57 protein-coding genes and 3 pseudogenes (1 of these 60 running past the window's edge) are annotated in these 57671 nt (G+C 39.7%); 11 read left to right on the top strand and 49 right to left on the bottom strand.

Going from position 1 to position 57671, the window contains the following annotated elements:
* Positions 1 to 127 carry the 5' end (the start) of an arginine repressor gene (gene argR / locus AC5FEC_RS06425; RefSeq protein ID WP_037617813.1) on the bottom strand. The gene continues 314 nt to the left of window position 1, outside the view, so only the first 127 of its 441 coding nucleotides appear in the window; it begins with the start codon at positions 125 to 127; its stop codon lies beyond the left edge, outside the window.
* 125 nt (positions 128 to 252) lie between these two features.
* Here argR and argS point away from each other — a divergent pair, with 125 nt between their 5' ends.
* Positions 253 to 1941, top strand: coding sequence for an arginine--tRNA ligase (gene argS, locus AC5FEC_RS06420; RefSeq protein WP_062201492.1), 1689 nt, complete (start codon positions 253 to 255; stop codon positions 1939 to 1941).
* Positions 1942 to 2047: 106 nt separating this feature from the next.
* Here the strand turns inward: argS and nrdI are convergent, their stop codons facing one another.
* From nrdI to malQ, 4 genes are all read right to left on the bottom strand, one after another.
* Positions 2048 to 2509, bottom strand: a complete 462-nt coding sequence (gene nrdI, locus AC5FEC_RS06415; protein ID WP_217472933.1) for a class Ib ribonucleoside-diphosphate reductase assembly flavoprotein NrdI — start codon at positions 2507 to 2509, stop codon at positions 2048 to 2050.
* Between the two features lie 98 nt (positions 2510 to 2607).
* Positions 2608 to 3114, bottom strand: coding sequence for an ABC transporter permease (locus AC5FEC_RS06410; RefSeq protein ID WP_217472934.1), 507 nt, complete (start codon positions 3112 to 3114; stop codon positions 2608 to 2610).
* Positions 3115 to 3265: 151 nt separating this feature from the next.
* Positions 3266 to 5527: a glycogen/starch/alpha-glucan family phosphorylase gene (gene glgP / locus AC5FEC_RS06405; RefSeq protein ID WP_217472935.1), complete on the bottom strand. Its 2262-nt coding sequence runs from the start codon at positions 5525 to 5527 to the stop codon at positions 3266 to 3268.
* 32 nt (positions 5528 to 5559) lie between these two features.
* A complete protein-coding gene (gene malQ / locus AC5FEC_RS06400; protein WP_234549575.1) occupies positions 5560 to 7071 on the bottom strand; it encodes a 4-alpha-glucanotransferase in 1512 nt (503 codons plus the stop codon).
* Positions 7072 to 7391: 320 nt separating this feature from the next.
* Here malQ and AC5FEC_RS06395 point away from each other — a divergent pair, with 320 nt between their 5' ends.
* The 6 genes from AC5FEC_RS06395 (at position 7392) to pulA (ending at position 14936) form a co-directional block, all read left to right on the top strand.
* Positions 7392 to 8648: an extracellular solute-binding protein gene (locus AC5FEC_RS06395; RefSeq protein WP_493661670.1), complete on the top strand. Its 1257-nt coding sequence runs from the start codon at positions 7392 to 7394 to the stop codon at positions 8646 to 8648.
* 159 nt (positions 8649 to 8807) lie between these two features.
* A complete protein-coding gene (locus AC5FEC_RS06390; RefSeq protein WP_037617827.1) occupies positions 8808 to 10097 on the top strand; it encodes a carbohydrate ABC transporter permease in 1290 nt (429 codons plus the stop codon).
* A 1-nt stretch (position 10098) separates the two neighbouring features.
* Entirely contained in the window at positions 10099 to 10941 is an 843-nt protein-coding gene (locus AC5FEC_RS06385; RefSeq protein WP_062201507.1) for a sugar ABC transporter permease, read from the top strand.
* Positions 10942 to 11045: 104 nt separating this feature from the next.
* A complete protein-coding gene (locus AC5FEC_RS06380) occupies positions 11046 to 11858 on the top strand; it encodes a DUF1189 domain-containing protein (protein WP_493661669.1) in 813 nt (270 codons plus the stop codon).
* 9 nt (positions 11859 to 11867) lie between these two features.
* Positions 11868 to 12851, top strand: a complete 984-nt coding sequence (locus AC5FEC_RS06375; RefSeq protein WP_493661668.1) for a LacI family DNA-binding transcriptional regulator — start codon at positions 11868 to 11870, stop codon at positions 12849 to 12851.
* Positions 12852 to 12860: 9 nt separating this feature from the next.
* Positions 12861 to 14936: a type I pullulanase gene (gene pulA, locus AC5FEC_RS06370; RefSeq protein WP_493661667.1), complete on the top strand. Its 2076-nt coding sequence runs from the start codon at positions 12861 to 12863 to the stop codon at positions 14934 to 14936.
* A gap of 154 nt (positions 14937 to 15090) precedes the next feature.
* Here pulA and AC5FEC_RS06365 read toward each other — a convergent pair whose 3' ends face one another.
* The 33 genes and pseudogenes from AC5FEC_RS06365 to hisS all read right to left on the bottom strand — a co-directional run bounded on the left by AC5FEC_RS06365 (position 15091) and on the right by hisS (position 46130).
* On the bottom strand, positions 15091 to 16026 hold the full coding sequence (locus AC5FEC_RS06365; protein ID WP_037617837.1) for a YitT family protein: 936 nt from the start codon (positions 16024 to 16026) through the stop codon (positions 15091 to 15093).
* Positions 16013 to 17767 (bottom strand): aspartate--tRNA ligase, encoded by a 1755-nt coding sequence (aspS, locus tag AC5FEC_RS06360; protein ID WP_493661666.1) that lies wholly within the window; start codon positions 17765 to 17767, stop codon positions 16013 to 16015. The genes AC5FEC_RS06365 and aspS overlap by 14 nt, the downstream gene beginning before the upstream one ends.
* 149 nt (positions 17768 to 17916) lie before the next feature.
* Positions 17917 to 18123: a hypothetical protein gene (locus AC5FEC_RS06355; protein ID WP_037617843.1), complete on the bottom strand. Its 207-nt coding sequence runs from the start codon at positions 18121 to 18123 to the stop codon at positions 17917 to 17919.
* Positions 18124 to 18534: 411 nt separating this feature from the next.
* Complete coding sequence (locus AC5FEC_RS06350; protein ID WP_493661665.1) at positions 18535 to 19020, bottom strand: hypothetical protein; 486 nt, start codon at positions 19018 to 19020, stop codon at positions 18535 to 18537.
* Between the two features lie 161 nt (positions 19021 to 19181).
* Positions 19182 to 20069 carry an NAD glycohydrolase toxin immunity factor gene (gene ifs, locus AC5FEC_RS06345; RefSeq protein WP_493661664.1) on the bottom strand — a complete coding sequence of 296 codons (888 nt, stop codon included), beginning with the start codon at positions 20067 to 20069 and terminating at the stop codon, positions 19182 to 19184.
* Positions 20070 to 20237 (bottom strand): hypothetical protein, encoded by a 168-nt coding sequence (locus AC5FEC_RS06340; protein ID WP_493661675.1) that lies wholly within the window; start codon positions 20235 to 20237, stop codon positions 20070 to 20072. It lies immediately after the preceding gene.
* Between the two features lie 85 nt (positions 20238 to 20322).
* Entirely contained in the window at positions 20323 to 20898 is a 576-nt protein-coding gene (locus tag AC5FEC_RS06335; protein ID WP_493661663.1) for a DUF6572 domain-containing protein, read from the bottom strand.
* On the bottom strand, positions 20898 to 21329 hold the full coding sequence (locus tag AC5FEC_RS06330; protein WP_493661662.1) for a hypothetical protein: 432 nt from the start codon (positions 21327 to 21329) through the stop codon (positions 20898 to 20900). Before AC5FEC_RS06330 ends, AC5FEC_RS06335 begins: the two co-directional genes overlap by 1 nt.
* Positions 21322 to 21690 (bottom strand): annotated as a pseudogene (locus tag AC5FEC_RS06325) (cell division protein FtsK); the annotation flags it as partial. The pseudogene AC5FEC_RS06325 and the gene AC5FEC_RS06330, both read right to left, overlap by 8 nt.
* A 238-nt stretch (positions 21691 to 21928) precedes the next feature.
* The gene (locus AC5FEC_RS06320; protein WP_493661661.1) at positions 21929 to 22669 is read right to left on the bottom strand and encodes a DUF6261 family protein; all 741 of its coding nucleotides are present in this window, start codon (positions 22667 to 22669) and stop codon (positions 21929 to 21931) included.
* A 342-nt stretch (positions 22670 to 23011) separates the two neighbouring features.
* Positions 23012 to 23383, bottom strand: coding sequence for a hypothetical protein (locus AC5FEC_RS06315; protein WP_052076778.1), 372 nt, complete (start codon positions 23381 to 23383; stop codon positions 23012 to 23014).
* A complete protein-coding gene (locus AC5FEC_RS06310; RefSeq protein WP_493661660.1) occupies positions 23383 to 24441 on the bottom strand; it encodes a hypothetical protein in 1059 nt (352 codons plus the stop codon). The genes AC5FEC_RS06315 and AC5FEC_RS06310 overlap by 1 nt, the downstream gene beginning before the upstream one ends.
* The gene (locus AC5FEC_RS06305; RefSeq protein ID WP_493661659.1) at positions 24438 to 25487 is read right to left on the bottom strand and encodes a hypothetical protein; all 1050 of its coding nucleotides are present in this window, start codon (positions 25485 to 25487) and stop codon (positions 24438 to 24440) included. Before AC5FEC_RS06305 ends, AC5FEC_RS06310 begins: the two co-directional genes overlap by 4 nt.
* Positions 25484 to 26536, bottom strand: coding sequence for a hypothetical protein (locus AC5FEC_RS06300; RefSeq protein ID WP_493661658.1), 1053 nt, complete (start codon positions 26534 to 26536; stop codon positions 25484 to 25486). The genes AC5FEC_RS06305 and AC5FEC_RS06300 overlap by 4 nt, the downstream gene beginning before the upstream one ends.
* Positions 26533 to 27561 (bottom strand): hypothetical protein, encoded by a 1029-nt coding sequence (locus tag AC5FEC_RS06295; RefSeq protein ID WP_493661657.1) that lies wholly within the window; start codon positions 27559 to 27561, stop codon positions 26533 to 26535. Before AC5FEC_RS06295 ends, AC5FEC_RS06300 begins: the two co-directional genes overlap by 4 nt.
* 4 nt (positions 27562 to 27565) lie before the next feature.
* Positions 27566 to 27865 carry a hypothetical protein gene (locus AC5FEC_RS06290; protein WP_493661656.1) on the bottom strand — a complete coding sequence of 100 codons (300 nt, stop codon included), beginning with the start codon at positions 27863 to 27865 and terminating at the stop codon, positions 27566 to 27568.
* A 13-nt stretch (positions 27866 to 27878) separates the two neighbouring features.
* A complete protein-coding gene (locus AC5FEC_RS06285) occupies positions 27879 to 28031 on the bottom strand; it encodes a hypothetical protein (RefSeq protein WP_493661655.1) in 153 nt (50 codons plus the stop codon).
* Between the two features lie 184 nt (positions 28032 to 28215).
* Positions 28216 to 29013, bottom strand: coding sequence for a hypothetical protein (locus tag AC5FEC_RS06280; RefSeq protein WP_493661654.1), 798 nt, complete (start codon positions 29011 to 29013; stop codon positions 28216 to 28218).
* A gap of 13 nt (positions 29014 to 29026) precedes the next feature.
* Entirely contained in the window at positions 29027 to 30082 is a 1056-nt protein-coding gene (locus AC5FEC_RS06275; protein ID WP_493661653.1) for a hypothetical protein, read from the bottom strand.
* A gap of 95 nt (positions 30083 to 30177) precedes the next feature.
* Positions 30178 to 30537: pseudogene (locus tag AC5FEC_RS06270) on the bottom strand (FtsK/SpoIIIE domain-containing protein); the annotation flags it as partial.
* Between the two features lie 352 nt (positions 30538 to 30889).
* Positions 30890 to 31309 carry a DUF5085 family protein gene (locus AC5FEC_RS06265; RefSeq protein WP_493661652.1) on the bottom strand — a complete coding sequence of 140 codons (420 nt, stop codon included), beginning with the start codon at positions 31307 to 31309 and terminating at the stop codon, positions 30890 to 30892.
* A complete protein-coding gene (locus AC5FEC_RS06260) occupies positions 31299 to 31748 on the bottom strand; it encodes a hypothetical protein (RefSeq protein ID WP_217472947.1) in 450 nt (149 codons plus the stop codon). The genes AC5FEC_RS06265 and AC5FEC_RS06260 overlap by 11 nt, the downstream gene beginning before the upstream one ends.
* On the bottom strand, positions 31745 to 32410 hold the full coding sequence (locus AC5FEC_RS06255; RefSeq protein WP_217472948.1) for a lantibiotic ABC transporter permease: 666 nt from the start codon (positions 32408 to 32410) through the stop codon (positions 31745 to 31747). Before AC5FEC_RS06255 ends, AC5FEC_RS06260 begins: the two co-directional genes overlap by 4 nt.
* Position 32411: 1 nt before the next feature.
* Entirely contained in the window at positions 32412 to 33971 is a 1560-nt protein-coding gene (locus tag AC5FEC_RS06250; protein WP_493661651.1) for a T7SS effector LXG polymorphic toxin, read from the bottom strand.
* Complete coding sequence (locus tag AC5FEC_RS06245) at positions 33961 to 34326, bottom strand: hypothetical protein (protein WP_234549552.1); 366 nt, start codon at positions 34324 to 34326, stop codon at positions 33961 to 33963. The genes AC5FEC_RS06250 and AC5FEC_RS06245 overlap by 11 nt, the downstream gene beginning before the upstream one ends.
* Positions 34327 to 34328: 2 nt before the next feature.
* Positions 34329 to 34694: a TIGR04197 family type VII secretion effector gene (locus AC5FEC_RS06240; protein WP_217472951.1), complete on the bottom strand. Its 366-nt coding sequence runs from the start codon at positions 34692 to 34694 to the stop codon at positions 34329 to 34331.
* An 81-nt stretch (positions 34695 to 34775) separates the two neighbouring features.
* Positions 34776 to 39200 (bottom strand): type VII secretion protein EssC, encoded by a 4425-nt coding sequence (essC, locus tag AC5FEC_RS06235; RefSeq protein ID WP_493661650.1) that lies wholly within the window; start codon positions 39198 to 39200, stop codon positions 34776 to 34778.
* A 23-nt stretch (positions 39201 to 39223) separates the two neighbouring features.
* Positions 39224 to 40474 carry a type VII secretion protein EssB gene (essB, locus tag AC5FEC_RS06230; RefSeq protein ID WP_493661649.1) on the bottom strand — a complete coding sequence of 417 codons (1251 nt, stop codon included), beginning with the start codon at positions 40472 to 40474 and terminating at the stop codon, positions 39224 to 39226.
* Positions 40467 to 40715, bottom strand: coding sequence for an EsaB/YukD family protein (locus AC5FEC_RS06225; protein ID WP_493661648.1), 249 nt, complete (start codon positions 40713 to 40715; stop codon positions 40467 to 40469). Before AC5FEC_RS06225 ends, essB begins: the two co-directional genes overlap by 8 nt.
* A 90-nt stretch (positions 40716 to 40805) precedes the next feature.
* Complete coding sequence (gene essA / locus AC5FEC_RS06220; protein WP_037618147.1) at positions 40806 to 41270, bottom strand: type VII secretion protein EssA; 465 nt, start codon at positions 41268 to 41270, stop codon at positions 40806 to 40808.
* A 12-nt stretch (positions 41271 to 41282) separates the two neighbouring features.
* Entirely contained in the window at positions 41283 to 44285 is a 3003-nt protein-coding gene (gene esaA, locus AC5FEC_RS06215) for a type VII secretion protein EsaA (RefSeq protein WP_493661647.1), read from the bottom strand.
* A 79-nt stretch (positions 44286 to 44364) separates the two neighbouring features.
* Entirely contained in the window at positions 44365 to 44652 is a 288-nt protein-coding gene (locus tag AC5FEC_RS06210) for a WXG100 family type VII secretion target (protein WP_037618154.1), read from the bottom strand.
* 197 nt (positions 44653 to 44849) lie between these two features.
* Positions 44850 to 46130, bottom strand: a complete 1281-nt coding sequence (hisS, locus tag AC5FEC_RS06205) for a histidine--tRNA ligase (RefSeq protein WP_493661646.1) — start codon at positions 46128 to 46130, stop codon at positions 44850 to 44852.
* Positions 46131 to 46310: 180 nt separating this feature from the next.
* On the opposite strand from hisS, the gene AC5FEC_RS06200 reads away from it, so the two are divergent.
* Positions 46311 to 46652, top strand: a complete 342-nt coding sequence (locus AC5FEC_RS06200; RefSeq protein ID WP_217472956.1) for a metal-sulfur cluster assembly factor — start codon at positions 46311 to 46313, stop codon at positions 46650 to 46652.
* A 119-nt stretch (positions 46653 to 46771) separates the two neighbouring features.
* On the opposite strand, the gene ilvD is transcribed toward AC5FEC_RS06200, so the two are convergent.
* Positions 46772 to 48478: a dihydroxy-acid dehydratase gene (ilvD, locus tag AC5FEC_RS06195; protein WP_493661645.1), complete on the bottom strand. Its 1707-nt coding sequence runs from the start codon at positions 48476 to 48478 to the stop codon at positions 46772 to 46774.
* A gap of 289 nt (positions 48479 to 48767) precedes the next feature.
* On the opposite strand from ilvD, the gene rpmF reads away from it, so the two are divergent.
* Together rpmF and rpmG are read left to right on the top strand one after the other, a co-directional pair.
* Positions 48768 to 48950 carry a 50S ribosomal protein L32 gene (gene rpmF / locus AC5FEC_RS06190; RefSeq protein ID WP_000290416.1) on the top strand — a complete coding sequence of 61 codons (183 nt, stop codon included), beginning with the start codon at positions 48768 to 48770 and terminating at the stop codon, positions 48948 to 48950.
* Between the two features lie 15 nt (positions 48951 to 48965).
* Positions 48966 to 49115: a 50S ribosomal protein L33 gene (rpmG, locus tag AC5FEC_RS06185; RefSeq protein WP_003026692.1), complete on the top strand. Its 150-nt coding sequence runs from the start codon at positions 48966 to 48968 to the stop codon at positions 49113 to 49115.
* 88 nt (positions 49116 to 49203) lie between these two features.
* Here the strand turns inward: rpmG and AC5FEC_RS06180 are convergent, their stop codons facing one another.
* The 10 genes from AC5FEC_RS06180 to AC5FEC_RS06135 all read right to left on the bottom strand — a co-directional run bounded on the left by AC5FEC_RS06180 (position 49204) and on the right by AC5FEC_RS06135 (position 56931).
* Positions 49204 to 49971 carry a hypothetical protein gene (locus AC5FEC_RS06180; protein ID WP_493661644.1) on the bottom strand — a complete coding sequence of 256 codons (768 nt, stop codon included), beginning with the start codon at positions 49969 to 49971 and terminating at the stop codon, positions 49204 to 49206.
* Positions 49972 to 50142: 171 nt separating this feature from the next.
* Positions 50143 to 50487 (bottom strand): hypothetical protein, encoded by a 345-nt coding sequence (locus AC5FEC_RS06175; RefSeq protein ID WP_493661643.1) that lies wholly within the window; start codon positions 50485 to 50487, stop codon positions 50143 to 50145.
* Between the two features lie 78 nt (positions 50488 to 50565).
* Complete coding sequence (locus AC5FEC_RS06170; protein ID WP_493661642.1) at positions 50566 to 52062, bottom strand: tyrosine-type recombinase/integrase; 1497 nt, start codon at positions 52060 to 52062, stop codon at positions 50566 to 50568.
* Positions 52063 to 52077: 15 nt separating this feature from the next.
* Positions 52078 to 52326: a hypothetical protein gene (locus tag AC5FEC_RS06165; protein ID WP_032461248.1), complete on the bottom strand. Its 249-nt coding sequence runs from the start codon at positions 52324 to 52326 to the stop codon at positions 52078 to 52080.
* 60 nt (positions 52327 to 52386) lie between these two features.
* Positions 52387 to 53403 (bottom strand): replication initiation factor domain-containing protein, encoded by a 1017-nt coding sequence (locus AC5FEC_RS06160; RefSeq protein ID WP_048785821.1) that lies wholly within the window; start codon positions 53401 to 53403, stop codon positions 52387 to 52389.
* Positions 53404 to 53407: 4 nt separating this feature from the next.
* A complete protein-coding gene (locus AC5FEC_RS06155; RefSeq protein ID WP_048785823.1) occupies positions 53408 to 53827 on the bottom strand; it encodes a hypothetical protein in 420 nt (139 codons plus the stop codon).
* Between the two features lie 311 nt (positions 53828 to 54138).
* Complete coding sequence (locus tag AC5FEC_RS06150) at positions 54139 to 55470, bottom strand: FtsK/SpoIIIE domain-containing protein (protein ID WP_048785824.1); 1332 nt, start codon at positions 55468 to 55470, stop codon at positions 54139 to 54141.
* Positions 55471 to 55689 (bottom strand): hypothetical protein, encoded by a 219-nt coding sequence (locus tag AC5FEC_RS06145; RefSeq protein WP_048785826.1) that lies wholly within the window; start codon positions 55687 to 55689, stop codon positions 55471 to 55473. It lies immediately after the preceding gene.
* A 275-nt stretch (positions 55690 to 55964) separates the two neighbouring features.
* Entirely contained in the window at positions 55965 to 56264 is a 300-nt protein-coding gene (locus AC5FEC_RS06140) for a hypothetical protein (RefSeq protein WP_150204746.1), read from the bottom strand.
* A gap of 190 nt (positions 56265 to 56454) precedes the next feature.
* Positions 56455 to 56931, bottom strand: a complete 477-nt coding sequence (locus AC5FEC_RS06135) for a hypothetical protein (protein WP_048785833.1) — start codon at positions 56929 to 56931, stop codon at positions 56455 to 56457.
* Positions 56932 to 57278: 347 nt separating this feature from the next.
* Here AC5FEC_RS06135 and AC5FEC_RS06130 point away from each other — a divergent pair.
* A pseudogene (locus AC5FEC_RS06130) lies at positions 57279 to 57671 on the top strand (hypothetical protein); the annotation flags it as partial.

Genomic DNA, 57671 nt, shown 5'->3' with positions numbered 1-57671 from the left:
GCGAAAGAGTCGTTTGAGTTACAAAAATTCCCTGTTTCTCTAATCGTTCCTGAATCTCTTTCTGCGTTCCTAGCTTTTCTTGCTTAATCATCATTTTGATTATCTGATGACGATCGATTTTCTTCATTTTTACCTCATTCTTTTGAATATTTATCCCTTAATTATACCAAAAAATTCAGATTAGGCCCAAAAAAATTGAAGATTCCATTAAAAATGTGATAGAATAGTAACAAAAGACCCAAAGGAGTAAATATGGATAATAAACAATTAATAGCCAGCGAATTGGCTAAGGTAATTAACGGCCTTGACCAAGACGCGATTTTAAATTTATTAGAGCAACCAAAAAGTTCCGATCTTGGGGATATTGCCTTTCCTGCCTTCTCTCTTGCAAAGGTAGAACGCAAGGCTCCACAAGCTATCGCTGCTGATATTGTAGAAAAACTTGACACCACTTATTTTGAAAAAGTTGTTGCAACTGGGCCTTACGTCAACTTCTTCCTCAATAAGGCAGAAATCTCTGGCCAAGTCATCAAAGAAGTGATTAAAGAAGGCGCTGATTATGGCCAGCAAGATGAAGGCAAGAATGGAAATGTCACAATCGACCTATCCAGCCCTAACATTGCTAAACCTTTCTCTGTTGGTCACCTTCGTTCGACCGTTATCGGAGATGCTTTGTCCAATATCTTCCGCAAGCTAGGCTACAATACCATCAAGGTCAATCACTTGGGTGATTGGGGCAAACAATTCGGGCTCCTCATGGTTGCCTATAAGAAATGGGGTAACAAGGCAGCTGTCGAGGCCAACCCAATTGATGAACTCTTGGAACTCTATGTCCGCATCAACGCTGAAATCGAAAATGATCCAAGCTTAGATGACGAAGGACGTCTCTGGTTCAAAAAGCTGGAAGATGGAGATCCAGAAGCAACCGAACTCTGGCAATGGTTCCGCGATGAAAGTCTGGTCGAATTCAACCGTATCTATGACTTGCTAGGCGTCCAATTTGATAGTCTAAACGGTGAAGCCTTTTACAATGACAAGATGGACGAAGGTGTACAAATCTTGGAAGACAAGGGCCTCCTGAAAGAATCTAAGGGTGCCAGCATTGTGGACTTGGATGATGTCAACCTTCCACCAGCTATGATTAAAAAATCAGACGGTGCCACTCTGTATATCACCCGTGATATCGCGACAGCAATGTATCGTGCCCGCACGTATAACTTTGTCAAAAATGTCTATGTAGTAGGACAGGAACAATCCAACCACTTCCGTCAGCTCAAGGCTGTCCTGAAAAAGATGGGCTTTGACTGGAGCGACGATATGATCCACGTGGACTTCGGTCTGGTCACCAAGAACCGCCAAAAACTGTCAACACGTAAGGGCAATATCATTCTGCTAGAGCCTACTCTTCAAGAAGCTATCAGCCGTGCCAAGGCGCAGATTGAAGCGAAAAATCCAGATTTGGAAAACAAAGAAGCTGTTGCCCACGCAGTCGGTGTTGGTGCCGTTAAATTTTACGATCTTAAGACGGATCGTCGCAACGGTTACGATTTCGATTTGGAAGCTATGGTTTCCTTTGAAGGAGAAACTGGTCCATATATCCAATACGCTTATGCCCGTATCCAGTCTATTTTGCGCAAGGCTGACTTCCAGCCAAATCCAGAGGCAAATTACAGTCTAAACGATGCTGAAAGCTGGGAAATTATCAAACTACTCCAAGACTTTGCTCGCGTAGTCAAACGTGCAGCTGACAACTTTGAGCCATCTCTAGTTGCCAAGTATGCCATCAGTCTAGCTCAAGCTTTCAACAAATACTATGCTCATACCCGCATCTTAGACGATAGCCCTGAACGCGACAGTCGCTTGGCGCTTAGCTACTCAACCGCTCTAGTATTAAAAGAAGCCCTGCGCTTACTTGGTGTCGATGCCCCTGAAAAAATGTAATATATAAGGACGGAAAGCAATCCGCTTCTTCCATCTAACATTAAAAGAAGACAAAAACGCATGAAGTTCGTTCCACAAAACGGTGACTTCATGCGTTTTTCTTGTCTTAATCCTCGATTTGGTAGAGGTGCTCAATGATTCCAGCAACTTTTTTGATATCTCCTAGCATTCCACGCATTTCAAAATCAGCCAATACGGGGAAGCCAAAGCGTTTTGCATATTGCTTGGCAGTCAGACAATATTGATTGTTAAAGTTGCGATTGCCACTGCCGACAACCCCAAAACACTTGCTGGCATTATTGCCGTAAGCAATGAAATCTGCAACATCTGTCGTTAAAATTTCGACATCACCATTATCCACACCATTTCCGCCTTCTAAATAAGTCGGCAGAAAAGCAATAAATTGGTTTTGCATTTCAAAGAAAGGCTGGCCTTCTTTAACCAAGTCTTTGATATGAATTTTTTCCACTTCTAAACTTGGATGATGTTCCAGCAAATAATCTGTCAAACGGCGGACAAAGCTTTCTGTATTGCCACTCAGGCTGATATAAACTAAGGAAACTTTCATATTTTCTCCATTCTAAATAAAAAACATCTGAGAACTCCTTAAATTGTAAGCTCTCGGATGTTTTTTGTCAAATCTTAATCTGCTATTGGGAAGAGCCCTTATCCCAACTCATCCTTTTCCAATTCTTTTTGCTGCTTCATAAATTTATAAAGAACCAAGCCTAAAAAGATCAGGTTTATCACCAACATAACAACTGTTGAAATTAAAAGTCCACCTGATACAAGCTCACGATACTGCGCGTCTAAAACGTTTAGCAAAGAAGAAGCACCGATATAACTATAGGCAATCCCAATGATGCTAATTACAAGATAGGCAAGATAAGTCAAATTTGCATAGACAATATTCTTACGAATCAAGAAGACTAATGCCGCAATGATCACAATCAGACTGAGAATGGCCAAAATTTTGTTTAGTGGATTCTGTACAAATTCACTATTTTTAGCAGTGTAATCTACCAGCTGTTTTACAACATCTTCAGGAATACCTGCTCCTTCATAGGCCGCTGCACTTTTAGGAGTGGAAGGCACCATCGTAGCATATAGTCCCAATAAAGACAAGAGCAAAGACAGACCGACTAAAATATAAAGATAAATTGGCTTTTTCATCACTTTCTCCTTTTTCAAAAACTTATATGTTATTATACAACGAAAGAGCTCCAAAGGCAAGAGTCCCTCCTATTCTTAGAAATTGCTCTTTTAGAAGACAAGCAAAAAACTCTCAAGAAAATGTTCTTGAGAGTTTTAATGGTCATTGGAATTAGTTCTCCAAATGCCATACTTCGTCATTGTATTGTTGGATTGTACGGTCTGCTGAGAAGAAACCAGCTTTTGCGATGTTCACAATGACTTTTTCCATCCAAACATCGCGGTCTTCGTAGTCTGCAAGCATTTGCTCTTTGACTTTGATATAGTCTTCCAAGTCAAGTAGAGTCATGAACCAGTCTTTGTTCATTAACTCATTGTAAAGGCGTTCCAAACGTTCTTTCTTACCAACGGCCAGAATAGCATCGCTTACGATGAAGTCCACCAATGGTTTGATTGCTTGACGAGCATAGAATTCGCTAGGCTTGTAAGCTGACTTAGCATAAAGGTCGATAACAGTTTCTGAATCTTCACCAAAGATGTAGATATTGTCTTCGCCAACCAATTCAGCAATTTCCACATTGGCACCGTCCATGGTACCAAGTGTCAAAGCACCGTTAAGCATGAATTTCATGTTACCAGTACCTGAAGCTTCTTTAGAAGCAAGTGAGATTTGCTCAGAAATATCACCAGCTGCAATCAGGAAGCTAGACGCTGTAACATTGTAGTTTTCAACCATAACTACTTGCAGGTGTGGAGCCACTTGAGGATCATTAGCAATCACTTCTGACAAGCAAAGAATGAGGTGGATGATATCTTGAGCAATTGTATAAGCAGGAGCTGCTTTACCACCAAAGAAGACTGTGATTGGACGAGCAGGAATGTTGCCAGCCTTGATATCCAAGTATTTGTGGATGACATACAAAGCATTCATCTGTTGGCGTTTGTACTCGTGCAGACGCTTGATTTGGATGTCAAAGATAGAGTCTGGATTGATTTCTACACCTTGAGCCTCCTTCAAGTGACGAGCCAATTTACGTTTGTTGTGAGACTTGATGTCTTCCAGTTTTTCCTTCACTTCTTGCTTACCAGCAAAGTCAAGTAAGCCTTCCAATTTAGCAGCATCATGGTGCCAGTCACGTCCCAGAAGCTCATCCAAATAGCTAGACAGACGTGGGTTAGCGTGCATGAGCCAGCGACGGAAAGTAATCCCGTTTGTCTTGTTGTTGAATTTTTCTGGATAAATATCGTAGAAAGCCTTCAACTCAGAATTTTTCAGGATTTCTGTATGGAGTGCTGCAACCCCGTTAACACTGTAGCCATAGTGGATATCCATGTGGGCCATGTGTACACGGTCGCTCTCGTCAATGATTTGAACAGCTGGATCTTTGTACTCTGCTTTGACACGACGATCCAATTCTTCAATGATTGGTACCAAGTGAGGAACCACTTCTTGCAAGAATTCAAGAGGCCATTTTTCAAGGGCTTCAGCAAGGATGGTGTGGTTAGTGTAGGCAGTCATGCTACGAACGATAGAGATTGCTTCATCAAGTTCGATACCACGTACAGTCAAAAGACGGATCAATTCAGGGATCACCATTGATGGGTGAGTATCGTTGATTTGTACAACTGCGTAGTCCGCAAGGTCATGCAAGTTGCTTCCTTTTTCGATTGCTTCGTCAATAATCAATTGCGCACCGTTTGAAACCATGAAGTATTGTTGGAAGATACGGAGCAATTCACCTTGCTTGTCGCTGTCGTCTGGGTAAAGGAAAAGAGTCAAGTTGCGAGCGATATCTGTCTTATCGAAGTCAATACCGTCTGTGATGATATCCGCATCCACTGAGTCCAAATCAAAGAGACGAAGACGGTTCTTAGTTTCTGTCTTGTAACCTGGCACATCAATATCATAAAGAGTAGATGTCAGAGTGAAGTGAGCAAATGGCACTTGGTAGCTACGGCTAGAGCGAACCAACCAGTTTTGCTCAGTCAGCCAGAAGTTAGGAATAGTTGTCTGTTCGTTGTTTTTCAAAACCTGTTGGAAAAGACCAAAGTGGTAGTTCAGTCCTACACCATCACCATTGAGACCCAATGTCGCAATAGAGTCCAAGAAGCAGGCAGCCAAACGACCCAAGCCTCCGTTACCCAGAGACGGCTCCAACTCAACTTCTTCTACCTCGATCAAGTCCTTGCCAGCATCTGCCAACTCTTGCTTCACATCATCGTAAAGTCCAAGGTTGATCAAGTTGTTAGACAAAAGTTTACCAATCAGGAACTCTGCTGAAATATAGTAGAGTTTTTTCTTACCAGTATTAACTGGCTTTTGAGCGCTGGCTAATTTAGTGTAGTTCAAAAGAGCCAGATAGAGTTCTTCGTTGCTGCAATCAGCAAGATTTTTTGAATAAGTATTTTTGATATAAGTTTGTAAGTTTGACATGATTACTCCCTTCAAGTCTAATTAGCTATTCTTTACTTATTAATTAAATCGGTATTCATACGACGGTAAGTCTTGGTCAAGCTGTAAAGCTCACCTTCGACGATTGGATTCAGCTCTTCAGCCGTCATCCGCCATGCCCAGTTACCGCCAATAGTAGATGGATAGTTCATCCGTGCTGAGCTGTCCAATTCCAGCAGATCCTGCATAGTAGCAATGGCCATAAAGCTGACAGAAGCAAAGATAGTGCGAAGCATAGCATGCGGAACTGTTTCGTATTCTTTACGATTAGTGTACTGAGCCATGTATTCGCGGGTTGGATCATCAATTTCATCACGATACCAGCCAAGAACCGTGTTATTATCATGAGTTCCTGTGTACATAACGGAATTGTTTGGCGCTAAATGCGGGCTGTCAATACTTTCATCATTCGGATTGAAAGCAAATTGAAGAATCTTCATGCCTGGGAATCCAGTGCGTTCACGCAGCTCAATTACTTCATTGGTCATGAAGCCAAGATCCTCTGCAATAATATTGAGTTCACCAAGTGCTTCTTTAACAGCTGCAAAAAGTTTGTAATCAGGACCTTTCACCCATTTACCAGTTGCAGATGTTTCAGAATCAGCTGGTACTTCCCAGTAAGACTCAAAGCCACGGAAGTGGTCAATTCGAACAATATCGTAAATCTTGAAACTTTCGCGCAAACGATCAATCCACCAAACATAGCCGTCACGATCCATTGCTTCCCAGTCATAGATTGGGTTGCCCCAAAGTTGGCCAGTCGCAGAAAACTCATCTGGCGGACATCCAGCAACACAGGTTGGCTTGCCTACTTCGTCTGTTTTGAAGAAATGAGGCTGAGACCAAACATCGCAGCTGTCAGCCGCAACATAAATCGGCATATCTCCAACAATTTCAATATGATGCTTGTTTGCATAGGCTTTGAGTTGTAGCCATTGCTTGAAGAAAAGATACTGAGTCACACGGTGATAAACCAATTTATCTGATAATTCGCTGCGGTAATGAGCCAAACGGTCAACTTCACGACGACGGATAGCCTCATCTGGCCACTCTGTCCAAGCTAGGTTATCAAAATGTTCCTTGATAGCCATATATTCTGCAAAAACTTCCAGCCAAGCTGCATTTTCTTCAGCAAAGCGATAAAAACTGTCAACATCTCCAGTTTCAAGGAAGCGAGCAACCGCTTTTTCCAAAAGCGGACGACGAGCCTCAAAAATTTTTGCATAATCCACTTCTCGAGGATTATCGCCAAAATTAATACCGTGCAGATCTTCTTCGCTCAGTAAACCTTCATTAACTAAAAAGTCCAAGTCAATGAAATGTGTATTTCCAGCAAACGCTGAGAACGACTGATAAGGAGAATCTCCATAACTGGTGGTTCCCAAAGGCAAAATTTGCCAATAGCGTTGCTTAGTTCTAACTAAGAAATCCACAAAATCATAAGCAGACTGACCAAAAGAGCCAATCCCGTATTTACCTGGCAAAGAGGAAATGTGCATCAATACACCACTTTGTCTTGCTTTCATGTTGTCACCTCAAAAAAATTTTCCTGCCGTTCCCTACTTTATTCAGTGAAAACGTTTGCGTCGATTAGATTATAACTTATTTTTTTTTAAAGCGCAAGCTTTTTTGATATTTTTTTGTTTTTCACACTAAAAAACTGTATCTATTCTATTATAAATAGGGTGATCACAGACCTTTTTAAAAATTCTTTAATTTTTTTCAAAAAGCTATTGCAAACGTTTACTTTTTGTGTTAAAATTATTTTTAGTCAAGAAAACGTTTGCGCTGAGTAACCGCTTTCTTAGAAATCATTACATTTTTTTATTCTTTAGGAGGAATAATCATGAAAAATAGAGTGTTAAAGAGCGTGGCTGTGTTAGGAACCGTTACTTTAGCTGGTTTACTTTTGGCGGCCTGCGGAAGCAAGTCTTCTAATAAAGATGCTGCTGCAAGCAACGAAATTACAGCTTATGTAGATGAAGGCTACAAGAGCTACATGGAAGAAGTTGCCAAAGCTTATGAAAAAGAAACTGGCACTAAAGTTACAATCAAAACAGGTGACGCCCTTACAGGCCTTGACAACCTTTCACTCGACAACCAATCTGGCAAATCCCCAGATGTTATGATGGCTCCGTACGACCGCGTAGGAAGCCTTGGTGCAGATGGACAACTTTCAGAAGTTGAGCTAGAGAAGGAAGCTAAGACTGATAACACTACTAAATCTCTTGTAACAATCGATGGAACTACTTATGGTGCTCCTGCGGTTATCGAAACTTTGGTAATGTACTACAACAAAGACTTGATCCAAAAAGCTCCAACAACTTTTGCTGAAGTTGAAGAATTGGCAAAAGACAGCAAGTACGCTTTTGAAGGCGAAGAAGGTAAAACATCTGCTTTCCTTGCTGACTGGACAAACTTCTACTACGCTTACGGTCTTCTTGCTGGAAACGGTGCTTATGTCTTCGGTAAAGACGGTACAGATCCTAAAGATATCGGTTTGGCTAACGAAGGTTCTATCAAAGGAATTGAATACGCTAAAACTTGGTATGAAAAATGGCCTAAAGGTATGCAAGATACAGAAGGTGCTGCTAACCTGATTCAAACTCAATTCCAAAACGGAAAAACTGCAGCAATCATTGATGGCCCTTGGAAAGCTGCAGCTCTTAAAGAAGCTAAAGTAAACTACGGCGTAGCAACTATCCCAACACTTCCAAACGGCAAAGAATACAAAGCCTTTGGTGGTGGTAAAGCTTGGGTTATCCCTGCTGGTTCTAAGAACATTGAAGGCGCACAAAAATTCGTTAACTTCCTTGCATCAACTGCACAACAAAAAGCTCTTTACGATGCAACAAACGAAGTTCCTGCGAACACAGAAGCACGTGAATACGCTGTAAGCAAGAAAGATGAATTGACGGACGCAGTTGTTAAACAGTTCAAATCTGCAGAACCAATGCCAAACATCTCTGAAATGAGTACTGTTTGGGATCCAGCTAAGAACATGCTCTTCGATGCTGTAAGCGGCAAGAAAGATGCTAAAACTGCAGCTGAAGATGCTGTTAAATTGATCAAGGAAACAATCGATCAAAAATTTGGTAACTAATAAACAAGCTTAAATAGAGGGGTGGGAATTTTCCCTACCCCTTGTTTGATAGAATAGGGCTTCTACTCTGATTGTTCTCATATTCTAATAAGCAAAACTCGGATTAGGGATTGTATTTGTGCAATTCCTCAATCTTTCTCGTATCTTAAGGAGACTACAATGACAAAAAAAGATCCCAAACAAGCCATGTTGCGCTCCCTCATTCCAGGGTTGGGGCAAATCTATAATGATCAAAAAGCCAAAGGATACATCTTTCTTGGGGTTACTATCGCATTCTTAGCTTATTTTGTAGCTATTGCCCTGCCAGAAATTGAAAATCTCATCACTCTTGGGGAAGTACGCGGTGACAATTCACTCTTCATGCTGATTCGTGGTGCCTTCCATCTCATCCTCGTGATATTTTTCCTGATTTTCTATGGCTTCAATTTGAAAGATGCCCGTACGGTTGCTAGGCAGTGGAATAATGACTACCCTGTTCACACTACCTTAAAGGAAATGACTAACGGAATCTACGAAAATGGCTTCCCTTACTTGCTCATCATTCCTTCCTACCTTGCGATGACCTTTGCAATCATTTTCCCTGTCTTGGTGACACTCTTGATCGCCTTTACAAACTATGATTTCAAACACCTGCCACCAAATAAACTCTTGGATTGGGTTGGCTTTACCAACTTTGCTAACATTTGGCAACTGAGCACCTTCCGTGCTGCCTTTGGTTCTGTCTTGACTTGGACCATCATCTGGGCGTTGGCAGCCTCTACTCTACAAATCGTAGTCGGTATTTTTACTGCTATTATTGCTAACCAGCCATTCATCAAAGGAAAACGGATTTTCGGTGTTATCTTCTTGCTTCCTTGGGCTGTTCCAGCCTTTATCACTATCTTGACCTTCTCAAATATGTTCAACGATAGTATCGGGGCCATCAATACTCAGGTCATCCCGCTTCTCAGCAAAGTTCTTCCTTTCTTGGATGGACATCTGATTCCGTGGAAGACTGATCCGACTTGGACTAAGATTGCCCTTATCATGATGCAAGGTTGGCTTGGATTCCCTTATATCTATGTTTTGACCTTAGGTATTTTGCAGTCCATTCCAAATGACCTTTACGAAGCAGCCTACATCGACGGAGCCAATGCTTGGCAGAAATTCCGCAGCATCACTTTCCCGATGATATTGGCGGTTGCAGCACCAACTTTGATCAGTCAATACACCTTTAACTTTAATAACTTCTCAATCATCTACCTCTTCAATGCAGGTGGTCCTGGTAGTGTCGGTGGAGGAGCCGGTTCAACTGATATCCTTATCTCTTGGATTTATCGTCTAACCACAGGTACAGCACCGCAATATTCAATGGCGGCGGCCGTTACCCTCATCATCTCCATCATCGTCATCTCTATCTCTATGATTGCCTTCAAGAAACTACACGCATTTGATATGGAGGATGTATAAGATGAATAGTTCTGTTAAATTTAAACGTTTTATCAACCATAGTTTGACCTATCTCTACCTTGTAGTACTTTCCATTATCATTCTCTACCCGCTCTTGATTACGATCATGTCTGCTTTCAAGACGGGGAATGTCGTAGCCTTCAAGCTAGACACAGACATCAACTTCAGTCTGGAAAACTTCTCTCGTCTCTTCTCAGAGACTCTTTATGGCACTTGGTACTTTAATACCATTATCATTGCCGTCTTGACAATGGTTGTCCAAACCAGTATAGTGGTACTTGCAGGTTATGCTTACAGCCGTTATAATTTCATCGCAAGAAAGCAAAGTTTGGTCTTCTTCTTGATTATTCAAATGGTGCCAACGATTGCAGCTCTGACCGCCTTCTTCGTTATGGCGCTGATGCTCAACGCCCTCAACCAAAGCTGGTTCCTCATCTTCCTTTATGTGGGTGGTGGTATTCCAATGAATGCTTGGTTGATGAAAGGCTACTTCGATACAGTTCCTATGTCTCTGGATGAATCAGCTAAATTAGATGGCGCTGGTCATTTCAGACGCTTCTGGCAGATTGTCCTGCCTCTCGTTCGTCCAATGATTGCTGTGCAAGCTCTCTGGGCCTTCATGGGACCTTTCGGAGACTACATCCTCTCTAGCTTCCTTCTTCGTGAAAAAGAATTTTATACGGTTGCAGTTGGTCTTCGTACCTTCGTCAGCGATGTCAAGAATCAAAAAATTGCCTTCTTTGCTGCCGGTGCGATTCTCACTGCCCTTCCAATCTGTATTCTCTTCTTCTTCCTGCAAAAGAATTTTGTATCTGGTTTAACAAGTGGTGGAGACAAGGGATAATCTTGTCCCACCCTATTTTTGATTAAAACGCGATTATAGTTATATGGCAGCCAATAATTTACTTATTGGCCACCACCTGATTATAATTTTAGAAAGAGACAGCTATGTTACCTTATCCTTTTAATTATTTTTCGAGCTTGATTGGTTTTAGAAAAACCTTCGCCAATCGTCGCATGCTCAGCTGGTTCCAGCTCATCTTTACCAGCGTCTTTTTGATTTCTCTATCTTTGATTCCTGTGGCGATTCAGACAGCGTCTTTGACGAGCTATGCTCTGGATACCTTTGTTGACAAGGCTTTTGACACTTTGGATGAAGACGTGACGATTGACTTTGACCATCACGCTCAGATGAAAGACCACATACTGACCACTGAAAATCCTGAAGGCATTCATCGCAATGCCGCTGGGACCGTCATTATCGGCCATCACGAGGAGCTAAAATTAGGCAAGGAACTAACGCTTTACTTCGACAAAGAAAATCTCAAAATCACTAAAGAAGGCAAAGAACTGGCCAATATCCGCTATCAAGCCATTGACCAGAAGGCTCTGAAAAGTAAAGAAGCCCTGACCAAAGCCATTTCTAAAGACTGGTTCCAACAAAACCGCTTGGTTGTCAGCCTCTTTCTAGTCCTCTCTGCAGGTTTCCTCTTTAGCATCAACTTTGCCTTTCTGGCACTCGGTGCTTCCTTCCTGCTCTATCTGACCAAGAAATCACGGCTATTTTCTTTTAAAACCTTTAAAGAATGCTATCACTTTATCCTCAACTGCTTAGGATTGCCAACTATCATCGGACTGGTTTGTGGATTATTTGGACAAAGTCTGCCTACGATTATCACCGTACAAAACATCTTGTTTGTTCTTTATTTAGTGATTATTTTTTACAAAACACATTTCCGCGATGAGGATTTCAGAAATTAGGAGGTTATTATGCGCGTTACTATCAAAGAAGTAGCGAAATTAGCAGGTGTGTCTCCCTCAACAGTGACACGCGTCGTACAAAACAAATCAACCATCAGTGAGGAGACTAAAAAGCGCGTCCGCGCTGCTATGAAAGAGCTAGACTATCATCCAAATCTCAACGCCAGAAGTCTGGTCAGTCAGTCAACCCAGGTCATCGGTCTGGTCCTGCCAGATGATTCGGATGGTTTTTACCAAAACCCATTCTTTCCAACTGTCCTACGAGGCATTTCACAAGTCGCTTCAGACTACGACTATGCCATTCAGCTTAGCACTGGGCAGGACGAAAAACATCGCTTAGAAAATATCAAACAAATGATCTTTGGAAAACGCGTAGACGGTTTGATCTTCCTTTATTCTAAGCCCAACGACCCGCTGGTTGAGTTTGCAGCAAGCAATCAATTCCCCTTCCTTATCTTAGGGAAAGCCGTGTTGCCATTTATCTCTCTAGTAGATAATGACAACATCAAGGCTGGCTACGATGCGACTAAATATTTTATTGATCAAGGTTACCGGAAAATTGCATTTCTAGCTGGGAATAAAGAGCTGGTCGTCTCTCAAGACCGTTTTGCAGGCTACAAACAGGCTCTTAAGGAAGCAGCTATTCCTCTGAATGAAAGTCTAGTGAAATTTTCTTTTGGTTTTTTGTTAGAGGATAGTATCTATAAAAGTATGGAAAAAATGCCAATCAACGAGATTGAAGCATTTGTAACATCCGACAGTATGGCTGCAGAAGGAGCCCTCCAGTATCTCAAAGATAAAGACCAGCAATTACCGATTATCACCTTTGACTCTATCAAACCGCGTATTGATGTAGAGGCGTACATAGATATAAACGCTATCGAACTCGGTAAGGAATCGTTCCGTACCCTTTTTCAAATTATCAAAGACAGTAAAGAAAATAAGCACATTTGTTACCGTCAACTTATCCAACATACTATCATCACCCGTTAAGGAGAAATTATGGCATTTCGCACCTTTCAAGCCTATTTAGATGACGAGAATATCATCACTATTGAATTGGCCAAGACCTTCGACGCCTATTCTATCCATTTCACTCTTGAAGATCATCATGGGTCGAGCCCATTAACGATTAAAAGTATTAACAATCAGGAACAGCAGATTATCTACACTGTCTCAGCCAATGAGCCAATTGACCTGACAAAAATTTATACCATATACGATCAGGACCGGAATCATACGATTCTCCAGTATCGACACATTGTCCAAAAACCAATTTTTGATGAGTTATTTGATTATGCTGGTGAAGATTTAGGAGCACATTATAGCAAGGATGCTACTGAATTTAAACTTTGGGCTCCAATTTCTGAAAAAGTTCATCTTCATATCAAATCCAGAGTTTATCCCTTGGAATGTCAGAAAAAAGGGACGTGGTACACTCAGGTAGCAGGAGATCTGGAAGGCCAAGCTTACTTCTATCTCCATAAAATAAATGGAAAGTGGGTAGAAGTTCACGATCCTTACGCTCTATCATCCGATGCCAATTCCGGCAATAGTTTTGTTATTGACCAGAATAAAATAAAAAAACCAATCCATCGTGCTAAAACACAGGTGAAACCAACTGATGCCATCATCTATGAAATGAGTGTCCGAGATTTTTCTATGCAAAAGGACGCTGGCTTTTCCCAACCAGGTAAGTTCAATTCCCTGACTGAATCCCCTGAAATAGATGGTCATTATTTCGGTCTGCAATACCTCCAAGATCTAGGAATTACTCACGTCCAGTTGATGCCTTTGTATGATTTTGGCAGTGTAGATGAGAAACATCCTGAATTAGTCTACAACTGGGGATATGACCCTGTACAGTACAATGTTCCTGATGGGAGCTTTGCCACCAATCCACACGATCCCTATAATCGAATTTTTGAATTGCAACAGGCCATTGAGACCTACCATCAAGCAGATATCAGCGTTATTATGGATGTGGTTTACAATCACGTTTATGATGCCGACAGCTATGCTTTTGAAAAAATTGTTCCCGGATATTTCTATCGCTTAGATGCTATTGGTTTTCGTACAAATGGAACTTTCTGCGGAAATGATGTGGCCAGCGAAAAAGCTATGGTTAGACATTACATTAAGCAATCCGTTAAGCAGTGGGTCAGTATCTATGGCTTTGATGGCTTCCGCTTTGACCTCATGGGAATCCTTGATATTCAAACCATGCAAGAAATTGCTCAGGAACTCAAAGCACTTTATCCAAATATCCATCTGTACGGTGAAGGATGGCAAATGGACACTGGCTATGACACCGAATTGCTGGCTCATCAGTACAATGCTGAGCAACTGCCCGACTATGGTTTCTTTAGCGATAACTTCCGCAATACTATAAAACAAACCATTGCTCAAGGAAAGAGGACAGAGGATGAACAATCAGCCAATCAAATGGAAAATATCCTAACAGCGAATGTCGGCTTGAGCGGCACACCTCACTTTATCAGTCCTTCACAGGCTATTAACTACGTAGAGTGCCATGACAACGCAACTGTCTTTGACTATTTCGATCTGCTGAATCCAGAAATCACTCTCAGAAACCGATTGGCCAATTCTCGTTTAGCTCTGCACCTTGTTCTGCTTGCTCAGGGAGTTCCCTTTATCCATAGCGGTCAAGAATTCTTCCGCACCAAAAATTTGATTGACAACAGCTATGATCAACCTGATGAAATCAACAAACTAGACTGGATTCGCTCCCTGCATTATCAGGAAGATATTGAGTTTTTACAAAGGTTGATTGAATTCCGCAAAACCAATCCCCTACTTCACCTTGCTACAAGTAAGGCTATCAGGAAAGCCTGTAAAGTAGAATGGCTCAGCCCTACTCTTGTCGAATATCGTATTCAGCAAGGTAAACAACAAATGACGATTGTCATAAACTTCTCAAATGAAGAAGTCGTATATGATAACCAATACAAGCAAGAATTATTTGTTCAGTATCCGCAGATTGGGTTGAAAAAATCCATTCTTCCATCGGCTAAGTCCTACACTCTTGCTGCCAAACAAGTCATCGTGTTGAAATAATGAAAATACAAAAAGACGTTCTCTTTCCATTCCGAGTCATCCGGATGAGAAAGAAAACGTCTTTTATATTGGAGAAAAGCGCGGTCATTATTTTAATCAATATAGAAATGATTAAATGCCTTAGATTTGCTGTCAGAAAATAACCACAAGCATTTTATTCTTCTATAAATTTTCCCAAGATATGTACATTATCAGACACGGAGACAAACGCTGTCGGATCTATCTGATTCATGATGTACTTAAATTCGTTAAACTCTGCACGCGTAATTACTGTAATCAAAACCGCCTTTTGTTCGTGGTTATAGGTTCCCTCAGCTCCATTGATAATGGTTGCTCCACGGTGCAGTTTATTGTGAATCTTATCAATCACTCTTTCTGGATGGCTGGTAATAATCATGGCCTGCATCCGCTTTTGCTTGGTAAAGACCGCATCGGTCACTCGACTGGATACAAAAATTGTAATCATCGAGTAGAGAGCGTATTCCCAACCAAAAGTCAGACCAGCAATCAGCATAATAATCCCATTCACAATCAAGGAAATACTGCCGACATTGCGGCCTGTCCTCTTGCGAATGGTCAGACTGACAATATCTGTGCCTCCGCTCGAAATACTTGACTTGAGAGCAAAGCCAATCCCCGCTCCCATGACGACACCCCCAAAAAGCGCATTGATGATAGGATTGGTCGTCAGCGTCACTTCTGGAACAAACTGAATAAAAAGCGAGCTCATTGAAACTGTGATAAAAGTAAAGACCGTAAACTTATGCCCGATTTGGTACCAAGCCAAAATCATCAGCGGAATATTAATCGCATAAAAGGTAACGGAAACCGGAATAGTGAAACCCAGAAATCGGGTACTGAGAGCAGTAACAATCTGCGCTAGACCTGTTGCTCCGCTTGAGTAAACATGCCCCGGTTGAAAAAAGAAATTAACTGCGACGGCGGATAAAAAACCGTAGAGCACAGAAGCCGAGATCTTTTCAGCATATTTTTCTCTGGAAATACTTCTCAAGACTTGCAATAATTTAAAATTATAGGCAAATCTACGGATATAAAAGCGAAAGTGTTTATAATACTTAGTCTTTTTCATGAACTTCTACTTGTAAACTTAATTCCTCTAATTGAGCAGGAGCGACTATGCTTGGCGCTTGAGTCATCGGGTCAGAAGCCTTGTTATTCTTAGGAAAAGCAATGACTTCACGAATATTTTCTTCTCCAGCAAGGATCATTACAAAGCGATCCAAACCTAAGGCCAGACCTCCATGCGGTGGGAAACCATAGTCCATCGCTTCTAGGAGGAAACCGAACTGCTCCTGAGCTTCTTCAGCTGAGAAGCCTAAAGCCTTAAACATGCGTTCCTGCAAATCTTTTTGATTAATCCGCAAGCTACCGCCACCTAGTTCGTAGCCATTGAGTACGATATCGTAGGCAATGGCCCGTACCTTGCTCAAATCTCCTTCCAACTCATGGGCTGTTTGGTCTTGTGGCAGGGTAAATGGATGGTGGGCACTCATGTAACGGCCTTCTTCTTCAGACCACTCAAACATCGGCCAATCTACCACCCACAAGTAGTTAAACTTAGCAGGGTCAATCAAGCCTAACTCCTTGCCCAGTCGGACACGAAGAGCGCCCAGTGCAGCATTGGCAACCTCCAAAGTATCTGCTACAAAGAGGACCAAATCATTTTCTTCAAGCTGTAAAGTAGCTGTCAATTGGCTTGACAGGTCTGTCAAGAACTTAGCGACAGGGCCAGTCAGCTCTCCGCCAGTGAATTTGATCCAAGCAAGGCCCTTGGCTCCATGTTGCTTCGCTTGCTCTGTCAATTTATCAATATCCTTGCGTGAGTATTTATCAGCAGCATTCTTTACCACAATCGCCTTGACAGCTGGTGCTTCAGAAAAGACTTTAAAATCAATTCCCTTGACAAGATCTGTCAAGTCCTGCAACAACATTTCAAAACGAGTATCTGGCTTGTCACTACCATAAAGAGCCAAAGCGTCATCATATTTCATCCGTGGGAAAGGCAAGGCAACTTCAATGTCCTTGGTTTCCTTCATGACACGGGCAATCAAGCCTTCTGTAATGTCTTGGATTTCCTGCTCCGATAGGAAAGAAGTTTCCAAGTCAACCTGTGTAAACTCTGGCTGACGGTCTCCACGCAAGTCCTCGTCTCGGAAACACTTGACAATTTGGTAATAACGGTCAAAACCAGCATTCATCAAAAGCTGCTTGGTAATCTGTGGGCTTTGAGGTAGGGCATAGAAATGACCCTGGTTAACCCGGCTCGGCACCAAATAATCACGCGCCCCTTCAGGCGTTGACTTGGTCAAAAACGGTGTCTCCACATCGATAAACTCTAGCTCGTCCAAATAATTGCGGATAGAGTGAGTCACTTTGGCACGCAATTTGAGATTGTCCAGCATTTCTGGCCGGCGCAAGTCTAAATAACGATAGCGCAGGCGCGTATCATCGTTGGCTTCAATTCCGTCCTTAATCTCAAAAGGAGTCGTCTTAGCAACATTCAGCACTGTCAGACTTTCTACGTGTAGCTCCACACTTCCTGTAGCCAGCTTATCATTGGCCTGCTCCCGCGCTGCGACCTTACCTGTCACTTCAATGACAAACTCGCTGCGCAAACTCTCAGCAGTCTTCATAACTTCTGCTGGGACACTCTCAGGATTGATGACCAGCTGCGTAATCCCCTCACGGTCACGCAGATCAATAAAAATCAAGCCTCCCAAATCCCGACGACGGGCAACCCAACCTTTCAAAGTGATTTCCTGACCGACATGCTCACTACGAACACGTCCCGCATACATTGAACGTTTCATTCTTACTCTCCAAAATTTTAATTCTTTTACTATTTTACCACAAAGAGGCAGGGAAAGTGAGCATTTTTCAGAAAAAGACCGCTTTTTCATAAAGTATAAAAATCCGAGCGGACAACTCGGATTAAAGTGTATGTGATAGGTGAATAGACCTATTTTTTATCTTCTTCCTGATAAATGGTCGGCGCCAAACTCTTGACAATCATGGAAGTAAAAAAGCGAAAAACAGCCGCAGCAAGTCCAAAGATGGGCGCAAGGTATCGAAAGAAGAAGTCACCTCTCACCACATAGGCCAGCAGCCCTGCAATCACAAAGATGGCCAAGCCTTGAATGAGAGAGTATAAAACGATTTTTTTCATATTTTTCCTCCGTGTTATAGAAATAGTATAGCATAAATCATCACTGTTGAAAAATTATGAGAAAGGTTGCTTTAGATGTGAAATTTAACCAAGCTAAAACCTTATAAAGTCAGAGAGGCGGATCAAAATACAAAGCCGTGCCATTAAACTATACGAGAGATATAGTGTAGAAAATGGTACAAAAATGAAACAGAAGAGAAAAAGCAGACCACCTAAATATACTTAAGTGGAAATCACATCATCCATATTCTCAAGAAAGATTGATAACTCCTCTAAGTTCTTTCCGTTTTAATGATATCAAAAATAACTTTAATTCTCATCTATTGGAAGTTGATCTAAATTAGGTGGTTGAGGATTTAAACGTTTCAAGACTAATTCATAAAAAACGATTATTCAACCTATCAGATGAATTTAAAGTAAAATCTTTTGCATTTTTGTTGAAGCATTTGGATATGGAATCGCATTACGAATATCAATCATCATGTCATATTCAGACTGTGTCATTTTTGTCACATGCATATTCCTTAGTCGATTAAACTCATCCCAAGAAACACCATACTCTTGCAATGTTTGGTCAATAATTACTCGAGTTGATGTTGGACTCGGTGATGGGTCTAATGTCCCTTTCACCTTTGGTACATCTATGCTGACTGCTGGATGACTTTTCAGTTTAGCGAGGGTCATGTCAGCCGTGCTAGCTTTAAGATGCAGGTCTTTCCTACTGCTCAGATGGACACTATCCATATCCAGCTTTGGTAGCCGCTTAGCTTGAAGCGATACATCCAGATTGCCTGCCTGTTTGCCACTAGATGGCAGATCTGCTGCCAAGTCTGGTACTCCACTACGGCCAAACTTACCGCCAAGATAATTACCTGCCTTGCCTACGCCAAAGCCCATGACTTGACCAAGCACTAAGTTCTGAAGCGCAAGGTACTAGTCGGAAAGAGTTTCCTTTTCCCATTATACCATATTAAACATTAAGTACAGAAAGGAGGGGAAAGTCTCATTAATAATGAAAAAGAGAAGACAAACGTCTCCTCTATATTCCGCTCTCCTTTTTACTCAGGCAATTCCACCTTCAAGCTCATATCCGTCGGTTGCAAGACCTTCTGAGCAGCAGCTAAGAAGGCTAAGCCATTGTTGGATGGAGAATACTGAAATGTGATGTGGATGACTTTTTGGTCAAAGTTATCGCCGTATCGTTCCACATACTGCTTGCTTTCGAGGAAGTAGATATAGTTATTGAGTTTTTCTTGAAGTTTCAACAAATGCTCCTCCTCCAAAGCTTCTATCCATTTGTTTTCATCAATCAATAACAACTCCAGATGGTCATCAGAGACACCCATAGCATCTATACTTGTAACGTCTAGTTCAACTTTCTCAACTGTTTTAATGGTTTTTACTACCCTAGGTGGATTGTCGTATTTTTCCTTGAATTCCTTAAGGATTTTCTCTACCTTTTCCACCTCATAAGACTTTAAAGAAGGAATTGATTTAATATTTCCAATTAATCGACTGTAATATCCACTAGTTTTTAACTCGTTAGGAAGTTTTTCTATTGTATCAAGTATAAGAGGAACTAATTTTCTTGTATCAATTTCAAAAGGAAGGGGTTTATATTCCGCCAGAATGAAATCTTGAAGCAATAAATATTCCGTAACTTGCCATATTTTCTTTTCATCAATACTTAAAGAAAACTCTTTTAATATCTCAAATGTCCTTCTCTCTATATCCTTATCACCTTCTATATATAGAGGGAATAAACAATATTCCAGCAACACCTGAATATCAGTGTATTCTGTTATCATTGAGTTTCGTTGTTGAAAACGATACCTAATGTCCTCTCCAAGAAAAGCTTCTGCTTCTTTTCCTTCTCTCATCACTTCCAGGTAATGTTTGACAAAGTGTTTATAATTTTCTTTATTTTTGAGTTTGTATGTCTGCATTTATTTACTCCATTGATTTATTCTGAAAATTCCTTCAACTTGCTCAATTTTATTAGTGCCTGGTTTATAGACACGTGGATTTTTGATTTCATAGTATCCTTGACGTTCAATCGCAGATAGAAACTCATCGTAGGAATGCCCCTTCATATCAATTGACGGCATAAGCAGTTCGCTATTTAGAAATGCTAAATAATCTTTTTATAAATATAGTCTCATTATATCATAAAAAAGAGAGCGTCATTCGCTCTCTTTATCACTCCGGTAATTCTACCTTCAAGCTCATATCAGTCGGTTTTAACACTTTCTGAACCGCTGCGAGAAAGGCCAATCCATTATCAGATGGAGAATACTGGAAGGTAATATGGATGACTTTTTTATCAAAGTTATCGCCGTATCGTGCCACATACTGCTTGCTTTCGAGGAAGTAGATATAGTTGTTAAGTTTTTCTTGAAGTTTCAAAAGATGTTCTTCTTCGGTATCTGGAAGCCAAAGATTGCCATCTATTAATAAAAGTTCCAAGTCTGTATCACTCGTTCCGATTGCATCAATTTCTGAAACATCTAACTGAATAGGGATACTTTTAATCCTACATCTAAACTTTACAATCTCATATAATTCTTCAATAGCATCCTTTTCTCTTTCAAAACTAGCTTTTTCATGTAACTGTTGACGTTCAGTCACCTCATACACTATAAATCTATTTGCACTTAAATCCTGATAATACCCTATCGCAAACTGCTCTAAAACTTTTTTATTTAAGTACACAGTATAATATCTAAGTTTGTTGCTATTAAATTTTAAAAAGTCTAATAATTCCTGTTTTGTCATCAAAATTCCTCCATCATCCCTAAATCTAACATTACATCCCCCCTAAAAGGTGTTACAATCTGTTCAGCACCACCTGACATATCTCCCCATTCTGCTGCTTTCCCATGAACTCCATATTTAATGTCTTCGTATGACATATTTAACTCATTTGAAGTCTTTTCTAAATAAGTTCTATAATCAGCAGAATAACGTGCAAAATCTTTCTGTGATACCTCTTCAATTCCTTCTTCTCTCAAAATCCTATTAAAAGTCTTGATATCACCTTCACTGATAGCATCAATTTTATCAAAATAACTATCGGTTTTAAAGTTACCGTTATGGTAAGCTTTAAGATTTTCAACATATGGAATTGAACGTTGACTGTACGTATATGGTCCTTCGCTAGGAATATCCGAGAAGTTACCTCCTCCCATATGCCCAAATCGGCCCATGTGCCTTCTCATGGAGATTGAGCTGTACCAGATCATCCTTACCGCGTAGGCCAATCGGCACCGCCAAACTCTTATAAGGTGCATTCTTACCCCAGCGCTTAGGAATTTGCAGATCATCGAAGGTCTCTGCCCCATACATCTCCATAAAGGTCACCGTATCAGGAATAGAGCTCTTGAGATTCTGCAAGTGATTGAGCGGTGCCAGCGTTCGGGCAATCCGCTCCTTATCATAATCCTCTGGAAAGTGGTCTAAGCGGAAGTCGGTTTCCTTCAGCACCCCTTCTTCCATGACGAGTTGTCCCGTATTGCGGTCCTTGATATTGATAACCGTCTGGATATTCTCAGACAGCGAGCTCATCACATCTTCCACGAAGACAAGCGAACAGCCTAGGACAGTCATTTTATTTGTTTGGGAAATAGCAGAGCTAAACCCATGTAAAGTCAAGCAAGTTTTCAAAGGACAGATAGGATCTTTCCCTCGTCCCATTATATCATAATAGAGAGGGAACTGAGAGAGGATTCGGGGAAGGAACTAGAAAAAACCACCTGAAAATGAATTCAGGTGGCTGCTCAAAGAAACCAATGTAAAATGAGTTGAACTATTCCTCAGTGACCTTCGTATCTTTTCCTTTCCGACGAGCCAAAGTATCCGCATAATGTTTTCGGCTATTATTGAGCACGGAAAGGAAGCGTTTGTAAAGTTCATCGTCTTTCACTTGAGTCAAGATAGAGACATAGTCACTTAATTGCTGGTAGGGAGTCGAAACTTCCTTGCGTAGCTTCTTCACATCAAAGCTGACCGCTTGTAGCTTATCCTGTGAGCGTGAGGCAAAAAGCGTCTCAAAAGCTTGGTGGCTCTCCTTAAGGTTGTCCACAAACTTAGAAATGCCCAACGTTTCAAGCTGTGACTTGTATTTTTCCGATGAAAGTTTTTCTAACAAGTTAGAAATCAAGGCTGTTTCTTCTTCGTAGTGTTTCTTATGGGCATCTTTGTAGGTGTCAAACAGTAATTTCAAATTAATATAGGCTGTCTTTTCGGCTTCTCGCTTGCTTGCTCGGTAAGGCTTGATAGAATCCCGAAGTGCCTGCAAGTCCGCATCTCGCAAGTCGTCTGCTTCGTTTAATAACCCTGATTTCTCATTGGCACGAATGTGACCCAGCGAAGCTTGATAGGCAGGTAAGGCTGCTTGGATCTTCTCAACTAAGGTTGTCAGAACTTCTTCCTTTTTAATGTCCAAGTTTTCTTTCTTCAAATCATCCAGAAAGCGCGCAATGAACTGGGAGAATTCTGCGTGGCGAAGATTGCTATGTTTTATAGCTACAATTTTTTCTGTTTTCATAAACACCTCTTTTTTTATTGTTCTCGTCACCGAGGATGACGGGGGACACGACTTTATTTCATCTTATCAGCGTGGATGATGAAGCGAATCTCGTTAGCTTCAAACTGTCAGCGAAGATGATGGAGCAAAACGCTTTGACTTCAGGCTGTCAGCGCAGATGACGAAGTGAATCTCGTTAGCGTTAGCTCGTCAGCACGGATGACAAGAAAAAAGTCGCTTAATATAATATAACATAGATATATTTTTTCTTCAACTAGTTCAAAAATGTAGAGCTATGAGAAGAAGAACAATAGAAAAACCACCTGAATTAGTTTCAGATGGTTGTGAGATTGAAGTTATACATTATGGAAAATCATTATACATCCTATTATAATTTTCAATGTTTTTCTGAGTAATATATCTTTTTCTAACCATTTCTGTATCACTCTTCCCATTCGCATACTGTTGAAGACTGCCCCCTTCTATCATATGCCCTATTTCATTATCTATTCTGCTAAACTCATCTGCTACAGAATTAAGATATTCATCAAAAGATTCAATGACTGGAACTAAATCTTTTGTTAGAGCTTTCACCGCATCTGTTGCAGAAGCCAAGTGAGTAGTTGCAGAAGACTCTATCAGACTAGAGCTCTTCTCTTCTATTCTGCCACTCATGTCCTCAAAACTGTGTTTCACACTTTTGATATGTTCTGGTAATATTCGCTTTCGTCCCATTATTCTTCCTCCGTACTGGATTTATAATATTGTAAAAACTCTTCTTCGCTTTGAATAAGATGTTCCTGTCCATCTTTCGAACTAGTCGCTGGAATGGTGATATCCTTAAAGATATTTGTGCCCTCTGGAAGAACTAGCTTTAAGAGAGAGATTTTAAAACGAACATCTTCTTCTCCAAGAAAATATAATTCAGATAACAACCCTTTACTCAATATATCAAACACCTTTGGATATTTGCTTGACAAGGACAGGTATTGGGATTTTTCTACAGGTTCTTTAAAACTGAAGTTAGATGAATCAAAAGTAAAATTTTGGCTTGAAAGTCCATCATTTTGATTGATTATATCTTCAAAAGCGTCTCTATTTTTTATTGTATTTTGAAAAACATCATAAAACTCTTTGCCTGGCTTTCCAGACGGTGTTTCAGATAAAATTTTTCCACTCGTCAAATCAATTATACCTATAAAAGTTTTAGCACTTGGTTCACTATTCACAGCCATTTTTATGGGTAAATAATCTTTTTCATTCTCAGATTGTAATAATTTTGATGATTCAGCAACTCCAATTGGAATATAATCCTTATTATATTCCCTCACCATCTGAAATACATCATACGTCTTTTGTTTGATTGTCCCATCTTTCGTGTCATAGACGTCTAAAAACCAGTACTCTCCCTGCTCTGGAATATTACTTTTCAAATATGGAACTGCATCTTCTTCAAGTATCCAATACTTATACGTGGCTGATTTTAATTTGTAACTCTGGCGAACAATAAAATGTTCCCCATTGGTCGCTGTTTTACGATTGTTTACATTGATACCTGAATCATATTTTTTAGCTTCTTCTGCCTCCTTTAATTCTGACTCATTATCCCAATCAATCGCTACTGCCTTGTTATCATCCATGAATTCATAACTTGCAATTTTAGCCCTTGGACTCCACATGACAAACTGAGTAAGTTCATGCCTACGATATGCCTGATAAGCCAAGTATAATCCTATGACAGTAAGTGCAAGAAGCATGACTTGAACTAATTTTGATTTTATCAGTCTTTTCATTCTTCCTCCGTACTGGATTTATAATATTGTAAAAACTCTTCTTCGCTTTGAACCAGATGTTCCTGTCCATCTTTCGAACTAGTCGCTGGAATAGTGATATCCTTAAAGATATTTGTACCCTCTGGAAGAACTAGCTTTAAGAGAGAGATTTCAAAACGAACATCTTCTTTTCCAAGGAAATATAATTCAGATAACAACCCTTTACTCAATATATCAAATACCTTTGGATATTTGCTTGACAAGGACAGGTATTGAGATTTTTCTACTGGTTTTTTAAAACTAAAAAGAGATAAGACAAAGGCAAACTTTTCGTTTGAAAATTTATGATTCGAAATAAGAATATCTTCTAACTTCGGTTTGTATGATACTTCCTTATCGTTATAAAGGTCTTTGGAAGTTTTACCAGATGGAGTAGCTGCTATTATCTTTCCTTCCTCTATATCAATAAGCCCAGTTTCAGTTTTCAATTCTGGCTGTTGGCTAACAACCATACTAATTGGCAGGTAGGTTTTCCCTTGTTCCGTATACAAGAAATAATTAACGTCACGAATTCTTCTTGGAATATAATCCTTATTATATTCCCTCACCATCTGAAATACATCATACGTTTTTTGTTTGATTGTCCCATCTTTCGTGTCATAGACGTCTAACAACCAGTACTCTCCCTGCTCTGGAATATTACTTTTCAAATATGGAACTGCATCTTCTTCAAGGATCCAATACTTATACGTGGCTGATTTTAACTTATAACTTTGTTGGATGATATAGCGTTCTCCATTAACTCTCGTCATTGTTTCTACATTGACACGCGAATTATATTTCTTAGCCTCTTTCGCATCTTTTAACTCCGCATCATTATCCCACTCAATCGCTACTGCCTTGTTATCATCCATGAATTCATAACTTGCAATTTTAGCCCTTGGACTCCACATGACAAACTGAGTAAGTTCATACCTACGATATGCCTGATAAGCAAAGTAAAGTCCTATAACAGTGAGTGCTAGAAGCATGACTTGAACTAATTTTGATTTTATCAGTCTTTTCATTCTTCCTCCGTACTGGATTTATAATATTGTAAAAACTCTTCCTCGCTTTGAACAAGATGTTCCTGTCCATCTTTCGAACTAGTCGCTGGAATGGTGATATCCTTAAAGATATTTGTACCCTCTGGAAGAACTAGCTTTAAGAGAGAGATTTTAAAGCGAACATCTTCTTTTCCAAGGAAATATAATCTAGAAGAAGGGCCGGATTTCAAGATTGAAAACACTTTAGGATATTTATCTGCTAAAGAACTAAATTGACCATTTGATACAGACTTTTTTAGAAAAAAATTAGATAAAACTAAGGTGAAATTTTGATTTGAAAGTCTATCATTTTGATTAAGTATATCTTCGAAGTTATCTTTATGTGCTGTAGTCTTTTCTTTATTGTAAAGGTCTTTGGAAGTTTTACCAGATGGAGTAGCCGCTATTATCTTTCCTTCCTCTATATCAATAAGCCCAGTTTCAGTTTTCGATTCTGACTGTTGACCAATAGCCATACTAATTGGTAAGTAAGTTCTTCCTTGTTCCGTATACAAGAAATAATTATATTCACGGACCCTTCTTGGAATATAATCCTTATTATATTCCCTCACCATCTGAAATACATCATATGTTTTTTGTTTGATTGTCCCATCTTTCGTGTCATAGACATCTAACAACCAGTACTCTCCCTGCTCTGGAATATTACTTTTCAAATATGGAACTGCATCCTCTTCAAGAATCCAATACTTATACGTGGCTGATTTTAATTTGTAACTCTGACGAACAATAAAACGTTCACCATTGGTCGCTGTACTTAGCTCAACTTTTATCCTATTATCATATTTTTTGGCTTCTTCTGCTTCCTTTAATTCTGACTCATTATCCCAATCAATTGCTACTGCCTTGTTATCATCCATGAATTCATAACTTGCAATTTTAGCTCTTGGACTCCACATGACAAACTGAGTAAGTTCATGCCTACGATATGCCTGATAAGCAAAGTAAAACCCTATGACAGTGAGTGCAAGAAGCATGACTTGACCTAATTTTGATTTCATCAGTCTTTTCATTCTTCCTCCGTACTGGATTTATAATATTGTAAAAACTCTTCTTCGCTTTGAATAAGATGTTCCTGTCCATCTTTCGAACTAGTCGCTGGAATGGTGATATCCTTAAAGATATTTGTACCCTCTGGGAAAACGAGTTTTATCATATCTATGGACGTTTGCAAATCATCATCAGATGCAAGTTTATATATATAGCTTGTTTCAGGATTTTTAGAAATTATTTCCATAGATTTCGGGTATTTTCTATTTAAGAGCCAGTGTTTTGTATTATCTCCAAGTTTCCAAAAATGAATATCATTATCGCTAACATAAAAATCATGATCTTCAAATAGCTGTGAAAAGGAATCTATCGAACCAAGTCCAATTTTAGGCGAACTCTTTTTTTGATTGTTTGGGTCAATATCTACAATCTTTCCTGTCTCTAAGTCTATCAATCTCTTAAGTAATTTGGATTCGTCTCTGACATCAGTGATGGTATCTTCTTTTTTCCGTAAAGAAATCGTTAGATATTCCTTACCATCTATACTGTCTATCGAATACTTATTTAATATAAAAGCAGGATAATAGTTCTCATTATAATTTCTAGTGATCTCAAATACATCCAACACTTTCTTGTCTAACTTTTCACCCTTAGTGTCGTAGACATTTATTTTCCAATATTCCCCCTTATCTGGATAATTTTGTTCCAGAATAGGAAAATCATCTCGCACTTCATTCCAAGCGGATTTTGCTTTGAATCGCGCCGCATAGGAAACAAGGAAACGTTTGCCAGCTATTCGCCCTGGAGAGCCAAATTTAGGCTTTTCATCAAGAACACTTACTTGTTGATTAACTTCTTTGTTGCTGTGCCAATCAACTGTAATCATCCTACCGTTTTCAATAAATTCATAATCCGTAATTTCTGTATCTACTATCCAATATTTATATTTAGATAAATCTTGTTTTTTAAACTCTCGAATCCCAAATACAAAGAGCATACATACACCAAGTAAAATTAGAAAGATAGCACCAATTTTTTTAGCTTTCAATTGCCTATTCTCCCATCATCATATTTCTTTTTGAAATGATATAAATAATCATATACATCGCCCAATAAACTAAAAATAAAATACCAAAAACTTTTTCTGGGATGATTAATTGATACTCTAATTCAGTAAGCGGCTGCAAGAAAGTTATACTATTCTTACTCATAGATGTTCCTAAACCAATCGCAAGCCATGGAGCAAATATACATATAACAAGAAATAATGGCATTACGAAAATCATTACTAATATATTCCATCCTCGCGTCGTTTCTAGTGCATCATTAATATCTTTTTGTTTATCTTCCATTTATTTTCTCCTATTATCCAAACAAGGATGAGGCCGCCTTCAGACCACCATTGAAAAAATCAGAAACATTCTTGCCTACACTTTTGACAGTCTCCAAGCCCTGGTGGATTCCTTTCCCGATAGATTCCACTCCTGATTCTACTCCGTCTACAGCAGCATAAGCCAAATCTTTAGCCCCTCCTAAGTATTTGCTAGTAAGCAATCAGTCCTTAACCCATTATACCAGAATAGCTAATCAATTAGTAAAAAGTATAGAAAAGCACCTGAACTATTTTCAAGTGCTTCATCTAGAGTCAGAATCTCCAAGTTCGATCCTCCGTCAATAAACTAGGAATAGTGTCTATGAATCTTTATCTCTTTTTAGATTTTTTAACATGTTCCTTGTACATTTTTGACTTCTTCCCATACCATTCTTCAATGGTATAACCATATTCCTCACGGTACTTCTCTTGGTTTTTATTGACTGCATTCAAGTTCTCTAGCGTTACTACATTGGATTTAAAAAATGATACCAATAATAGTCCTAATAAAATAGGTGAAACCGGTAATAAAGCAAGCAATAAATGTGCTAGAAGGTTATTAAGACCATGGGTAAAGAGATTGATTCCATACATCAACAACCATAAGAATAAAATAACATTCAAAAATTTTTTAATATTTAGAGAATCAAAATAATCTTTTCTAGCGCCTTGCTTAGTAACGAGGATATAAATAAGGTAAATCAGTGATAAGACAAAACCAATCCAGTAGACGATACGAATTGCAACTAGAGGGATTAAATACAAGATGGCTCTAAACCAACCATAATAAAAAATCACAATCACGCACAAGTGAAGAATCAGAGACAATAAATAGGCTTTAATGCGATTTCTTTTGGAAATTATATAAAAGCTAATAAAACTGAGCCAACAAAATAAAAATAGAAAAACAAAAAAACTAGTTGGAGGAATCAGGCTATTTTCTACTGATGTCAACTGTGTAACTAGTTCGTGTCCATCTTCACTAGCCAATCGAAGAACCCCCATTGGAAAGTATGAGGCCCAAGTAATCAAAAACGAATATAGAGACATTACGAAAATCATTACTAATATATTCCATCCTCGCGTTGTTTCTAGTGCATCATTAATATCTTTTTGTATCTTATCCATTTATTTTCCCCCATTATCCAAACAAGGATGAGGCCGCCTTCAGACCACCATTGAAAAAATCAGAAACATTCTTGCCCACACTTTTGACAGTCTCCATGCCCTGGTGGAGTCCTTTTCCGATAGACTCCACTCCTGATTCTACCATGTCCACAGCACCATAAGCCAAATTTTTAGCTCCTTCATAAAAAGCCTTTTTCTGATCAGGGAAAAATATAGAAGTAGCAAGATTAATTGTTCCCAAACCAAGACCCGCAAGAGTTCCAACTACTAGCCCCTGTGGTCCAGCTTTTGCCCCTATCTTAGCTCCAAGCCACATACCATCTAAAGGACCAACGTTAGATATGGTATCAATGGTACCACCGATCACAGACTTCCCGACTTTTCCTACAGCCGTCTTCGAATCAGTCTTGGAATTGTTATAGTTCTTATAGATATTGACTCCCTCTTCCACAGCCAATACCCCCCAAGCTAGAGTTTCTCCCCCGATCTTTAACTTATCACTTTTTATAAAATCCTTTGCTATATTCCCTATCCCTGTTGCATGCTCTCCCATTAAAAAAGAAGCCGCTGTTTTGATGTGTTTTAGTCCCTTTGAAAAAGGCCCTAAAATCTTACTTAACTTACTAGCCCATTTACTGCTTTTTAGTGCATAGGGGAGATCCATCATAAAGGTTAATACTTTTTCTACCAATGGCGAGCTTTGAAGGGCCTGACCAATTTCTTTACTATATAAGAGAGTTTGGAATGATATTCCCTTACCACTTCCTGTATATAAAGTTTCCAGTAATTTCGAAACATCTTCAACACTTTTGATTCTGTCTGCCGTAGCTTTCGCCCACTTCCCAAGATCATTGACATCTATTCCAAGAATCTTAGCGATTGCTTCTTTTTCACCTATTCCTGTTAAACTGGATATAAAAGCAATAAAACTCTCTCTAGCTTTTATTACCTCTGCTTGTGAACTAATATTCCCGTCAATCCCAGAAATAGCCGATGCAACCGTTTGAGAGTCTGCTCCTTTTGAAACATCTAAAAACTTGGTGCTATACTGTTTATCTAGACTAACCACTCCATTTAGAGGATTACTATCTCCCTCTGAGGACATCTTCGTTAATTGTGTTTCGTATTCTTTCAGAGTTTCTAATTTGCTCTTAGCGCTCGTAGTGGCAGGGGTTCGGTTGCTTCTCCTGTCTTGAATTTCTTTTGGTATTGATTGATATGATTGACTTCATATCGGTTGAAGATCCGCTCTCTGCGGTGGATCTCCGCATTGATAGAGACCAGAGCTCGCATGGATTGGGCACCATCTAAGTTGGTAATAGTTCCCAAGAGATGGGGCAGGTTCTTAAAGAGATGAGCCATTCCCCCACCCTTGTAGTCGATGAGGAGAAAAGCTACATCATGCGGATGGAAGTTGACGGCGAGGGACAGGATATTTTTTTGTAAATAGCAGAGCAGATAAGCAAGCGAAAAATATAGAATTTTCAAGGTACTAGAAAATGTTCTTGTTCTATTATACCACAATATCGAAACAGCCCCTTTCCTATCCTATAGGAACCAAGCTACATTTTTGCACCATTAATTTATACTTATAGCTACACTAATTTAGCTTACGATAGGAAAATGACTAAAAAACGAGGACTTTCTTTAATGTCAAAGTAGCTCCTCGTTTTTGATTTCTATAAAGTATGGTAATATTTTTTCAATAATACCTGTATCTATAATCTTTAGTATTGGCTTTATATCACGAACCAAAATAGATAGAAAAGCCCCAAAATATACTAACAAATCTAACTTTTATCGGAAGTAGATTATCAGATGGAATTCCACTTACTCCTTCAATACTCCTACTTTAATATCTGTATAGACCCTCCCATCAGAGATTGTGGTAAAAAAGAAGGGGGGGGGTCAACTCACAATGTCCCTGATAATAGATATAACCAGCTAAGAAGCTTATCCCCTCTTTCACTGACTCATCATCTGGTTCCAAAATCCTAGTTGAAACAGTATTTAAAACTTGAAACATACTATGATACAAAAAGTCTTTCGGCAAAGCATTCTCAATACACTCTTCTTCAACTGGAATAAACAGTTCCATCAACACATCTTGATTTTCTTCTAGCTTGGAATTAATCGTATAAAAGAAAGGCCCTCGAAGCGTATATCCTGCTTTTCTTACTTCGTCTAAAAAAGCATTATAGGTGCCTGGCATCTCTTCTGGAGATACTGTATAATACCTTGAGATAACATTTCTATACTGTATATCTTGGTATTCTCCCACGTTTTTAAATAGCATCTGAAATCTCCTTAATTGGGATATTAATTTCAACAAAGTGTTGCCCAAATATTGGCAAAATAGCCAGAAAAACTGTATCTCCCAGCATTTCTAATCCCTCATCATGAATATACTGCTTCATTTCTTCAATTTTTGGAAGGAGATGTTCATCAAAAGGAGTTACCTCAGAGACACACTGCTCAATTGTAAAATGTTCAATGTATTGAAATTCATCATTCCCTTCAATTGGAATGTTTGTCGGAATATAGACCTTAAACAAGGCTTCTCCTGGCTTTCCAAAAGTGCTCAAACATGTTTCAATCGTTGTCGGACCATTTTTATAGACCCCTGTTTCAAATAATAATTTTTCACAACCTTCAATCAAATCTAGAAAAGAATCCATGGGTATTTTTTTCTCTGTATAAGCAATATTACTGATATCTATTCTTATTAATTTCATTTTATTTCTCCTCTATAAATAAAGTTATTAGTGCTTTTCTTTCTCCAACCTGTGAATACTCGTGCATACTCAAGCCAATAGAAGGGAAGGCATCCAATACTTACTCCCACAAGACTAGTAACTACATATACCGCCGGCAACATAAATAAACGTGCTATAACTACTACAATTGCTGCTGAACAAACAACAATAACAGAAGGGATATGTAACATTGTCTTCCTGAACTCTCCAGATGGTAAAGTCTTAGCCTTAGGGACAATTAACAACTGGTAAACAAAGGTTAGTAGCTGAAAAATAAGGCTCAGACCAATCAACACCATAAAGACAGACAAGTAGTCCTTCCCCAAAAATAGAGAACCCCAGAAAAGAAATTCAAGGTGAAGAATTAACACGGATGTTGCCGGAATCATTTGCAATAATTTTGATTCGGTAAACTTTTGGAATAGCAAAAACATGGACAACAAAACTAATATATGATAGATAGTAAAGTAAAGGATAATCATACTTACATCATGTATCTCACCTTCTATAAAAATAGACACTATAAATATCAGCAAAGTAAACATTACTTCAATTGTAGCTGACTTTAAAAAGTCAGAGTTTTTTATAGGTCTAGTATCCACAACTGCCATATTCAAAAACTCAATATACTTTTCTTTCATCTTATCCTCCTACGACTCCTGCCCACCATTTTTTCAAACCCTTTGAAAATCCGGTATGTTTATCAAGCTCATTTAAGCCCCAACTAATAGCTCCACCTACTGCCAATGTTATACCACCTACTACCATAACTGGCAAGGCAACAGGAATTGCTGTAGCTGTAGCAACCCCACCAACAGCAGCCAATGTCCCTATTCCTACATTCTTCAGAGTGTCAATCGTAACACCTCCAAATTGAGTCGTTATATACTTTTCACTTCCAACTGTCATATTTTTGCTAACAGCAATATCATGTGTTTCTCCCATTCCGTCTACAATATCCACCGCAGAAAATACCACATTTGCAATCGCCATACCTTTACCTAATTTGCCCATATTTTTAAAGCTATCTGATATCTTAATCCCTTCAGTAGGATGTATTGAAAATATGTTTGACAAACCGGCTGTTGCTGACGAAAGCGCTCCGTCTTTTCCAGCCTTTATGATATTAGGACGGAAAGGAGACATCATATCCTCGTACTGACCTCGAATATTTGTTCCCTTATTTGTAGTAATTTTACTGTAATTGTAATTTCGGTTTACACTATTACGACTGTAAAATTTATCATAGCCTAACAATTTATCTAGCTTTTGCCCAATAGGTGTTGTACCATGATGAAATATTAAATTTCCTTTATTATCTTTTGAAATTCGAGATCCCAAATACAAAACATTAGCAACATCAAAAACAGTTGTAGTTTTATTATATAATTCGCTAACTTTGCTATATGGAGAGTCATTAATTAACCTTAATAGTTCTGGCTTTGCCAATTCTGTCGGATACCGTTTTCCATACTCTGCAATCGCTGCTATATCATTCTCATCCAATTCTGTTTTATTTTTAATTTTATCTAAAACATTTTGGTAATTTTGGATCACCTCAGAACGTTTCGTCCACTCATTATTAATAGTATTAGCCCAAGGAGCTTGTCCCTCTACTTTAAAAGTTCCATCAAACTTTCCAAAGTCACCCGTGACTTGTTCGAAACCTTGAAAAACTAAAGTCTGTAAGCTTTCTGAATCCGAAAAATGACCACTGGTCGAGCTCGCAAACGACTGCAATTTTTCTAATTTCCTTTGTAACTCATCTCGCTTACTCGTTGCATTTGAGATAATTCCTCGAACGTTACTTTTATAAGTAGGATCGATGTCCTTTAGATTGGATAAACTATACAAAATAGCTTCTTGAGTCGAAATGGTTGCATTCTTCGCTTCAATTTGCTTTTGAAGTATCTCCTCATCTAGACTTTCTCCACCGACTTGTGAACGGTAAAGAGTCGGTAATTCACTCGCTTTTCCTCCTAGACTCTCTGAAAATAGAATAACTCCTCTAAGTAGGGGAAGCATTATATTTTCCGCATAGGACTTAGCGCTATCATAGGCTTTTCCTTTCAACTCCCCCTCTGTAATCAAATTATTAAAGGCAGTAATGACATCGTTATAATAATTCACACGGCTACTTAATACACTATTCGCTGTACTGCCCTGCGAATCTGCTGAGCCTATGTCTACTTTAATCCCCATTTTCCCCCTCCTTTTGTGATTCAAGACGGCGTTGTTGAAAAAGAAGTTCCTCTTTTTCGTCCTCTAGCATGGTCACCGCCTTTTTTAGTTCTTCTTTCCTCTCGGAGATAAAATTATCAAGTAGCTGTTCATTCCTTTTTAACATCTCTATATCTTCAAGACGATCCATCTCATCTTTAACTGATAACGGATAATATCCTAATTCTCTATATGGGATGAAGTTCGTTTGACAAAGATCTATGATCTCTGTCGCAACGTAAGAAAACTGATTTCTTTCTTCTTCTAGTTTTGATAATTTCGTTTGAATCTGTTGAACACCACATTGAATATCTTCTAATTTTCTGGTTTTTTCCATCCTCACTCCTTAAACAAATTATTTTGAGGAACAAATGACGGATTTGAATACAGAGAAGGTAGACCAGTTGTCCCCTTATTTTGATCCAACGGCAAATTATTTTGCCACAATGTGCTTATCTTCTCATCTACTACTTCGAATTCATTTGCGACACTATGAATTAGTTTTACAAACTCACTTATTTTCGATTGAACATTTTCAGCAATAGATGCCTCATTTATGATCAATCTTCTTCCTACCGTATTAGCAGTATAATAGCTTGTCTTATCTCTCGTAACTGTACCAGCAGTTGTAATGCTATTGCTTGCTGATACAATTCCAGTTGCAATAGTGCTTGCCTTGCCTTTTTCACTTTTTACTTGTCCCATGTTCAATAACCTTTTCAATTATCCTTTCTACTATCAAATTGTCAAGAGACAGGGTTGAATCTTAAATATCAAATAATATTGTTACTTATTCTTACTAATTTTGAGTTTGATGACTTCTTTCCGAGAATGTAAATAAACCTGATCGGGATCTGGAGCCACATCTCTGCTATACATTCCTTTATCTAAGAAGGTTTGATCCATTAGGCGCATACCAAAGATAACCCATTGGACATTTGTTTTGAGGTATCTTGGAATTGGGTCAATACTTGTTCCAATATAAGTATAATCTGTACCAATAATAAATCTCATCCCTACTCGATACCCCTTCTCAAACATAAATTGAAGCTGTTGTTCATTTAGATCGCTTTCAGATACCAGTGCTCTCATATTTGGTATAAAAATAATCCACTCAGATGATATACCTTTTTCAAGACGGCGCTCTATTTCATAGATTAGCTGATTTCCTATGTCCGATAGTTCCTTTTTACTTCCAACATAGGTTTTCACCTGATTACTATATGCTTCATATTCTTGGAAAGCATCAATCAACATCATATGGACGTTAGGCATTCTAAGAATAGTTTTTAATAAATGATGAGTTATATTATCAAAAGCATCTTCTGCATTCGATACATAAGCCATGTGTTTAAATTTGCTAAGAGAGATATTGACACTTCCAACCATTTCTAGCTCCAAACCGATAGGAATCTGACCATTCTCAATAGCTTCTTGTACACTAGGCAAATTCAAAAATACATCCATGGTCAACTCCTCTGGTACCATCGGAATAGCACTTGGTCGCTGTCCAGTCCAAGCTTCTTGAAGAGAAGCGACTTCCTGACGCAGGTTGTTAAGGACCTGTGCATCATTGGCACCCGCTACTGGCAGAGCCAGCTGGATGACATCAACCTCGTCACGCTTCATCAGCGCACGGCCCTTGATGTCTTCCATAGTCGCCGCAAGAGGAGTAGAGCCCACAATTGAGCGGACTTCTCCATAATCATTCTGTGGCAGACTCAGCTGGTGCTTGAAGTTAGCGTAGAACTGGGCCCGAAGGTTGGACTGACGGCCCGCTGTCACCAAGAGGTGAACACCGATGCTGAGACCTTCACGAGAGATGCGCACCAAGAGCTTAAAGAGTTCCGCCTCATAAGCCTCTTCCTTGATAGACTCATAGCTGTCTAAAAGGATGACGATAGCCGGCTCTTCCTTACCGCTAGCCTCACGATAAAGAGCGATGGTACCCACACCATACTCGGATAGAAGCTTCTTCCTGCGGTTGAGCTCGCTCTCCATAATCCGCACAAACTTGGCCACCTTCTCACTTTGATCTAAGAGAAGCGTATCCGCCACATGTGGGAGATTCGCCAGAGGCGCCAGACCATTGGTTCCAAAGTCAAGGAGATAGAGGGTCAGGTCTTTCGGACTGTGCTTTCTCGCCAAGTCCATGGCCGCACTCTGCAGGAAGGTGGTCTTCCCAGTCCCCGGACTGCCGTAAAGCAGGATGTTACCATCCCTAGTCAGGTTGATATGAGCCACTTCCTGAGCCTGTTTCTGTGGCATATCTGCCAGACCGATCAAAAGGTTCAGATCGCTTTGCCCCTTCTCCCATTCGGCTTGATAGTTGATCGGCTCTAGCTCCTCTAAGGTCAGCCGCTCTTTGAGCGGTGGCAGCCACGGCTGCGGTACAGGAGCGATCTTCTGCTTTTCAGTCAGAAGTTTGATGTTCTGCACAATCGCGTCCAGCTCCGTCGGTACTTCCTTAATCTCATCCGCATCTTCTAAACCCGATAGGTCTTCATTCAGGATTTCATATTGACCCAAGTCATTGATCAGGTAGATGGTATGGTCCTCAATGCCCATGTCGTCCTTATCCGGCTGGTAATCCGCCCCCGACCAGGCTGACTGGAAGAGTTCATAGACTTCATTATTGCCGACCTGTAGATAGGCACGACCCGTTTGGGTAATCTCTGCCGCATCTGGCGTGTGAAGCATTTCGTTGGAGTCAGACCGATCCGCCACCTTGAGCGCAATCTTAAAGCGCGAGTTGGACCAGATCTGGTCATCCACGACACCGGATGGTTTCTGGGTCGCAAGGATCAAGTGAATCCCCAGAGACCGCCCGACACGAGCGATGGACACCAGCTCCTTCATAAAGTCAGGCTGATTAACCTTGAGCTCCGCAAACTCATCCGAGATGAGAAAGAGATGCGGTAGGGGCTCGGTCGCTTCCCCTGTCTTGAATTTCTTTTGGTATTGATTGATATGATTGACTTCATATCGGTTGAAGATCCGCTCTCTGCGGTGGATCTCCGCATTGATAGAGACCAGAGCTCGCATGGATTGGGCACCATCCAAGTTGGTAATGGTTCCCAAGAGATGGGGCAGGTTCTTGAAGAGATGAGCCATTCCCCCACCCTTATAGTCGATGAGCAGGAAGCCCACATCATGCGGGTGGAAGTTGACGGCGAGGGAGAGGATATAGGACTGGATGGTCTCTGACTTCCCAGATCCCGTTGTTCCCGCAATTAGCCCGTGCGGTCCATGTGCCTTCTCATGGAGATTGAGCTGGACCAGATCATCCTTCCCACGTAGGCCAATCGGCACAGCCAGACTCTTATAGGGTGCATTCTTACCCCAGCGCTTAGGAACTTGCAGATCATCGAAGGTCTCTGCCCCATACATCTCCATAAAGGTCACCGTATCAGGAATAGAGCTCTTGAGATTCTGCAAGTGATTGAGCGGTGCCAGCGTTCGGGCAATTCGCTCCTTGTCATAATCCTCTGGAAAGTGGTCTAAGCGGAAGTCGGTTTCCTTCAGCACCCCTTCTTCCATGACCAGTTGTCCCGTGTTGCGGTCCTTGATATTGATAACCGTCTGGATATTCTCAGACAGCGAGCTCATCACGTCTTCTACGAAGACAAGTGAACAACCTAGGGCTGTCGGATCCTCTGTGAAGAATTCCATGATAACATGGTCCAAAATCAGCTTCTCATCCGTAATCAGAACCACATAATGGGGATGAAAGAGCGTGCTTTCCTGACGAGTCGCCTCTTCCTGCTGGGCGCGTCGTAGTTTCAAGATTTGATTTAGGCTATTTAGAACCTGATCTCTCGTCCGCTGGTTATAGACGAAACCACGGACATTCAGCTCCTGAAGCTTAGCATGGGGGAGCCAGCGCATCCAAGACCACTGAGCTCGCTCTTCCTCAGGCAGAATGGTGATAAATTGCACATCGTGGTAAGAATGGAAGGTTGCGATTTGCATGACCAGTAGCTGTAGCTGTTCTAAGACCAAATTTCGAGGACCGATATAGCCCACTGGCCCATGACTGAGATTAGCTGGAATGGGCATATCCGGAATTTTCCGATGCCGAGTGTAGAGGGCATAGCCCTCCTCTTCCAGCGCATCTTTCTTACCGCTACGCTCCTGCTGCCCATAGGTCAGCTGGTAGCTGGTTGGGAGTTTCCCCAGACCCAGACGGTAGTAAAGAAAGTCAAAATGGAGCGGTGTCTTTTCATAAATCCGGTGGTTGTAGCTCTCAACCAAGTCGGTCAACTCCAACACTGTCGGAAAGTGGTAGTGCATCCCTTCCTTTTGTTCCCGCTCAAGCTTGGTCAATTCCATAGCCTTGTCTTTCAAGTAGAGGTGATAGAGGTCTACCCTTTCTTTCTTGTCGGCCTTATACTTCTTGCGGTTTTTGATAAAGCCACGAACCGAAAAGACAATGCTGGCAGCCGACATAGCCATAGTAGCCAGAATATAAATTCCCCGCGGCTGGATGAGCGTAATCAGGATAACCACCCCAATCATCAGAAGCGGCGGAACGATTAGCTTTAAGAGCTCATCGCTCGGTTTGTGAGGCTCTTGACCTGGTGGATTGAGCAGAATCTTATCCTCACTCCCTCGGTAGATGATCCGTGGAGAACGGTGGTAATCCGGATAATCCTCATAAAATCCGTAACGAGACGGCTCTCTTAACGCCAGTTGACTACCAGTCTGAGCTGGCCCTTGTATCCAGACTTCATCAGGATAAAACTTAATGGTCACAGAACCAACGCTAATTTCATCACCAAAGCTGAGAGCCTGCTGATTCGTCTTTTCTAAGTGATTATTTCGATAAAAGTCCCCCTTAAATCGAGTCAGAATCCAGTTGCCCTGAGACTTTTGCAAGAGAAGCTCAATGCCTTCGTCCAGTTTGATAAGAGCCCCTTTTTGAGAACCGATGCGGATCTCCTGTTTGTCTAAGAGGTCATAAACTAGTGGTTCATCATCCCGCAGATAAAAGACGACTCCCTCTAGCATCAGACCATCCTTCACGACACCTGCTTCCTCACCATATTGGTAGAAGACTTCCTCGCCATCTGCCTTGAGTTGGATTGGTCTATCTTGTTGATAGAGATAAACTTGTGCCTTCTCCGTTGCACCGAGCAGGACTGTCTTATCGGCTCCCAGCTCTACTTCATAACGCAGACCTTGTGTATAGAAAATTACTTGTTTTGTCATGTTTTCTCACTCCTTGGCCTGTTTTAGTTGCTGGAGGACGATTTCGTCTCAGATGAGGACTTGTTTTCTGAGACTTCTTCTTGTTGGCTTGATGTGCTAGAGCTAGACTCACTCGCCAAGAGCTCACTTCGGCTATCCCAGTATTTCTTATACTCATTTTCTAGGGACTCTAGTTTAGCCTCTCGGTCTTTACCTGATAGCTTGTCATCCTCACGAACTTGCTTGATTTCCTGAGTCAAGGCATAGAGGATCAGGTCGCTGTCATTGATCCGTTTAGCAGTATCCAGCGCATCTTCAAAGCTGTTACGACCGATTTGAATCCAGTAAGTCAAGTAGAGCTCATCCGACTTGAGAGTGACATTATTAAGGATAACCTTCTTTTGATCAGAAGAAAATTCTAACCCTTGGATATAGGAGTACGCTAATTCATACTTTTGAGTATTCGGTAGGCTAGATGGAGCAATGCCTTCTAGTTCTGTAATAACTCCACTATAATCCACCTTGATAAAGGCCGTGTCTGCCTGCAAAAGTTTTTCTTTAAAGGGATTTTGCAAAAAAATCAGGTAGATAAGTGGAATGAAGAGCAGAACCACACTCACTGTCAACCAGATAGTGGCCAGCTTAAAGACTCGGTGCCGTCTGCTGGGTACCAAGACTAAATCCGCCTTTTCCTGAGCTGATTTTTCCAAATAATACTTCTCCAAAACAGCTACCCCAGTGGCTAAGTCCTTTGTCTGGCGCAGCTCGTTCAAAAAGTCTGGCAGAGTTTCCAATTCCAGTGAGCCATTATAAAGGTCCATAAAATCTAGGTCGCTAAAGAGCGTTACTGCAAAACACTTAGCCTGACGCAAAAAGTCCTCTGATGATAGAGACTGGGGTGACATAATCCCCGGTACACCTCGATAAGCAATCTTGGCTTGGGCATCTTTAGTAATAAAAAGATTGGCTGGATGCAAAAGAAAAGTAACCGGCAAATCTAAAGCTGCCTCCAAGGCAAAAACATTGAGAGCCAACCGAATCCGTTCCGAAATCGTACGAGTCTTGAGCTCCTCATAGCTAAGACCATGAGACTCCAGCTCATAGGTAAAGGTCACACTATCTTCATCCGCCACCATAGCCTGCTCTAAAAAGAGAGGATGATGCAAATCCAAGAGCAACAACTCCCGCAAATCCTGACTGGCCACATCTGAGCGCTTAAGACTCAGCTGCCAATTTGTTTCATTTTTTTCATAGATAAATGGCTGTTCGCCAAAGACAAATCTTTCCTCAGTCACCTGGTATCTCCTCTATCTCTACTAAATCTCCTGTCGTCATAGGATAATCCGACAGATACTTACCTTCATCCAGCAACAAGCCTTTATTGACAATCCGCAGCTGGTACTTTTTCCGTTCCGTTCCGGGATTAAAAATACTATCAATTTCCCGAATAAGCCGACGTACCTCAATCCGCTGGGGAATTCGAATATCCACATCTCGATCTCGCAAACGCAGGGTAATATTGATATGCTGTTCCATCTCTCACCTTTCTCCTTTTTTATATATCCTTCTCCGATTATTATTGACCTACCTCTGACGACTATACAGACTCAACCTTCCAAAGCCAAGCTAATCCATCTCTGCTGTTGCCACTCGGTAGCTGACAACACCCGTTGCTCCAATAATCACTATAACGAGACCTGCATAGAACATCCCAGGCAGAAAATCACCCCAGTCACTGGTCTCTTCATTTTCCATATTTGTCTGGAATTTGGATAAATTTTGAGAATTATGTTGAAATAGTTGTTCTTCAGGCGATTTTTTCACTGACCCCTGTATAGCAGAAAACAGCTGGTCCCTTTCGGTGATCAACTGTTCATCTTGATAATGCTGGATTTCCTGCAGTTTCTTTTGAGTCGCCTCGTTGAAAAGCTCCTTGATTTGTTCGGACTGCACACCAAAATTCAACTCCTCTTCCTTCTCAAGTCGGGAGTTATCAATCTGTAGACTATTGTCCTTCAGGTCATCTGCAGCAGCCATCGAGACTGCTGCACATGCTCCCAAGGTAAGAAGTAAGAGAAGTATTTTTTTCATATCCTTATTTTTCTATACTTTTTCAGTTTGAGTCATTTGATATTGAAGACTTCTTGTTCTAATAAAGATATTGGCTGCAAGTAAGAGAACTAAAACAATCAACATCGCAAAGAAGACAAAGAAGCCGGCAGGCTGTCCGTCAAAGTAGCCTGAAAGCAGACTTTCCAAGACTGACAGAGCATTAAGATCCTTGATAAAGGCTGGGAACCCTGTCAGACTAGCTGTCGTGCCAATCGCATTTGAGAGGTAGACAAAGCTAATCATCATAAAGAAGGTAAGCCCCATACCAATAACACGGAAATGCTTGAGTAACAGATACTGTCCTTGGATTAAGATGAAACCAGCCGAAACCATCAGCAAGACCCATGATGGCACATATTCACGACCAACCTGAAGCTGAATACTAGATACAATCCCAATAATTAATCCAATAGTTAGAGCTAGGAAAGACAATATGCCGACATTCATAATATCCGTATCATGCAGTTTGTCCAATTTGAACTTATCCTTGACCTTGCGGATAACATTTTGTGTCGCAAAGAGATACGCTGTAAATAGACTAACAATCTCTAGAAGCAAAATCCAAGTGAAGGGACGGTAAACATTGACGGTTGCCTTGACAGAAGAAGAACTTTGTGCCACTGGACTAGATAAGAACTTAAGAAGAATTTCATTCGGCACACCATTTTCATAGGCATTATTGAGAACCTTGACAAAGGACTCGACAAAGTTTCCATTAGCAGCCAATTCTTCATTAAATTGCGCCATTAAAGAATCCGCATCATGAGATAGTTTTTCAGTGCTACTTTGAGCATTAGCCAATTCGCGATTAAGGTTAGTAAAGATTTGATTTACAGACTCAGCTGCTTTAATGTTATTCTGAGAGGAAGACTTCACGCTAGATGTTTCTGTCAGCAGAGAACTATACTCAGAATTAAGCGAGGTCAACTCAGAATCCGTCTTAGCAAAAGCTGCTTCATTATTACCTTTCGCAGTAGAGATATTTGCTAAACGAGTCTTCAAATCGCCATAGAGATTAATTTGACTCTTAATTATTTGTCCCAATGTTTCATTATTGGATCTAACAGTTGCAATCTTTTCCCTCAACTGACCAATAGATTCATCCATCTTTTTCTGAACACTTGCGTCTGACTTACCATTCTCATCCAGAGTAAGACTAGCTTGATAAGTAGACAAATTATCCTGGATTGCTCCTATTAAAAGATCACTCAGGACTTTGTTCATAGAGCCTTTTTTCAGATTTTGCAATGAATCGTAAACCTTCAGTAAACTTTGAACACGCGTATAAGCAGAAGCAATCTCCTGTATTTTTTGGGCATAAGCCGCTGCTGCATTCCGCACTCCCTGAACATCTATAGGGGTACTGATAGCTTGGATACCATCAAGAGATATATTAATGAAAGCTTCTGTTGAAGTACTAGCGGGAACATTGGTAGTAGCTGTTGAAGTACTAGTGGTAGCATCGGTAGCTTCTGTTGAAGTACTAGAGGAAGCATGGGCCACACTGTAATGTACCACAAAAGTTCCACCAGTCTTCAGATTAAGTTCCTGACCAGATGTGATGTTAGTACCATCATAGGACACAGAATGAATTGTCACCCCTGCAGGAGCTTCCCAGGAAACCCGCGCTGTTGTTCCAGTCTGACCAGCAGATTCGCTAGTTACAGTAGCCTGACTAACTAAACCAGCCAATTCAGCAGAAGTGGTTCCGTTAGTTGGTGTACCGAACTGTCCGACAGTACTATAATCCAGATTCGGAATAGTGACACGGGAAATACCAAACTCAGAAAATGACTGACCGCTGAAATTTTCTGCTGGCAAGGCTGCTACAGCCATAGCTAATTGATCTTTTACTACACTCTCAGCATCATTCAATTCTTCAAGATTGGCTGTGTTCAGCACCTTTTCCAGAGTAAGAGTGTCTCCCTTTTCCAAACCGTAGTACGTATTTATCTTCTCGGTAACAAAGGTTTCTATAACTGCCTTGTGAGCATCTAGTTTAGCTCGTTCTGCCGTCAAAGCAGCTTCTAAAGCAGTGACTTGGTTGCCCAGATTGTCAGCACCAGAATTATCTTGACCTATTTCGCCTAGCTGAGTTGTCAGACTTTCCTGAGTATTTTTTAAAGTCCTATATAGTTCCTGGGTCTCTGCATCCAAATACTTTGCATCCATCTCCATCAACTGCTTCATAAACTCTCCATGGCTGATCTTGTCTTCCCCCCGCTGCTTGAGTAGGCCATCAAAATTCTTGCCATAAGTGGACTGCGAGCTATCTAGATGGTCAAAAACTTGTGAATAACTTTCTAAGGTCGTCTTCAAAGCATTGTTAGCATCCACAGAAGAACTAGATATGCTAAAAAGGGTTGGAAAGATATTTTTTGAGTTAGTAGCCGTCCCTAGCAGATTAGTTCGGTAAGTACCAATATTGGTTACTTGCACTTGAGAGCTGGCTTGTACATTTTGCTGAGCAGTATAAAGGTTGCTCAGGATACTAGCCATATACATATCAACCAGCTGACTATTGAGGTCAGCAATGATGTCCTTTGCTAGCTTATTCGCATCATTTTCAACCTGCAAATTTCCTGATGCATTGACCTTGTAGGTCACTGTTGTCTTGTCCACATTGATATTGTTGATATCTAGAATCTTTTCAGAAAAGTCACTCGGAATGGTCAGAACCAACTGATACTTCCCTTTTTCCAGACCAGAATCCGCTGCTCCGCGTGTCACAACAAACCAATTTTGTGAATTGTCTCGCTCGATATTTTTTACATAGCTAGCACCAAGATTATATTCTTTTTTATCCACGCGCACAGACTGGTCTTCATTAACAATAGCTACATTAAGCTTAGTCTGTTGACTGGTTTTTAGCTTAGTATCATTACTGCTTGTCGTGTTTTTTTGCACTGATATATTCAAAACAATTACTGTAAAGAGCAAAAAAACAACCAGCAAACTATTTCCTATATACTTTAAAAGTCTCTTATTTCCCATTTCTCTATTTTCAATTCTCGATATTTATATGATATAAAAATAGGAAGGCTCTCGCCCTCCTAAAGCCGTTTATAAAAAATTAACGAATTTGTGCTGCGATGTCTTGGTCAGTTTGTTCAACGATATCAGCAACTTTAATCAACTGAGCATTAATGTCTTGAAGCAATTGTGCAAATTCTTTAATCTTTGGAGACAATTCGTTGAATTGTTGTTCAAAACTATCGAATGCAGAACCATCCCAGTTTTCAGAGATAACTGCTTGTTCACGAGTTAAGCTTGTAAGCACTTGATCCACACTTTCTGAACCTTCTGTGTAACGTTGTGCTGAAGCACGCAATTCTTCTGGAGTCAATTTAATTAAAGCCATGAGAATCTCCTTTTTTTATTAATGATAATATTATTGTACCAATAAATGAGTTTAGTTTCAAGCTTTTTATTAGAAATAAATCTATTTTTCATGAAAAACAGAAAATTAAAGCCAATCTAAACTAGATTTTAGTTCAAGATGCTAGTATCAGTTTATTTTCAGCTTTAAAGGCTTACTTTCCAAGATATAAGCGTCTCTTAAAACCCTAATTCTTTAAAAACAATTTGAAAATCTTCTATAAGTTGAGTCAGGCTAGCTGTCACTTCTTGACGTGTTGTGTTATTTTTCACAGTTACCTGATTGCTTTCGACTTCACTTTCACCTAGTGTGATAAGGATTTTAGCATTAAAGCTATCAGCTGACTTGAACTGGGCCTTAAGCTTGCGGTCTAGGTAGTCCCGCTCTGTTGCAAATCCTTGTGCGCGAAGAGCCTGTACCAGCTCCAAAGCACTGCCATTGGCGTCAGTCCCTAAAACAGCGACATAAACATCCAAACCAGCCTCAATCGGCAACTCCACTCCCTGCTTATCCAACACCAGAAGTAAGCGTTCCAAGCCCATGCCAAAGCCGACAGCCGGTGTTTCCGGACCGCCAAAGTAGGCAACCAGCCCGTCATAACGGCCACCAGCACAGATAGTCAGTTGGCTACCAGCCACCTCTGTCGTAAACTCGAAAATCGTGTGGTTGTAGTAATCCAGTCCGCGAACCATATTGGTATTAATGACATAAGGAATCTGCAAGGTCTCCAGCATGGACCGAACAGCCGCAAAGTAAGCACTGCTCTCTTCATCCAGATAATCTAGGATTGACGGTGCACCTTCTACTGCCACCTTGTCTTCGGGCTCTTTGGAATCCAGCACGCGCAATGGATTTTCCTCCAAGCGACGTTGGCTGTCTGCTGAGAGACCAGCCTTAAGCGGGGTCAGATAATCAATCAAGGCCTGACGGTAAGCAGCTCTGCTCTCAGGATTTCCCAAAGAGTTGAGCTCTAAGTTAACATTTGTGATACCGATATCCTTGAAAAATTGGGCAGCCATGGCAATCATCTCTACATCTGTCGCAGGATTATTAGAACCAAAGCACTCCGCACCAATCTGGTGAAACTCCCGCAAACGACCAGCCTGAGGCCGCTCATAGCGGAACATAGAGCCCATATAGTAGACCTTGACCGGCTTTTGCACCTCAGGGGCAAAAAGCTTATTCTCTACATAAGAGCGTACCACAGGCGCTGTCCCTTCCGGACGCAGCGTGATATGACGATCCCCCTTGTCATAAAAGTCATACATTTCCTTGGTCACGATATCTGTCGTATCTCCGACCGAGCGACTAATTACCTCATAATGCTCAAAAATCGGCGTGCGGATTTCGCCGTAATTGTATTTTCTAAATGTCTTGCGGGCAAAGTCTTCCACATACTGCCACTTGGCAGATTCCTGAGGAAGAATGTCCTGTGTTCCTTTGGGTTTTTGTAATTTCATCTTCTGACCTCCGCCTTCTTTAGTACCTATATTTTACCATAAGTCCATCATTTTGAGGAGCCAAAAGAGGATTTTTCCTCCATAAGGACTAAATCCCTTTTCATTTACTAAAAATTTCTTGAAAAATTGTCAGAATTATGAGAAAATAAGACCAATTCAAAATAGGAAGAAGGACCGAGAATGAGAGAGGATATCAAAATCAACGACCGCGCTGCAGCCATCCAAGAGGAATTAATCAAGAAACTCGAAACCATCTACGATCCCGAGGTCGAGCTGGACGTCTACAATCTCGGGCTCATCTATGAAATTAACCTCGATGAGGCTGGTCACTGCAAGATTGTCATGACTTTTACTGATACAGCCTGCGGCTGTACCGAAACTGTTCCTATCGAGATTGTCGAGTCTCTCAAGAAAATCGAAGGCATCGAAACCGTCTCTGTTGAAGTCACTTGGTCCCCCGCTTGGAAAATCACCCGTATCAGCCGCTTCGGCCGTATTGCGCTGGGGATTAGTCCGAGATAGACTATCTCTGCTTAGCTAGTTTTCTAGCCTCATTTATCCCATTAAACGACTTTCTAAACCTAACAAAAACAACCGCCCGAAACATTTTCGAGCGGTTTTGTCATCTTATATAGTATTGCTTACTTTTTACCTGTCTCTTCTGGTTTCCAAAAGTCGGTAACAGCACCTTTGGCTGCAGAAGATACCAGATGGGCGTATTTGCCCAGCACTCCGCGGCTGTAAAGCGGTGGAATAGTCGTTTCTGCCTTGCGTTTCGCGAGCTCTTCATCAGAGACTGCCATGGAAATTTCCTTGGTGTCTTGGTCAACCGTGACCATATCGCCAGTGCGAAGGTAAGCAATCGGCCCGCCATCCTGAGCTTCCGGAGCAATGTGCCCAACAACCAAACCGTAAGTACCGCCTGAGAAGCGGCCATCTGTCAGAAGAGCCACCTTGTCTCCTTGACCTTTACCTACGATAATAGAAGAAAGTGACAGCATTTCCGGCATACCAGGTCCACCCTTTGGTCCAACATAGCGAACCACGACAACATCGCCATCTACTACTTCATCAGCCAACACCGCATCAATAGCAGCCTCTTCTGAGTCAAAGACCTTGGCTGGTCCGACATGGCGACGCACCTTAACACCAGAAACCTTGGCAACAGCGCCGTCTGGAGCCAGATTACCATGCAGGATAATCAACGGTCCATCTGCCCGCTTCGGATTTTCAAGCGGCATGATGACCTTCTGACCAGGTGTTAAGTCAGCAAAGTCGGCCAAGTTTTCAGCCACGGTCTTACCCGTACAAGTAATGCGGTCACCATGCAAGAAGCCGTTAGCCAAGAGATATTTCATGACAGCGGGCACCCCGCCGACATTGTATAGGTCTTGGAAGACATACTGACCAGATGGTTTCAGATCCGCCAAATGCGGCACGCGCTCCTGAATAACATTGAAATCATCCAAGGTCAGCTCCACATTCGCCGCATGGGCAATGGCTAACAAGTGCAGAGTAGCATTGGTAGAGCCCCCTAGAGCCATGGTCACTGTAATGGCATCTTCAAAGGCTTCGCGGGTCAAAATATCAGATGGTTTGAGCCCCATTTCCAACATCCGAACAACTGCTCGGCCAGCTTCCACGATATCGTCTCTCTTATCTTGAGATTCTGCTGGGTGAGAAGAAGAGCCAGGCAAGCTCATACCTAGAACTTCAATAGCTGTTGCCATAGTATTAGCCGTGTACATACCGCCACAGCCACCAGGGCCAGGGCAGGCGTTACACTCGATACGGCGTACTTCCTCAGCAGTCAAATCGCCATGGTTCCACTTCCCGATACCTTCAAAGACAGAAACCAAATCAATGTCTTTCCCGTCAAGATTTCCCGGTGCAATGGTTCCTCCATAAGCGAAAATAGCTGGAATATCCATGTTGGCGATAGCAATCATGGAACCTGGCATATTCTTATCACAGCCCCCGATAGCGACGAAGGCATCCACATTGTGTCCGCCCATGGCAGCTTCGATAGAGTCTGCGATGATGTCACGAGATGTTAGTGAAAAACGCATACCAGGCGTTCCCATGGCAATCCCGTCCGATACTGTAATCGTACCGAACTGAACCGGCCAAGCACCTTGTTCCTTCACTCCTTCCTTGGCCAACTTACCAAAGTCATGCAGGTGAATGTTACAAGGTGTATTTTCCGCCCAAGTCGAAATCACCCCGACAATCGGAGTCTCAAAGTCCTTATCCGTCATCCCCGTCGCCCGCAGCATGGCACGGTTGGGAGATTTGACCATACTGTCATAAATCTTGCTTCTGTGGCGTGTATCTACCTTATCTGTCATGTCTTTCCCTTTCCTTGCTCTATTTCTTGTAACCCTTATTATAGCACACTTTCACCCACTTTTACAGAGGAAAATTTTTAAATTTTCAGAATTTTTGAAAAACAAGAACCCGTGTGCCAGCCTCATCTGCCAAGCAACAACCCTTTAGCAACTAGCTCTGCCATTCCCAAAAAGAAAATCAAAAAAATCTGTCAAGTAACTTTACTTTACAAAAAAGATTTGATATACTGTTAAAGTTGATGAAAATCATGAGATTGCATCGAATTACATTCTAAAAGGAGAAACTAAAATGGCAGTACCTGCACGTCGCACCTCAAAAGCGAAGAAAAACAAACGTCGTACACACTACAAAGTAACAGCTCCATCTGTAAACTTTGACGAAACTACTGGAGATTACTCACGTTCTCACCGTGTATCCCTCAAAGGATACTACAAAGGACGTAAGATCGCTAAAGCTGCTGCAGCTGAATAATAGAAGGGAGATATCATGCGCGTAAATATCACACTTGAGCACAAAGCATCTGGTGAACGCTTGTACCTTACTTCTAAAAACAAGCGTAACACTCCAGACCGTCTTCAATTGAAGAAATACTCACCAAAACTTCGCAAACACGTCGTGTTTACAGAGGTTAAATAATTGAGATAAAGAAAAGCCTATGAAATCAACGTTTCAAAGGCTTTTTTCTTTTGATTTTAGCAAAATAACTGAATTTTAACTGATTATATCACTTTAGGAGTGCAATAACAGATATAATGGTAGCAATGATGGAGACTATCGTAGCAACGATAGAACTTATGGTATTTGTCTTTGTGTAATTTATCTCTGTAAGCATATTCAAATAGGAATAATTTTCTTTAATTACATTTCGATAATATGACAAATTTTTATGAAATAAATTTTCTAGCTGAACTTCGTCATTTGATACAAATATAGTCCAAGAATCTTCAAAGTCTTTTTTAAAATTAGAAATATCTATTCTGTTTTCTGACTCCGATAGGCTTTGTATCTTTTTCAAAAGGTTTAAAAAATTCTTATTAAACATTATGTTCTTTCTTCCTGATACATATTTCGAAAAATCTCTTTCAAAAATGTGAAGCTCTCGCTCTCCAAATAATAAGTAATAGAGCTCGTTCCCATATTGCGATATAGACCCTAAAATACTAAATCTAGGAATGAAATTATTTCCTGAGTATAGAACATAATCACTATCATTAAAACTATTTGAAATATAGTAATTGCCTTTTTTATTATATAGACTATAACTAATATCCCCGAAGTATATTTTATCTATATCAACTTTGTCTTTTCGAAAAGCAACTGTTAGATTAATTAATTTGTTCATTTTCCCATTTTCGCTATATAAAAACGTAGTTATGTAATGTTGACATATCAAAGAAGGAAGTTCATTTGTCATCTGATCAATAGCTAGATAATTAAGCTTATCGTCCTCATCATCCAGAATATACCAATTAATGTAATCTTTTTTACTCAAGTTTTTGATATTATCAGAAATAAATAATTGAAGATTAGACTCTGTCAATACTTGTTTGAAATGAAATCTATATTGAAAAATAGCATAATAATTATTTACCGTCGCCCAACTTATTTCAATACTGCTGAAAAATTTATCTCCAATTATCTCAATTTCAGCAAAAATTCCGACTCAATGCCTTAAATATTCTAAATGGACATAGTCGTATTTTTTAAATATAGTAGGTTTTTTATAATAATTTTTCACTTTAAATTTCGACTTTGGCAACGAATATAAACGCTTCGTTAATTTATTAACACCCTCATTTGAAAGTGTATCTAAAATAATAAACTCGCCAATTGAGAATTCATCAAAATAGTCTGTCCGTGTCCTCCATTCGGGACGTTTTTCTTCAATGTACTTTTTATGAAATTCTAATCCTTCCTGCTCATGTCTTTGATAATAAGATTGATATTCTTCTGTTGCAACTATTTTTAAATAATAATCAAAAAACTTCTTAGCTTGTCTATTTATCATACCTACACCTAATTGATACTTTATATCACTATCATATCATTTTTTGAATGAAACCGAATCAATAACCACAACTATTACTCATTTTATGATTTTAGCTAAATCTATCATGGCTTGTTCAATCTTATGTTTTCCTTTTTGCATGACATGAAGATAGATTTTTTCTATCTCTCTACTATCTTCTGAATGTCCTACAAACTCTCGAATAACGTTTAGGCTTACATTCTTATCAGCCATGACTGAAACAAAGCTATGTCGAAACATGTGAGGAACTATATGAATAGGTCTACCAAAATCTACTAAGTCATCAATATCTTTATAAGGTTTTCCGCTTTTCTTATTATACTTTGCCGACTGGCTAGCTCCACCTCTTAAGAACATTGAAATTTCTGTATGGTACATGGGGCTACCTTGTTGATTCTTGCCTTTAACGTAGATTCTAGTAAATATATAGCCCATATCTTTATAAGTTGGATTGAATTCTGCTTGAAACTTATTTCGTTCAATATACTTCAGTAAGATTTGTTCTACTTTTGGTGACATTGGGATAGTTCTAACACTTTCTTTAGTCTTTAGAATTGCTCTATATCGTTCCTTCTCATCACGTAAACCTTCCTCTGCCATTTCTTTGTCAGTCTTATTATGGCTTGCCCTCTGCCAATGAACCTTAATGAGTTTATTCTTGAAATCTAGAACATCTTCATTCAAACCTAATGCCTCACTCGGTCTCATACCTGTCAAGTAGATAATTCTGAGTACATCAGCAACTAATTCATTATTATGTCGCTTAGTCCAGTTTTCAATAATCTTAAACACTTGGTTAGCCTCGTCAACTTCAAGATATTTTTCAGCTATATCTTCCCTAAGTTTCGCCTGCTCCTCTGCACTTGTCAGCGTCTTACGTTTAACCCTCTTATTCAGAATAGGGTGTTGCAACGCTGTCAATTCTCCCTGTTCTACCGCCCAATCAAATATCATCTTAAGATAGATATGAATATTCTTTGAAGTTCCCTCACTTGTATTATTAATGATAGCTTGCATTTTTTCCTGTTCCATACAGAACTGTTTAAGGCTCATATTTTCATTGAAATATGGGGAGATATGCTGATTATACACACTAACTCTAGTCTTTAGAGTATTCTTGGCTGGCTTAACACGATTGACCCACCACCTAAAAGCTAAACCGTATAATTCGTTATTTTCATCATACGGTCTAGCTATATCTTTGAGGCATAAAGTTTTACTAGGCTCTAATTCCTTTGGTTTCTCTCCAGTCAAATCTAATATGGTTTCATCAATCATTTCATTTAATAATTTTGAAACTTTTGTAATCAGCTGACTATTTTTTATATCGGAAATAAGTAACTTCTCTTGTCCCTTACTGTCTTTTCCTGTTGGTGTTGCCTTAGTCGTATACCACCCTTTATTTTCTCCCCCTGTAAGATACTTATAACGACTTTTGGTTATCAAAGGGTGAGTATATCTCATTGCAAATTTAACAAGCACATTACCTTTTTTAAACGGGTCTGGTTTCCATTGATAAACAGTTAAAACTCGAGTAGTCTTACCTACTTTCATTTTTACCCCCTTATACTAAGCTATTACTGCCTCATTTTCATGAAAAATCTTATAATCAAACCAATCTTTAAATACTTCTGCATGAATAAAGACATTTCCGTGTGTTCCACAAATTCCAAAAGAATATGGACTGTTTCTCATTTGGCGAATGTAGTGATCCAAAGTTGGTAGTTTCATGCCCTTCCAAAGTTCATCTAAGAACTCTTTTTTCCGATACCAATTTTTAGTCAAATCATAATCTGACTTTGTCTTTATCTCTATCATTGAATACTTTCCTTTCTTCTGTTATAATCTAGTTAGTTAATTTTTAGAGGCGACTTGTTTTCAAGTCGTTCTTTTTTCTCCCCATAATGGGGAACTAGTCTGTTCTCGAATATACTGCTCTATATCCTTTTCATCATTACAGGTCAGCTTTGATAAACCTTCTTTTAGTAGTCCTTGAATATAGGATTCAGCTTCCTCGACATCATAGGCTTGATACTTTGCTATATAGACTTTTGCCAATGTTTTGGCTACCTGTTTCTCTGTCCAAGCCTCTGACTTCCGTAGCGTGGGTTTAGTCCTTACAACACTCAAAACCGTCTGATTTTCAGTCTTGAGATAATCTAACCACCACTTGACCTTTTTTCTTCTCCAACGGTTGCTATCTGTTTCGTTAGGACGAACAAAACGATAATGACCATTTATAGCCTCAAAATAGATAGATGATAAAGGACGCTTTAGAAACAACTGCTTCGCAATAATATTGGCTTTTTCCTGCCAACATCTAAGTTCCGCACGAACCCAATATTGGCATTCTACGAGCTCTTGCTTGCTTAGTTGCTCCATAAGTTTATTATAGATACACCATTGCTGATTCCCTCTTGAACCTATGGCAACTGTCTCCCCTACTCGCTCCCCATTTTCTAAGACCGCTTTTTCATGATACTCAAAATGTTTTGCTTTCGAGATACATAATCCTTTCTTGCAATAGTCATATATTCGTTGAACATCTAAACTACCGTCAAATATATCGTGGGCAATATCTAGTCTAGTAAAGTTGGCATTATGATAATATAAACGACTTATTAAAGCAATCCAATTGTTTTCGTTACCTTTCAAAAATTCTTCATATTGACGACAACCTTGCCCTTTTAATTCGATAAATACACCCATAGAAAGCCTATCTTCATTGAAATATACTTTTATCTCTGAGCAGGCATAATGTCGCTGATACTTATTTATTCCCCAATTATTTAATGTGAAATCTTCTAAAGGAATTAAAAGAATATCAGTCAAAACACTTTCTGGAGGAATATTTTTAACGGTTACTGCGAAATAATCAATTCTGACTGTATTCATAGGGTTATGCTCCTAGAATTTTAATGTCCTCACATACTAATTTAACACCAGCCCAGTTACTTCGTGCCATGTTCCAAGCTAAACGAACTTTCGGCTTAACTAACTCAATCGGAACATTCAAAAGTGATTCATTTTGAGCAAGTGTAGCGACCTTATCTACATTACCTACAATTTCTAGATTGATAGCTTTCAAATCATCAGTAGAAATTCCCATTTCAGTTAGCACTTTAACCTTATCGGCATCAAGTGCAGTACAAGCAATTTTAGTTACTTCTTCAGTCTTGATTTTCTCGCCATTAACATCGTTATACCTGTTATTAACTTTAGCAGATAGTATAACTACTTTTTTCGGAATATCAAATTGTGACATATCCAAATCAAGAGTTCCAATCTTAAGGGTTGTGTCTGTCATGTTATAAGTCATAATATAACTCCTTTTTCTATTCAAAAAATCATATCCTACACGAAAATCACTCTGAACCTCACTCCCACAAAGGTTTAAGGAAAACAAGTACAACCGACAACGACCAACCCCTTACGTATCAAGGGTTTAGCCACCATTTCATGTAGGTGTGTGCCCCCTATTAGTACTGGGGGTATTTTTCTGACCTCCTGCAAAGCAGTCGGTAGGCTCTTTCTCCCTAGCGAAAAGAGGAACGCTCCGCTCGATTCTGCCCCTGGGCAATCGTCCCTATTTCGCTAGTCCGAAAGACCTCATCTTTTCACCTCAAATTTTTAGGACATTTGATTCGTTTCCTCCGTTAAATAAAGTTGTAGTTCTTTGATAAAATCAAATTTAGTTGGATTGAGGTAAGGACTTTCCCAATATTGTGCGATTTCCTTACCTGAACCTTGCATATAGAGATAGCCTGCTCCTTTTTCTTCAACAGGTTTTAACTTATCTGGGATAGCCGAACCAAATACCATGCGATAACCTTCGCTTGAATTTGCTCCTAGGGCAATCCTCAAGCCGAGATTATCTCTCAAATCAGTATTTAACGTCTCTGAACGCATTTGCTGGGCAGAGATAAGAATAAATACTCCAGCTTGTCGCCCTAGTAGAATGATTTGCTTGATGCCGTCCATGACTTCAGCGATGACTTCTTTTGATTTTTTATCTGTTCTCGACGCTTGAAAAGCACCCATTTCATCAAAAATCAGCCAGACAGGTTTAAAGCCATGGTCTGAAAAGTTTGAGGCATATAGAAAATTATCACGCATATATTGATATCTTTCTAGCATTTCTTCGACTACTAAACGTACAATGCGAGCGATGTTGTTAGGTGTGGTTGCTACATATTTTTCTCCAAAGTAATGTGACAAGCTACCTAGGTCAGAATTTTTAGGGTCTGCTATATAAATAGTTGATTGCCGTTTGAGAAATTCTAAAATTAAGGACGAGATAAAAACCGATTTCCCCGAACCTGTACCTCCTGCTACGAGTATATGTGGCACTTTTTCAGGATTATAGGTTATGCCATATCCTAGCTCTATATAAGGGTTATCTATCTCTTCTTTTTGGTTGTGAGATTGTAGAATTAGCCTTTCTGGTTTTTTGTAGTAAAAGTGATACTCTACAAAACTAGGGCGAATAATTTTTTCTTCCAGCTCTAGGTCTAGTGCCCCTGCAATTACATCATCAAGCAACTGGGCTTTTTTGGAGAACTCGTCCCCTGTGATAAGGGCTTTGACCAAAATATGACCTTCTTTTTCATCGAGGGTATATTCTAAGACAGCAGACCTAATAATTTTCTCATAACCCGTGCTATTCTTAGCAGTAGTGTAAATTCGATTGGTATACAAAACCCACAACAATCTCTCGCGAATTAGCAAATAATTTTCAAGATTATATCTTAGTGATTTTAACTTTAAATGGAATTTATAAATTACAATTCCAGTTAGCACAATAAGCAAAGTTTTTATAAAATCAGGAAACCTAGTATTTGTTACAACAAAAATCGAAGCGATACCAAGGCTAAATAATAATGCCCAATGAAAACGTCTTAATCTTACACTCGATAAAAAGGAGCTTTTTGTGAGATCTGCTGTTTGCCTTATTTTAAACATTTAGACACCCTTTATTTTATCTATAAACTCTTTTAGCAAATCATAGATTCCTATGAGCTTGATTTTTGTGAAATAGTAGGTAGAAATAAGCATTGAAATACACCCAATAAAAAGGGAAGCATTTGAAAGAAAACGCCCTTGAGGGAGTATAAAAACTCCTATGCTAGCTAATATTACAAATATTAGAAGGAATACATATGTTTTAAAATTATCACTCATTTTGTTACCTCTTCCTTCTTCGCCTGATTATCATCTTTTATATTTAAGAAATATGTGAGCCAAAAGATGATACCACCCGAAACCATGACATTCATTAAAGCATTCAGAACTGGGTTATAGCTTTTTAGCAGGACTTCAATGTAACACATTAACCCTGCGGAAATAATAAAATAGATAATAAATAGTACTTTATACAACTTGACCATAAATTAAAATTCCTTTCTCATTGTATTTTATCTAAAATCAAGGGGAAGGTACTCTCCCCTTTAAAAAAATCATACGTAAGACTTCGCATGTCTGTGAGTCTTTCCTGCAGAAATATCATCCATCATTGTTGCTCCGTCCGCATAGTGATTACGGTTAGAAGCGTATGCCAATTTCTTAATGACATCAATTCTAACTTTTTTAAGTTCAAGAGAAGTATTTCCTAAAAGTGCATTCTTTATTCTTACTATATTAACCGAACTCATACTCAATAGAGTTACATCTCCTTCAAGAGCATTTGCCTTTCTAAGCATACATTTTATTTGCTCTGGTGTTGCTGTTTCAATGAAATCAATTAGATTTTTAAACATGTTTATACCTCGTTATAATTATAATTAATTTGAAATAGAAGTTTGCTATGTACTATACGACTTTAATTTTGAGTAGGTGAAGCTCTTGCTCTCATTTTTCTTCCCTCCTTATTTGTAAAATACGTCTGCATAACATAGACATTTATACTATTTATATAGGTCTCCAAACTTCAAAGACCTGTATAAAATACTATAGAAATAGTTTTTTATAATAAGCAAATACTAGTAACTTAATAACATAACTCATTCTTACTTGTCGTACCATATCATCACTTTTAAAGAGAGTCTGGTATTTCTCTAACTCAGAAATAATATTATTTTTTAAGTACAATCTTGGAGTTAGCGTGCCTATCTCCATATCCTGCTTTACTGTCGTTACTTTCATTTGACGTGCCAAATCAATCCACTCGGATTGAGTATAATTCTTGGTCTCTTGAAACGCTTTTTCAATCACACTTGAAGAAGATACTTTGAAAAATGTGGTAATAGAAACGGCTCCCAAAAGTGCATTCTTTTGTTCTAACTTTTCCATGATTAGACGCTCAATTTCTTCCATATCCTCTTCTTCAATCGATGAATCTAAGTCTTTCTGTACCTCTGCCTGTATACACTCTAACCAATATTTTGTTTCATAAGCCAGTCTAATATTCATGTAGGTTCTATTCATATTCTTCCTCCTGTCTTTGTTATATAGACATTTTAACACTTTTGTTTTTAGAAGTCAACACATAACTGAAAAATAACTGATTAAATGTCATATAAGCTATTATTCTCTACATATCACTCGCTTCCTATCGAATATAAAACCTCTAAAATCAACATTTTTAAGTATCTCTATATCTATCTAAGACTACATCTTCTTTACAGAGGTTAAGTAAGGGTTCACTACGAATCAATACAGAAGGAAAACGCTGATTTCAAGCGTTTTTTATTTTTCTTGAATTCAGTACATCGCAATATAAATCAATCGAATCACTACCTTTTTCACTACCTTTTTAGATAAATACGTATCCTTTGGATATTTTAGTAAAGTTTTTAGATAAAGGAACACTAAGTAGACCGATAAAAACTGCTATGATTAAATATATAATCCAAAACCTATTACGTTTGATACTTTTCATTTGTTTCTCAACACCTTGTATTTATTATCCGAATACTTTAAAGACATCTCTGAAAATACCGAAGCAAGATTCAATGTTCTCTTTTCATCATATGGAAAATCAATTATTTCCATTATTTTATTTGATATTAAATCTACTGTTTCAATATGCTCATCAAGGTTTGAACCGCACCCCAAAAGTTAGACAGAAAAAATCTAACATTTGGGGTGTTATTTTTATGAAATTAAGTTATGAAGACAAAGTCAAAATCTATGAGTTACGGCAAAATGGTGAAAGTATTAAGTCT

Source organism: Streptococcus sp. STC1396 (genome assembly GCF_058933875.1).
This window is presented reverse-complemented; position numbering and strand designations above follow the sequence as displayed.

What these genes read in the sequence shown, in the direction of transcription:
- AC5FEC_RS06170 (WP_493661642.1), bottom strand. Translation starts at nt 52,062, where the DNA reads ATGAAAGTAGGTAAGACTACTCGAGTTTTAACTGTTTATCAATGGAAA.
- nrdI (WP_217472933.1), bottom strand. Translation starts at nt 2,509, where the DNA reads ATGAAAGTTTCCTTAGTTTATATCAGCCTGAGTGGCAATACAGAAAGC.
- AC5FEC_RS06385 (WP_062201507.1), top strand. Translation starts at nt 10,099, where the DNA reads ATGAATAGTTCTGTTAAATTTAAACGTTTTATCAACCATAGTTTGACC.
- AC5FEC_RS06395 (WP_493661670.1), top strand. Translation starts at nt 7,392, where the DNA reads ATGAAAAATAGAGTGTTAAAGAGCGTGGCTGTGTTAGGAACCGTTACT.
- AC5FEC_RS06290 (WP_493661656.1), bottom strand. Translation starts at nt 27,865, where the DNA reads ATGGAAGATAAACAAAAAGATATTAATGATGCACTAGAAACGACGCGA.
- esaA (WP_493661647.1), bottom strand. Translation starts at nt 44,285, where the DNA reads ATGGGAAATAAGAGACTTTTAAAGTATATAGGAAATAGTTTGCTGGTT.
- rpmF (WP_000290416.1), top strand. Translation starts at nt 48,768, where the DNA reads ATGGCAGTACCTGCACGTCGCACCTCAAAAGCGAAGAAAAACAAACGT.
- AC5FEC_RS06150 (WP_048785824.1), bottom strand. Translation starts at nt 55,470, where the DNA reads ATGTTTAAAATAAGGCAAACAGCAGATCTCACAAAAAGCTCCTTTTTA.
- rpmG (WP_003026692.1), top strand. Translation starts at nt 48,966, where the DNA reads ATGCGCGTAAATATCACACTTGAGCACAAAGCATCTGGTGAACGCTTG.
- ifs (WP_493661664.1), bottom strand. Translation starts at nt 20,069, where the DNA reads ATGCAGACATACAAACTCAAAAATAAAGAAAATTATAAACACTTTGTC.
- AC5FEC_RS06355 (WP_037617843.1), bottom strand. Translation starts at nt 18,123, where the DNA reads ATGAAAAAAATCGTTTTATACTCTCTCATTCAAGGCTTGGCCATCTTT.
- AC5FEC_RS06300 (WP_493661658.1), bottom strand. Translation starts at nt 26,536, where the DNA reads ATGAAAAGACTGATGAAATCAAAATTAGGTCAAGTCATGCTTCTTGCA.
- AC5FEC_RS06175 (WP_493661643.1), bottom strand. Translation starts at nt 50,487, where the DNA reads ATGATAAATAGACAAGCTAAGAAGTTTTTTGATTATTATTTAAAAATA.
- AC5FEC_RS06335 (WP_493661663.1), bottom strand. Translation starts at nt 20,898, where the DNA reads ATGACAAAACAGGAATTATTAGACTTTTTAAAATTTAATAGCAACAAA.
- AC5FEC_RS06315 (WP_052076778.1), bottom strand. Translation starts at nt 23,383, where the DNA reads ATGGGACGAAAGCGAATATTACCAGAACATATCAAAAGTGTGAAACAC.
- AC5FEC_RS06365 (WP_037617837.1), bottom strand. Translation starts at nt 16,026, where the DNA reads ATGAAAAAGACTAAGTATTATAAACACTTTCGCTTTTATATCCGTAGA.
- AC5FEC_RS06380 (WP_493661669.1), top strand. Translation starts at nt 11,046, where the DNA reads ATGTTACCTTATCCTTTTAATTATTTTTCGAGCTTGATTGGTTTTAGA.
- argS (WP_062201492.1), top strand. Translation starts at nt 253, where the DNA reads ATGGATAATAAACAATTAATAGCCAGCGAATTGGCTAAGGTAATTAAC.
- AC5FEC_RS06155 (WP_048785823.1), bottom strand. Translation starts at nt 53,827, where the DNA reads ATGACTTATAACATGACAGACACAACCCTTAAGATTGGAACTCTTGAT.
- AC5FEC_RS06145 (WP_048785826.1), bottom strand. Translation starts at nt 55,689, where the DNA reads ATGAGTGATAATTTTAAAACATATGTATTCCTTCTAATATTTGTAATA.
- AC5FEC_RS06320 (WP_493661661.1), bottom strand. Translation starts at nt 22,669, where the DNA reads ATGAAAACAGAAAAAATTGTAGCTATAAAACATAGCAATCTTCGCCAC.
- essC (WP_493661650.1), bottom strand. Translation starts at nt 39,200, where the DNA reads ATGACAAAACAAGTAATTTTCTATACACAAGGTCTGCGTTATGAAGTA.
- AC5FEC_RS06210 (WP_037618154.1), bottom strand. Translation starts at nt 44,652, where the DNA reads ATGGCTTTAATTAAATTGACTCCAGAAGAATTGCGTGCTTCAGCACAA.
- AC5FEC_RS06160 (WP_048785821.1), bottom strand. Translation starts at nt 53,403, where the DNA reads ATGAATACAGTCAGAATTGATTATTTCGCAGTAACCGTTAAAAATATT.
- AC5FEC_RS06305 (WP_493661659.1), bottom strand. Translation starts at nt 25,487, where the DNA reads ATGAAAAGACTGATAAAATCAAAATTAGTTCAAGTCATGCTTCTAGCA.
- AC5FEC_RS06410 (WP_217472934.1), bottom strand. Translation starts at nt 3,114, where the DNA reads ATGAAAAAGCCAATTTATCTTTATATTTTAGTCGGTCTGTCTTTGCTC.
- AC5FEC_RS06200 (WP_217472956.1), top strand. Translation starts at nt 46,311, where the DNA reads ATGAGAGAGGATATCAAAATCAACGACCGCGCTGCAGCCATCCAAGAG.
- AC5FEC_RS06310 (WP_493661660.1), bottom strand. Translation starts at nt 24,441, where the DNA reads ATGAAAAGACTGATAAAATCAAAATTAGTTCAAGTCATGCTTCTTGCA.
- AC5FEC_RS06245 (WP_234549552.1), bottom strand. Translation starts at nt 34,326, where the DNA reads ATGGAAAAAACCAGAAAATTAGAAGATATTCAATGTGGTGTTCAACAG.
- AC5FEC_RS06165 (WP_032461248.1), bottom strand. Translation starts at nt 52,326, where the DNA reads ATGATAGAGATAAAGACAAAGTCAGATTATGATTTGACTAAAAATTGG.
- AC5FEC_RS06280 (WP_493661654.1), bottom strand. Translation starts at nt 29,013, where the DNA reads ATGGATAAGATACAAAAAGATATTAATGATGCACTAGAAACAACGCGA.
- AC5FEC_RS06260 (WP_217472947.1), bottom strand. Translation starts at nt 31,748, where the DNA reads ATGAAATTAATAAGAATAGATATCAGTAATATTGCTTATACAGAGAAA.
- AC5FEC_RS06350 (WP_493661665.1), bottom strand. Translation starts at nt 19,020, where the DNA reads ATGGGCTTTGGCGTAGGCAAGGCAGGTAATTATCTTGGCGGTAAGTTT.
- malQ (WP_234549575.1), bottom strand. Translation starts at nt 7,071, where the DNA reads ATGAAAGCAAGACAAAGTGGTGTATTGATGCACATTTCCTCTTTGCCA.
- hisS (WP_493661646.1), bottom strand. Translation starts at nt 46,130, where the DNA reads ATGAAATTACAAAAACCCAAAGGAACACAGGACATTCTTCCTCAGGAA.
- AC5FEC_RS06375 (WP_493661668.1), top strand. Translation starts at nt 11,868, where the DNA reads ATGCGCGTTACTATCAAAGAAGTAGCGAAATTAGCAGGTGTGTCTCCC.
- AC5FEC_RS06390 (WP_037617827.1), top strand. Translation starts at nt 8,808, where the DNA reads ATGACAAAAAAAGATCCCAAACAAGCCATGTTGCGCTCCCTCATTCCA.
- AC5FEC_RS06265 (WP_493661652.1), bottom strand. Translation starts at nt 31,309, where the DNA reads ATGCTATTTAAAAACGTGGGAGAATACCAAGATATACAGTATAGAAAT.
- pulA (WP_493661667.1), top strand. Translation starts at nt 12,861, where the DNA reads ATGGCATTTCGCACCTTTCAAGCCTATTTAGATGACGAGAATATCATC.
- AC5FEC_RS06330 (WP_493661662.1), bottom strand. Translation starts at nt 21,329, where the DNA reads ATGGGCCGATTTGGGCATATGGGAGGAGGTAACTTCTCGGATATTCCT.
- essA (WP_037618147.1), bottom strand. Translation starts at nt 41,270, where the DNA reads ATGAAAAAAATACTTCTCTTACTTCTTACCTTGGGAGCATGTGCAGCA.
- aspS (WP_493661666.1), bottom strand. Translation starts at nt 17,767, where the DNA reads ATGAAACGTTCAATGTATGCGGGACGTGTTCGTAGTGAGCATGTCGGT.
- AC5FEC_RS06140 (WP_150204746.1), bottom strand. Translation starts at nt 56,264, where the DNA reads ATGTTTAAAAATCTAATTGATTTCATTGAAACAGCAACACCAGAGCAA.
- AC5FEC_RS06255 (WP_217472948.1), bottom strand. Translation starts at nt 32,410, where the DNA reads ATGAAAGAAAAGTATATTGAGTTTTTGAATATGGCAGTTGTGGATACT.
- AC5FEC_RS06240 (WP_217472951.1), bottom strand. Translation starts at nt 34,694, where the DNA reads ATGGGACAAGTAAAAAGTGAAAAAGGCAAGGCAAGCACTATTGCAACT.
- ilvD (WP_493661645.1), bottom strand. Translation starts at nt 48,478, where the DNA reads ATGACAGATAAGGTAGATACACGCCACAGAAGCAAGATTTATGACAGT.
- AC5FEC_RS06225 (WP_493661648.1), bottom strand. Translation starts at nt 40,715, where the DNA reads ATGGAACAGCATATCAATATTACCCTGCGTTTGCGAGATCGAGATGTG.
- glgP (WP_217472935.1), bottom strand. Translation starts at nt 5,527, where the DNA reads ATGTCAAACTTACAAACTTATATCAAAAATACTTATTCAAAAAATCTT.
- AC5FEC_RS06250 (WP_493661651.1), bottom strand. Translation starts at nt 33,971, where the DNA reads ATGGGGATTAAAGTAGACATAGGCTCAGCAGATTCGCAGGGCAGTACA.
- AC5FEC_RS06135 (WP_048785833.1), bottom strand. Translation starts at nt 56,931, where the DNA reads ATGAATAGAACCTACATGAATATTAGACTGGCTTATGAAACAAAATAT.